The sequence below is a fragment of the Myxococcus sp. XM-1-1-1 genome, from assembly GCF_020037095.1.
Lineage (GTDB): Bacteria > Myxococcota > Myxococcia > Myxococcales > Myxococcaceae > Myxococcus > Myxococcus fulvus.
Genome location: NZ_JAIQDH010000026.1, coordinates 57672 through 113903 on the forward strand (window position 1 = coordinate 57672; position 56232 = coordinate 113903).

At 70.5% G+C, this 56232-nt stretch carries 54 protein-coding genes (2 of these 54 running past the window's edge); 34 read left to right on the plus strand and 20 right to left on the minus strand.

The window, feature by feature from the left end; translation table 11 throughout:
• Positions 1-35 carry the 5' end (the start) of a cyclic nucleotide-binding domain-containing protein gene (locus K8640_RS35685; RefSeq protein WP_370640430.1) on the minus strand. Its footprint begins 1183 nt before the window's first position, so 35 of the gene's 1218 nt are visible here — the first part of the coding sequence; it begins with the start codon at positions 33-35; its stop codon lies beyond the left edge, outside the window.
• Positions 36-275: 240 nt separating this feature from the next.
• Between K8640_RS35685 and K8640_RS35690 the strand changes: the two genes are divergently transcribed.
• The 11 genes from K8640_RS35690 to K8640_RS35740 all read left to right on the plus strand — a co-directional run bounded on the left by K8640_RS35690 (position 276) and on the right by K8640_RS35740 (position 10843).
• Positions 276-1640, plus strand: coding sequence for a hypothetical protein (locus K8640_RS35690; protein ID WP_223751171.1), 1365 nt, complete (start codon positions 276-278; stop codon positions 1638-1640).
• Positions 1637-2263 carry a hypothetical protein gene (locus K8640_RS35695; protein WP_223751172.1) on the plus strand — a complete coding sequence of 209 codons (627 nt, stop codon included), beginning with the start codon at positions 1637-1639 and terminating at the stop codon, positions 2261-2263. The genes K8640_RS35690 and K8640_RS35695 overlap by 4 nt, the downstream gene beginning before the upstream one ends.
• Positions 2260-3513 carry a YncE family protein gene (locus K8640_RS35700; protein WP_223751173.1) on the plus strand — a complete coding sequence of 418 codons (1254 nt, stop codon included), beginning with the start codon at positions 2260-2262 and terminating at the stop codon, positions 3511-3513. Before K8640_RS35695 ends, K8640_RS35700 begins: the two co-directional genes overlap by 4 nt.
• Positions 3510-4235 carry a c-type cytochrome gene (locus K8640_RS35705; protein WP_223751174.1) on the plus strand — a complete coding sequence of 242 codons (726 nt, stop codon included), beginning with the start codon at positions 3510-3512 and terminating at the stop codon, positions 4233-4235. Before K8640_RS35700 ends, K8640_RS35705 begins: the two co-directional genes overlap by 4 nt.
• 12 nt (positions 4236-4247) lie before the next feature.
• Positions 4248-5531: a DUF1444 family protein gene (locus K8640_RS35710; protein ID WP_223751175.1), complete on the plus strand. Its 1284-nt coding sequence runs from the start codon at positions 4248-4250 to the stop codon at positions 5529-5531.
• Positions 5532-5602: 71 nt separating this feature from the next.
• Complete coding sequence (locus tag K8640_RS35715) at positions 5603-6097, plus strand: endonuclease V (protein ID WP_141324268.1); 495 nt, start codon at positions 5603-5605, stop codon at positions 6095-6097.
• A gap of 116 nt (positions 6098-6213) precedes the next feature.
• Positions 6214-7365, plus strand: coding sequence for a beta-propeller domain-containing protein (locus K8640_RS35720; protein ID WP_223751176.1), 1152 nt, complete (start codon positions 6214-6216; stop codon positions 7363-7365).
• Positions 7323-8129: a hypothetical protein gene (locus K8640_RS35725; RefSeq protein WP_223751177.1), complete on the plus strand. Its 807-nt coding sequence runs from the start codon at positions 7323-7325 to the stop codon at positions 8127-8129. Before K8640_RS35720 ends, K8640_RS35725 begins: the two co-directional genes overlap by 43 nt.
• Before the next feature lie 127 nt (positions 8130-8256).
• Positions 8257-9435, plus strand: coding sequence for an alkaline phosphatase PhoX (locus tag K8640_RS35730; protein WP_223751178.1), 1179 nt, complete (start codon positions 8257-8259; stop codon positions 9433-9435).
• A 75-nt stretch (positions 9436-9510) separates the two neighbouring features.
• A complete protein-coding gene (locus K8640_RS35735) occupies positions 9511-10359 on the plus strand; it encodes a hypothetical protein (RefSeq protein WP_223751179.1) in 849 nt (282 codons plus the stop codon).
• Between the two features lie 82 nt (positions 10360-10441).
• Positions 10442-10843, plus strand: coding sequence for a DUF2203 domain-containing protein (locus K8640_RS35740; RefSeq protein WP_046716838.1), 402 nt, complete (start codon positions 10442-10444; stop codon positions 10841-10843).
• Between the two features lie 6 nt (positions 10844-10849).
• Here the strand turns inward: K8640_RS35740 and K8640_RS35745 are convergent, their stop codons facing one another.
• A complete protein-coding gene (locus K8640_RS35745; RefSeq protein WP_223751180.1) occupies positions 10850-11452 on the minus strand; it encodes a hypothetical protein in 603 nt (200 codons plus the stop codon).
• A 195-nt stretch (positions 11453-11647) separates the two neighbouring features.
• Between K8640_RS35745 and K8640_RS35750 the strand changes: the two genes are divergently transcribed.
• Positions 11648-12574 (plus strand): NmrA/HSCARG family protein, encoded by a 927-nt coding sequence (locus K8640_RS35750; protein WP_223751181.1) that lies wholly within the window; start codon positions 11648-11650, stop codon positions 12572-12574.
• 97 nt (positions 12575-12671) lie between these two features.
• The gene (locus K8640_RS35755; protein WP_223751182.1) at positions 12672-13367 is read left to right on the plus strand and encodes a hypothetical protein; all 696 of its coding nucleotides are present in this window, start codon (positions 12672-12674) and stop codon (positions 13365-13367) included.
• Positions 13368-13370: 3 nt separating this feature from the next.
• Here the strand turns inward: K8640_RS35755 and K8640_RS35760 are convergent, their stop codons facing one another.
• A complete protein-coding gene (locus tag K8640_RS35760; protein WP_223751183.1) occupies positions 13371-13616 on the minus strand; it encodes a hypothetical protein in 246 nt (81 codons plus the stop codon).
• 258 nt (positions 13617-13874) lie between these two features.
• Between K8640_RS35760 and K8640_RS35765 the strand changes: the two genes are divergently transcribed.
• On the plus strand, positions 13875-14117 hold the full coding sequence (locus K8640_RS35765; protein ID WP_223751184.1) for a hypothetical protein: 243 nt from the start codon (positions 13875-13877) through the stop codon (positions 14115-14117).
• 3 nt (positions 14118-14120) lie between these two features.
• On the opposite strand, the gene K8640_RS35770 is transcribed toward K8640_RS35765, so the two are convergent.
• Together K8640_RS35770 and K8640_RS35775 are read right to left on the minus strand one after the other, a co-directional pair.
• The gene (locus tag K8640_RS35770) at positions 14121-15488 is read right to left on the minus strand and encodes an MFS transporter (protein WP_223751185.1); all 1368 of its coding nucleotides are present in this window, start codon (positions 15486-15488) and stop codon (positions 14121-14123) included.
• Positions 15485-16447, minus strand: coding sequence for an ornithine cyclodeaminase family protein (locus tag K8640_RS35775; protein ID WP_223751186.1), 963 nt, complete (start codon positions 16445-16447; stop codon positions 15485-15487). Before K8640_RS35775 ends, K8640_RS35770 begins: the two co-directional genes overlap by 4 nt.
• A 266-nt stretch (positions 16448-16713) precedes the next feature.
• On the opposite strand from K8640_RS35775, the gene K8640_RS35780 reads away from it, so the two are divergent.
• Positions 16714-18291 (plus strand): ATP-binding protein, encoded by a 1578-nt coding sequence (locus tag K8640_RS35780; RefSeq protein WP_305070709.1) that lies wholly within the window; start codon positions 16714-16716, stop codon positions 18289-18291.
• A 6-nt stretch (positions 18292-18297) separates the two neighbouring features.
• On the opposite strand, the gene K8640_RS35795 is transcribed toward K8640_RS35780, so the two are convergent.
• A complete protein-coding gene (locus K8640_RS35795; protein WP_223751187.1) occupies positions 18298-19923 on the minus strand; it encodes a Sapep family Mn(2+)-dependent dipeptidase in 1626 nt (541 codons plus the stop codon).
• A 136-nt stretch (positions 19924-20059) separates the two neighbouring features.
• Here K8640_RS35795 and msrA point away from each other — a divergent pair, with 136 nt between their 5' ends.
• On the plus strand, positions 20060-20716 hold the full coding sequence (gene msrA / locus K8640_RS35800) for a peptide-methionine (S)-S-oxide reductase MsrA (RefSeq protein WP_141324280.1): 657 nt from the start codon (positions 20060-20062) through the stop codon (positions 20714-20716).
• An 11-nt stretch (positions 20717-20727) separates the two neighbouring features.
• Here the strand turns inward: msrA and K8640_RS35805 are convergent, their stop codons facing one another.
• From K8640_RS35805 to K8640_RS35815, 3 genes are read right to left on the minus strand one after another with little or no spacing between them, the layout of a single operon-like run.
• Entirely contained in the window at positions 20728-21492 is a 765-nt protein-coding gene (locus tag K8640_RS35805) for a DUF5953 family protein (RefSeq protein WP_370640431.1), read from the minus strand.
• A complete protein-coding gene (locus tag K8640_RS35810) occupies positions 21480-22361 on the minus strand; it encodes a DUF6310 domain-containing protein (protein ID WP_223751235.1) in 882 nt (293 codons plus the stop codon). Before K8640_RS35810 ends, K8640_RS35805 begins: the two co-directional genes overlap by 13 nt.
• 9 nt (positions 22362-22370) lie before the next feature.
• Positions 22371-22853 (minus strand): hypothetical protein, encoded by a 483-nt coding sequence (locus tag K8640_RS35815; RefSeq protein ID WP_223751189.1) that lies wholly within the window; start codon positions 22851-22853, stop codon positions 22371-22373.
• A gap of 297 nt (positions 22854-23150) precedes the next feature.
• Here K8640_RS35815 and K8640_RS35820 point away from each other — a divergent pair, with 297 nt between their 5' ends.
• The 6 genes from K8640_RS35820 to K8640_RS35845 all read left to right on the plus strand — a co-directional run bounded on the left by K8640_RS35820 (position 23151) and on the right by K8640_RS35845 (position 34663).
• Entirely contained in the window at positions 23151-26528 is a 3378-nt protein-coding gene (locus tag K8640_RS35820; protein WP_223751190.1) for a peptidoglycan-binding protein, read from the plus strand.
• 405 nt (positions 26529-26933) lie between these two features.
• Complete coding sequence (locus tag K8640_RS35825) at positions 26934-31400, plus strand: discoidin domain-containing protein (RefSeq protein WP_223751191.1); 4467 nt, start codon at positions 26934-26936, stop codon at positions 31398-31400.
• Positions 31401-31492: 92 nt separating this feature from the next.
• Positions 31493-32668, plus strand: coding sequence for a hypothetical protein (locus K8640_RS35830; protein WP_223751192.1), 1176 nt, complete (start codon positions 31493-31495; stop codon positions 32666-32668).
• A gap of 61 nt (positions 32669-32729) precedes the next feature.
• Entirely contained in the window at positions 32730-33299 is a 570-nt protein-coding gene (locus K8640_RS35835) for a TIGR02996 domain-containing protein (RefSeq protein ID WP_223751193.1), read from the plus strand.
• A 21-nt stretch (positions 33300-33320) separates the two neighbouring features.
• Positions 33321-33977, plus strand: coding sequence for a hypothetical protein (locus K8640_RS35840; RefSeq protein WP_223751194.1), 657 nt, complete (start codon positions 33321-33323; stop codon positions 33975-33977).
• A gap of 194 nt (positions 33978-34171) precedes the next feature.
• Positions 34172-34663 carry a hypothetical protein gene (locus K8640_RS35845; RefSeq protein WP_223751195.1) on the plus strand — a complete coding sequence of 164 codons (492 nt, stop codon included), beginning with the start codon at positions 34172-34174 and terminating at the stop codon, positions 34661-34663.
• A 60-nt stretch (positions 34664-34723) separates the two neighbouring features.
• Here K8640_RS35845 and K8640_RS35850 read toward each other — a convergent pair whose 3' ends face one another.
• The 3 genes from K8640_RS35850 to K8640_RS35860 form a co-directional block, all read right to left on the minus strand.
• Positions 34724-35644 (minus strand): type VI immunity family protein, encoded by a 921-nt coding sequence (locus tag K8640_RS35850; RefSeq protein WP_223751196.1) that lies wholly within the window; start codon positions 35642-35644, stop codon positions 34724-34726.
• A gap of 142 nt (positions 35645-35786) precedes the next feature.
• Positions 35787-36509, minus strand: a complete 723-nt coding sequence (locus tag K8640_RS35855; RefSeq protein ID WP_141324285.1) for a YebC/PmpR family DNA-binding transcriptional regulator — start codon at positions 36507-36509, stop codon at positions 35787-35789.
• Between the two features lie 244 nt (positions 36510-36753).
• On the minus strand, positions 36754-37164 hold the full coding sequence (locus K8640_RS35860) for a DUF962 domain-containing protein (RefSeq protein WP_223751197.1): 411 nt from the start codon (positions 37162-37164) through the stop codon (positions 36754-36756).
• A gap of 245 nt (positions 37165-37409) precedes the next feature.
• Here K8640_RS35860 and K8640_RS35865 point away from each other — a divergent pair, with 245 nt between their 5' ends.
• On the plus strand, positions 37410-38555 hold the full coding sequence (locus K8640_RS35865; RefSeq protein ID WP_223751198.1) for a hypothetical protein: 1146 nt from the start codon (positions 37410-37412) through the stop codon (positions 38553-38555).
• A gap of 4 nt (positions 38556-38559) precedes the next feature.
• On the opposite strand, the gene K8640_RS35870 is transcribed toward K8640_RS35865, so the two are convergent.
• Positions 38560-39330, minus strand: a complete 771-nt coding sequence (locus tag K8640_RS35870) for a bifunctional 2-polyprenyl-6-hydroxyphenol methylase/3-demethylubiquinol 3-O-methyltransferase UbiG (RefSeq protein ID WP_223751199.1) — start codon at positions 39328-39330, stop codon at positions 38560-38562.
• A 45-nt stretch (positions 39331-39375) separates the two neighbouring features.
• Positions 39376-39837: a thioesterase family protein gene (locus tag K8640_RS35875; RefSeq protein ID WP_223751200.1), complete on the minus strand. Its 462-nt coding sequence runs from the start codon at positions 39835-39837 to the stop codon at positions 39376-39378.
• Between the two features lie 98 nt (positions 39838-39935).
• Between K8640_RS35875 and K8640_RS35880 the strand changes: the two genes are divergently transcribed.
• The 4 genes from K8640_RS35880 (at position 39936) to K8640_RS35895 (ending at position 47047) form a co-directional block, all read left to right on the plus strand.
• Positions 39936-40901 carry a cupin domain-containing protein gene (locus K8640_RS35880; RefSeq protein WP_223751201.1) on the plus strand — a complete coding sequence of 322 codons (966 nt, stop codon included), beginning with the start codon at positions 39936-39938 and terminating at the stop codon, positions 40899-40901.
• Positions 40891-42741, plus strand: a complete 1851-nt coding sequence (locus tag K8640_RS35885; protein ID WP_223751202.1) for a metallophosphoesterase — start codon at positions 40891-40893, stop codon at positions 42739-42741. The genes K8640_RS35880 and K8640_RS35885 overlap by 11 nt, the downstream gene beginning before the upstream one ends.
• 65 nt (positions 42742-42806) lie before the next feature.
• The gene (locus K8640_RS35890; protein ID WP_223751203.1) at positions 42807-44420 is read left to right on the plus strand and encodes a glycine--tRNA ligase; all 1614 of its coding nucleotides are present in this window, start codon (positions 42807-42809) and stop codon (positions 44418-44420) included.
• A gap of 194 nt (positions 44421-44614) precedes the next feature.
• On the plus strand, positions 44615-47047 hold the full coding sequence (locus K8640_RS35895) for an ABC transporter permease (RefSeq protein WP_223751204.1): 2433 nt from the start codon (positions 44615-44617) through the stop codon (positions 47045-47047).
• A 4-nt stretch (positions 47048-47051) separates the two neighbouring features.
• On the opposite strand, the gene K8640_RS35900 is transcribed toward K8640_RS35895, so the two are convergent.
• Complete coding sequence (locus K8640_RS35900) at positions 47052-47624, minus strand: YdeI family protein (protein ID WP_223751205.1); 573 nt, start codon at positions 47622-47624, stop codon at positions 47052-47054.
• Positions 47611-48042, minus strand: coding sequence for a VOC family protein (locus tag K8640_RS35905; RefSeq protein WP_223751206.1), 432 nt, complete (start codon positions 48040-48042; stop codon positions 47611-47613). Before K8640_RS35905 ends, K8640_RS35900 begins: the two co-directional genes overlap by 14 nt.
• Before the next feature lie 82 nt (positions 48043-48124).
• On the opposite strand from K8640_RS35905, the gene K8640_RS35910 reads away from it, so the two are divergent.
• Positions 48125-48844 (plus strand): YafY family protein, encoded by a 720-nt coding sequence (locus K8640_RS35910; protein ID WP_223751207.1) that lies wholly within the window; start codon positions 48125-48127, stop codon positions 48842-48844.
• 24 nt (positions 48845-48868) lie between these two features.
• The gene (locus K8640_RS35915) at positions 48869-49540 is read left to right on the plus strand and encodes a hypothetical protein (protein ID WP_223751208.1); all 672 of its coding nucleotides are present in this window, start codon (positions 48869-48871) and stop codon (positions 49538-49540) included.
• Between the two features lie 2 nt (positions 49541-49542).
• On the opposite strand, the gene K8640_RS35920 is transcribed toward K8640_RS35915, so the two are convergent.
• Positions 49543-50979 (minus strand): PLP-dependent aminotransferase family protein, encoded by a 1437-nt coding sequence (locus K8640_RS35920; RefSeq protein WP_223751209.1) that lies wholly within the window; start codon positions 50977-50979, stop codon positions 49543-49545.
• Positions 50980-51179: 200 nt separating this feature from the next.
• On the opposite strand from K8640_RS35920, the gene K8640_RS35925 reads away from it, so the two are divergent.
• Positions 51180-51506 carry a DUF2917 domain-containing protein gene (locus K8640_RS35925; protein ID WP_223751210.1) on the plus strand — a complete coding sequence of 109 codons (327 nt, stop codon included), beginning with the start codon at positions 51180-51182 and terminating at the stop codon, positions 51504-51506.
• A gap of 6 nt (positions 51507-51512) precedes the next feature.
• Here the strand turns inward: K8640_RS35925 and K8640_RS35930 are convergent, their stop codons facing one another.
• From K8640_RS35930 to K8640_RS35940, 3 genes are all read right to left on the minus strand, one after another.
• Entirely contained in the window at positions 51513-51923 is a 411-nt protein-coding gene (locus K8640_RS35930) for a hypothetical protein (RefSeq protein WP_223751211.1), read from the minus strand.
• Positions 51924-52090: 167 nt separating this feature from the next.
• Positions 52091-53086 carry a type I methionyl aminopeptidase gene (map, locus tag K8640_RS35935; RefSeq protein WP_223751212.1) on the minus strand — a complete coding sequence of 332 codons (996 nt, stop codon included), beginning with the start codon at positions 53084-53086 and terminating at the stop codon, positions 52091-52093.
• Positions 53083-53304 (minus strand): hypothetical protein, encoded by a 222-nt coding sequence (locus K8640_RS35940; RefSeq protein WP_223751213.1) that lies wholly within the window; start codon positions 53302-53304, stop codon positions 53083-53085. The genes map and K8640_RS35940 overlap by 4 nt, the downstream gene beginning before the upstream one ends.
• Before the next feature lie 310 nt (positions 53305-53614).
• Here K8640_RS35940 and K8640_RS35945 point away from each other — a divergent pair, with 310 nt between their 5' ends.
• The 4 genes from K8640_RS35945 to K8640_RS35960 all read left to right on the plus strand — a co-directional run.
• On the plus strand, positions 53615-53995 hold the full coding sequence (locus K8640_RS35945; RefSeq protein ID WP_223751214.1) for a hypothetical protein: 381 nt from the start codon (positions 53615-53617) through the stop codon (positions 53993-53995).
• Positions 53996-54009: 14 nt separating this feature from the next.
• The gene (locus tag K8640_RS35950; RefSeq protein ID WP_223751215.1) at positions 54010-54888 is read left to right on the plus strand and encodes an AraC family transcriptional regulator; all 879 of its coding nucleotides are present in this window, start codon (positions 54010-54012) and stop codon (positions 54886-54888) included.
• Between the two features lie 36 nt (positions 54889-54924).
• Positions 54925-55737: a GNAT family N-acetyltransferase gene (locus K8640_RS35955; protein ID WP_223751216.1), complete on the plus strand. Its 813-nt coding sequence runs from the start codon at positions 54925-54927 to the stop codon at positions 55735-55737.
• A gap of 127 nt (positions 55738-55864) precedes the next feature.
• Positions 55865-56232: the 5' end (the start) of a serine/threonine-protein kinase gene (locus K8640_RS35960; RefSeq protein ID WP_223751217.1), read on the plus strand. It continues 1408 nt past the right edge of the window; only the first 368 of its 1776 coding nucleotides appear in the window; its start codon is at positions 55865-55867; the stop codon falls past the right edge of the window.

Here is a 56232-nt window from a genome sequence, read left to right on the forward strand (position 1 = left end):
GGAATGAGGTCGGACCTCTCCGCGGCCCCCGCCATGTCGTGCTCCCCCCTGCCACAAGTCTGCGTCGTGCGTAGCAGACCGGCCGCCACGAGGCGAGTCCCCCACGGGTCACCCGCACCCGTGAAGTGGTGGCTGCAAAACCTTCCGCCCACACCATCGCCACGTGGGGTGGGGTGGCAAAGCGCCGCACCCGTCCGCACGAAACCCTCCGCTATATGTGGGAGGCCCAATCGTTAAGGTCCGGGATGGGCCGTCACCATCCCGGGAGCCCCGTCATGTCGCATCAGCACCCCCACCGTTGGAGCCAGGTCCTCTGCCTGCTGGCCGTGTGCGCCGGGACGACGGCGAGCGCCCACGCGGGCCTGCCCGAGACGTCCAACGTCACCCTCCGCCGAGGCCACCCGGAGGACTTCTTCCTGGGCGCGACGTTCGGCGCGGTGATTTCGCGCGACGCCGGCAAGACCTTCCGGTGGATATGCCCGGACGCGATGGGCTACGGCGGCTGGAACCCCACGGCCTACCTGTGGCGTGAGGCCGGCGACCTCATGGCGGCCACGGGCAGCGCGCTGCTGCGCTCCCCCGACGGCGGCTGCTCGTGGAACACGCACCCCTACTTCAAGGACACCTGGGTCTCCGGCCTCGCGGCGCACCCCACCGATGACCGCGTGCTGTACGTCGTCACCTCGCGGCACGGCAGGCCCAATGGCCTGTACCGCTCCCAGGACGGCGGCGAGACGTGGGCCCCGTCTCCCCTGCTGCGCCAGGGCCTGGTGCTCAACGCGGTGCGCGTGTCCCCGGCGAACCCCCAGCGCCTGTACGCGACGGGCAAGGAGGAGGGCCGGATGCTCCTGCTGCGCAGCGACGACGCGGGCGAGACGTGGCGCGAGGTGGTGCACACGCTGGCGCCGCTCTTGTTGCCTTACGACTTGATGGTGGAGGCGGCGGACCCGGTGTCGGCGGACATCGTGTGGGCGCGCGTGTCGTCGCAGGGCTCCACCTTCATGCTGCGCAGCGACGACGGCGGCGAGACGTTCGTCAACGTCTCCGAAATCCAGGACGTCTTCATCAACATGGAGCTGTCCGCCGACGGCAAGACGACGTGGGTCGGCACGCTCAACCACTTCTTCCGCGGTCCCTCCACGGGCCCGCTGGACATGCTGACGCTGCCCACGGGCAACGCGTGCGTGCTGCGCCAGGGCGACACGCTCTACGGCTGCGGCTCCACGTGGCTGCACGACTGGGCGCTCGCGCGCAGCACGGACCAGGGCAGCACGTGGGAGCACCTGTTCGGCCTCTACGAAATCCAGGGCACGCACCACTGTCCTCGCGGCACGCCGGTGCGGGACCTCTGCCCCAGCCGCTGGCCCCAGCTGGCCGAGCAGCTCGGCGCGCCGCTGTATCCGGATGGCGGCGTCGAGGAGCCGACACCCGAGGACGCGGGCACGCCCGACGCGGGAGCGCCCGACGCGGGAACCCCCGATGCAGGCTCCACTCCTGAACCCCCGCCTGGTCCCAAGGGGTCGGGAGGTTGCGGGGCGATGGGTGGGAACATGGCGCCGCTGCTGATGTTGCTGTCCCTCTTCACCCTGCTGCGCCGTGGTCGGCGGCGTGTGCACTCCACGACAGGTCCCCTCCCATGAAGCCCCTCTCGCGCAGCCTCCTCTGGACCACCTCCGCGGCCGCCCTGCTGGCCCTGACCTCCGCCTGCGGTGACGACGAGCCCACCGGCTCCCAGTGTGGCGAGCCGCTCTACGGAGGAGACGCCACGGACGAGGCCTGGCGAGCGCTCGTGGACGCACGGAACCTGGCGAAGGCGGACGCGGAGGCCACGGCGCTGTCCTCGCCCCAGAGCAACGCGCGCTACGCCTTCGACGCGGCGGCGCCGACGTGGACGTGGGACTCGTCGCTCGCCCAGGCACTGCCCCGCTCCAGGCCCGCGGGCGCCTTCGACACCGCGCGCACGATGCTGGCGACGGCGGGACAGTGGCTGCTGCCCACCGCGCACGCGCACCTGCCGCCCTTCACCGGTGACATCTACTGGGTGCAGGTGACGGTGCCCGGACGCGAGTGCCCGGTGGAGATGCTCACCTCGAACCTGTCCTGGCAGCTCGACGCCGCGACGTGGGACACGCTCAAGGCCAACGCCGGCAAGGACCTGTCCGTGCAGGTGACGAGCGCGTACCTGCTCCAGAACCGCATCCAGGAGGGGCCGTACCTGTTGGCCCAGCCCGTCACCTTCCGCATCGAGCCGGAGGCGCCATGACGCGACGACTCGCGCGCGCGTGGGTTCCCGCGCTGGGACTGCTGCTCGGCGCCTGCTCCGAGGACAAGAGCCCCTTCGATGGCGTGAAGCCGCCGGACGGCCTCCAGTACGAGCACGAGACGCCGTGGACCGAGGGCAGCACCGTGCCCCCTCCCGGTCCGGGCGGACGCGTCCTGGTGACCAACAGCCTGGATGACACCGTGAGTCTGTTGGAACTGGATGGCGCCACCACGCCGGGCTGGCGGGAGCTGGCGCGCGTGCCGGTGGGGCTCAACCCGGTGGAGCTGGAGGGCCCCCACCACACGGCGGTGTCACCGGACGGCGCCTTCTATTACGTGGGCATCTCCAACTACGTGCCGGGCGGCGGCTCGGGTCCCCACGGCGCGCACGGCACGGGCTCGGATGACGGCTACTGCCTGAAGCTGGACGCGCGCGACAACCGGCGGGTCGGCGCGGTGCGCGTGGACCCCAACCCCGGCGACGTCATCGTCAGCAAGGACGGCAAGACGCTGTACCAGTCGCACTTCGACACGCTGAAGATTGTCGAGGTGGCGCGGCGCGGCGGCACCGAGGAGGAGATGCACGCGCGGCTGGCCATCATCGACGCGGAGACGATGACCCGGAAGGGCATGGTCTCCGTGTGTCCGGCGCCGCACGCCATCCGCCTGTCCCCGGACGAGCGCACCGCGTACATCGCCTGCTGGTCCGACGAGGTGGCCATCGTCGACCTCACGGCGCTCACCGAGAAGCCCCGGCGCGTGAAGGTGGCCCCCGGCGCGGGCACCGCCATCGCCCCCCGGCACCAGCCCTACGCGCTGACGATGTCGCCCACCACGGGCGATGTCTGGGTCAGCTCCATGGCGAGCCGCGAGCTGCAGGTGTTGGAGTCCGCGACGAACACGATGAACGCCGCGCGCACGATTCGCCTCGCGGGCGCGCCCATGTTCGGGGACTTCAGCCAGGACGGGAAGACGCTCTACGTGCCGTACCAGGGCGTGGAGGCGCTGCTCGTCATCGACGCGGCCACAGGCAACATCCAACGCGAAATCGACCTGGCGCCCGAGGGCTGTCTCAACGCGCATCAAGCGACGCTGACGCCGGATGGCAGCCACGCGCTCGTCGTCTGCGAGGGCGACCACGTGGGCCCCGGCACGCTGCACGCGGTGAACCTGGACGACGGCGCGGTGGTGAACACCGTGCGCGTGGGCATCTTCCCGGACTCGGTGAGCATCCTCGGAGGTCGTCGATGAGCGGCGCGTCCTGGAAGCTGTGGCCCTGCGTGACGCTCGCGCTGTTCGCCTCCGCGTGTGGTGACGAGGTCGAGCCGCCCACCGCGGCGCAGTACGGCGAGCTCTTGTTCCGCGACGCCCGCCTGTCGGAGAGCCAGTTCAACGCCTTCTCCTGCGCCACGTGTCACGCGACGACGCCCACGCCGCTCGATGGCCGCATGGACTCCGGCTACACGCTGCACAACGTCGTCTCGCGTCCGGACTGGTGGGGCGGCTACGAGACGAACCTGCTGGACGCGGTGAACTTCTGCTACGTCAGCTTCATGCGCGGCGTGCAGCCGCTGCCGGTGGACTCGCCCCAGAGCCGCGCGCTGTACGAGTACCTGGTGAGCATCAGCCCGGATGCCCAGGCACCCGCCCTGCCCTACACCGTGGTGAAGGACATCGTGGAGGTGCCTCGCGGCAGCATGGAGCGCGGACAAACCGTGTATCGCGCGGCCTGCCAGGAATGCCACGGTGAACTCCATACAGGCGCGGGGCGCCTGACGGAGCTGGCCTCCATCCTGCCGGAGGTGACGCGGGATTACGACGAGCTCTTCCCGGGTATCCCCCACTCGCTCGTCGTCATCGAGAAGGTGAGACACGGCCAGTTCTTCCACATCGGCGGCAACATGCCCGCCTACAGCCTGGAGGCCCTCTCCGATGCGGACATGGGAGCGCTGCTGACGTACCTGGGGCTGTAGTAGGAAACCCGCATGGGTTTCTTCAAGAAGCTGTTCGGGTTCGGGAAGAAGGTCGAGGACACGCAGGCGGCGGTGGACCCTCGGGAGTACCTGCTGCGCGAGACGGAGTCGGTGTTGAACGCCGACCCCGCCGTGTCGCAGGTGACGCGCCTGCCGGGCGAGTACGGGTTGAGCTTCCTGTACCACGGCAAGGAGATGCGCACGTACCTGGAGAACCTCTTCGCGGAGACGCGCGAGGTCTCTCCCGAGGAGCGCACGCGCATCATCGAGCGCTTCATCAGCGCCATCTCCAGCCCGAGTGGCAGCTCGCTCACCTGGGAGGAGGCTCGCGAGCGGCTGTTGCCCGTGCCGCGCGCGGCCTCGTTCGGCGGCCAGATGCCGACGGGCGCGCACGCCTCCAGCTTCATGGTGGAGCGGCGCACCATCCCCTTCCTGCGCGAGCTCTTGGTGGTCGACCTGCCGGAGACGAGCATGTACGTGCAGCCCGACCTGCTGGAGCAGTGGGGCGTCAGCGTGGACGAGGCCTTCCAGGCCGCGTACGCCCACCTGGACACCCTGCGCGACGTGGGCGTGGAGCTGCAGGAGGAGCGCCCCAGCCCGCTGTGGTCGGTGGACTCGAACGACACCTACGAGGCGTCGCGGCTGCTGCTGCCGGGCTTCCTCGCGTCCTTCGCGGGCAAGGTGAAGGGGCGCCCCGTGGCCGCCATCCCCACGCGCTCCATGATGCTCATCACCGGGGACCAGGACCCGGTCATGCTGGAGCGCTTGTGCGACGTGGCCGAGCGGGAGCACGAGGCGAGCTCGCGCGGCATCTCCTTCGCGCTCTACACGGTGGATGACGCGGGCCGCGTGGTGCCGTACCGGCGCCCGGGTGACGACGCGCTCGCGCAGCGCATCCGCGGCAACCACGTGCGCTTCGCCATGGGGGAGTACGGCGAGCAGAAGGCGCTGCTCGAGGCCCAGCACCAGTCGAGCGAGCTGGACGTGTTCGTCCCCAGCTTCAGCGTCATCGTGCGCGAGCGGGACAGCCGGCCCATCTCCTGGTGCAGCTGGGCCCGCGAGGTGGACTCGATGCTGCCGGAGACGGACGTGGTCATCGTCGAGGCGGCCCAGGAGGGCTCGGACGAGCTGTGCATGGTGCCCTTCGCCGAGGTGCTCCGGTTGGCGGGCCACTGCCTGACGCCCGTGCCCGGGGCGTGGCCTCCGCGACACCGGACGCTGTCCTGGCCGGACGACGCCGTGCTCGAGAAGCTGCGCGCCGCGAAGGTCGACCCCGGCAGCATCGTCGACCCCTGAGTCGAGCGAGGTCAGCCGGCCTCCGGCCCGTGCGTCCGCGGCGGGCCGTTTCACACCGAGGAGATGACGAGATGCTCGCCTGCGTGGACGTGGACTACCGCGAAGACCTCACCGTGGCCGCGTGCGTCTTGTTTCGCGATTGGGTCGACGGTGTGGAGGCCGGGCACCACGTGGACCGCGGGCCTCGCGCGGCGGAGTACGAGCCCGGCCAGTTCTACCGCCGGGAGCTGCCCCACCTCTTGCGCGTGCTCGCCCTGGTGACCCAGCCGCTGGAGGCCATCGTCGTCGACGGCTACGTCTGGCTCGGCCAGGACAAGCCGGGGCTCGGAGCCCATCTGCATGAGGCGCTGGGGCGCGCCGTCCCCGTCATCGGCGTGGCCAAGACGTCCTTCCACTCCAGCGACGTCGCCCTGCCGGTGCTGCGCGGCCAGAGCCAGCGCCCGCTGTTCGTCAGCGCGGTGGGCCTGAGCACCACCGCCGCCGCCGAGTCCATCCAGCGCATGCACGGCGCCTCGCGCATGCCCACCCTGCTGGGCCGCGTGGACCGGCTGTGCCGCGAGTCGTGAGCGCCCCTGACACGCGCGTCGCGCCCCTGCGCCCGCGCCGTGTCCTCCACGAGTGACTGTCGCTCTGAGGCCGAGTTCCACACCCCTGGTATGGGCCTTGCTGGATGGGCGGACCCATGCGCCCATCGCGTCGTCCTCGGAGTCATCATCTGGTGACGGGGTTGCTGCTCGCCCTCGTCATCTCGGCGTGTCCCCCGGAGCCTCGCGCCCTCACGCGCGCGGAGGTGGAGTCCATCACCTTCACGCGGCTGGAGCGCTTCAGCTCGGAGGCGGAGCTCGACGCGCACCTGGCGCGGGTGGAGGCGATCCGCTCGAGTCTGGCCACGGGGGGCGGCCCCGTCATCGGCTGCGGCGGTGAGCACGCGGACGGAGAGCCGTCCCCGCAGACACCCGACGAGCCGGAGCCCTCCATCACCCACAACCAGGAGGCCGGCGTCGACGAGGGCGACATCGTCAAGGCGGTGGGGGACTGGTTCGTGGTGCTGCGGCGGGGACGGCTCTTCACGGTGCGCCAGGGGGAGGGCGCGCTGGAGCCGGTGACGCAGGTGGACGCGCACGCGCCGGGCTTCACCCGAGGCACCTGGTACGACGAGATGCTGGTGTACGGACGGCGCATCGTCGTCGTGGGCTACAGCGATTCGGTGAACGCGACCGAGCTGGGCCTGTTCCGCCTGGATGACGCGGGTGGGCTGACCCACGAGGCCACGCACTTCCTCAGCTCGAGCGACTACTACTCCACCCGCAACTACACGAGCCGGTTGGTAGGCGGCACGTTGGTGTTCTACCTGCCCTATCATCCCCTGTCGGGCGGCACGGTGTCGCTGCCGTCCACGCGTGCGTGGGTGCGTGGCAACGAGACGACGGCCTGGCGCCCCATCCTCTCGCGACTGGAGGTGTTCAAGCCGGTGCAGACCACGTTGCAGCCGATGCTGCACACGGTGGTGCGTTGTGACCTGGACGCGGCGGAGTTCACGTGCACCGCCAGCGCGTTGATGGCGCCCGTCTCGCGGACCTTCTACGTGTCGCGGGACGCCGTGTACCTGTGGGTGTCTCCGGGGTTCGAGTGGTGGACGGTGGAGGATGGGACGCGGAGCACGCCTTCCGACTCGGTGGTGTATCGGTTGCCATTGGACGGGGGGAGCCCGGGGCGCTTCGCGCGCGAGGGGTACCCATCGACCAGTTCTCGTTCCGGCAGAATGAAGACGGGCACCTGGATGCGTTGCTCGTGGCCACGGGCCAGGGCGATTCGATGTGGGGGCCGGAGCTGACGCGGGGCGATGGACGCTTCGCGCTCCTGCGTGCGCCGGTGGCGGCGTTCGACGCGGAGCTGCGCGGGCTGCGCGCGGAGCACTTCACGGTGCTGCCGGGACCGGTGACGGGCACGCTGCGGAATCGCTTCGTGGGGGACCATGTGCTGTGGGGTTCGGGCGATGCGACGAATCAGGGTTCGAGTCGAGGTGAGCACGCGGTGTGGGTGACGGACGTGCGCGTGCCCTCGGACGTGCATCGGTTGGTGCTGGAGCACTCGGTGACGCGGCTGGAGCCGCTGGGGAGCACGGGCGCGCTCGTGGTGGGGCAGGACTTGTTCGGATTGAGCTTGAGCACGCTGGCGCTCACGGAAGGTGGGCCCGTGAGGAGTGACTCGCTCTCGCGCCCCGGAGCGACCCAGGGCGAGACACGCAGTCACGGGTTCTTCTTCAAGCCGGAGGGGACGGGGGGCGGCGTCATGGGCTTGCCCGTGCGGATGCAGGGGGGCTCGTGGAGTCACTTGAGATACGGCTCCGCGGAGGTGTCCTTCCTGCGGGTGGGCGCGGGATTGCGATTGTCGAGCCTGGGCGCGCTGGAGGCGTCCACGGAGGCTCGTGATGACGGGTGCACCAGGTCGTGCACGGACTGGTACGGCAACGCGCGCCCCATCTTCTACCGGGACCGCGTCTTCGCGTTGATGGGCTATGAGCTCGTCGAGGCCCGCGTCACCGAGAGCGCCGTCGAGGAGTCGTCTCGCGTGAGCTACCTGCAGCCGGGACGCTGAGGCCGCCCGGGAACGTGGGTCCGCACATGAAGGCAGCAGGCCGACGAGGTGCCTGCCTGCATGGCGGGAGCATCACGGTCGCCTCACCGACGTCCGCCACTCCGTGGCGCTTCCCCTCGCGGAGGACATGGGCGACAACAGGGGCATGCACCGTCGTCACTTCCTGCGATTCGGCGCCCTGGGGGGCGGCACATTGGCCCTCGGCAGCCTGGGCTTCTGGCGCAACGTGTACGCCGCGCCGCCCACGCCGGGCATCGGCCCATATGGCGCCCTGGCGGACGTCGCGGACGCGAACGGGCTTCGCCTGCCGCGTGGCTTCACCTCCCGAGTCATCGCGCGCAGCGGCGACATGGTGCCGGGAACGGACTACGTGTGGCACATGGCACCGGACGGCGGGGCCTGCTTCGCCCAGCCGGATGGCGGGTGGATCTACGCGAGCAACAGCGAGGTGTCCCCGGACGGTGGCGTGTCCTCGGTGCGCTTCGACGCGAAGGGGCAAGTCACGGGCGCGTGGCGCATCCTCTCGGGCACCCACCTCAACTGCGCGGGCGGTCCCACGCCCTGGGGGACGTGGCTGTCGTGCGAGGAGCACCGCCAGGGGCTCGTCTGGGAGTGCGACCCGACGAAGCCGGGACAGGGTGTGGCGAGGCCCATGCTGGGCGCCTTCGTGCACGAGGCCGCGGCCGTGGATGAGCTGGGCCGGCGCCTGTACCTCACGGAGGACACGCCCACCGGGCGCTTCTATCGCTTCACGTCGGCGAAGTGGCCATCGCTCGAGGAGGGCACGCTGGAGGCCGCGCAGGTCATCAGCGATGCACGCTCGGGCGCGCGGGTGCGCTGGGTGCCCGTCTCGCCGCTGACGTCCGCCGCGCAGCAGGCCAACGCGAAGGAGACGACGGTGTTCGCCGGCGGCGAGGGCTGCTGGAGTGAAGGCGGCATCGTGTACTTCACGACGAAGCACGACAACCGCGTCTGGGCGTACACGCCGCTGACCCACCGGCTCGAGGTGCTCTACGACGCGGCGACGTACCCGAGCGCGCCGCTGCGAGGCGTGGACAACCTCACCCTGTCCAAGGCCCGCGAGGTGTTCGTCTGCGAGGACGGCGATGACATGCAGCTGTGCCTGCTCACGCCGGACCGGAAGGTGACGCCATTCCTCCAGGTGGTGGGGCACCCCGGTTCGGAGCTGGCGGGCGCGGCCTTCAGCCCCGATGGCAAGCGGCTCTACCTCAGCTCGCAGCGCGGCACGGATGGGCGCGGCGTGACGTACGAGGTGTCGGGTCCGTTCACGACGCGTCCCGCATAGCCTGTCGCATGGCGACCAGCCGGACGAGCATCCCGCTGGAAACCTCCCCCCTCTCGGGCATACCTTTTCGGGGCGATGGGAGCCCCGCCCCCCTCACAGCTCGGACTGTTCGACCCGGCCGGGCCCGCGCGCGAGGAGTCCCTTCCACGCGCCAGCACCCGCCCCGTTCGCGAGCCGGCGTCACCTCCCCGCGCGGAGCCGCACGACGGACGCCGCCTCCCGGAGCGCGAGGATGCGCTCCTCCAGGCCGCGAGCCTCGCGCGACGTCTCTCACAGCTCCTCGGCGCGCCCGTGCACCTGCGCCTCACCGACAACCGCGCCACGCTGGTGAGCTTCCGCCGCGTCCCCCAGGGCCTGCGGCTGCGCGTGCACCACCTCTTCCTCGAAGCCCCTGACGACGTCGTGCGCGCCATCGCGCTCTACGCCGCGCGCTCCGACGCCAGCGCGGGCGCGCTCCTCGAATCCTACGCACGCGAGCACCAGGACCTCGTGCGCCGCGAGCGCCGCCCCGGCAAGGCGCTGCGCTCACGCGGCCGCTGCTTCGACCTGCGCGCCGTCCAGTCGCGCCTCAACGCGGACTGGTTCGACGACAGGGTCCAGGTGGACATCGGCTGGGCGCGTCGCCCGTCGAAGGGCCGCAGGCGCTCCATCCACCTGGGCGGCTACGACGCGCGCCTGAGGGAAATCCGCATCCACCCCGCGCTGGACCGGCCCCACGTCCCCGCCTTCGTCGTGGACTACCTCGTCTTCCACTCCATGCTCCACGCCGACCTCCACGAGGAGGACGGCGACGGCCTGGACGCCCAGGGCCGCTGCGCGCCGGGACACTCGCCCGCGTTCCTTCAACGGGAGGACACCTTCCCCCTGAAGGACGCCGCGCAACGCTGGCTTCAGGACAACCACACCTCCCTCTTGCGCGGCTGAGCGTCAGGCCGTGCGCAAACGCGCGCGCTCCGGCCACACCACGGATGGTCATGCGCCCGAGCGCCCTGCATGCTCCCCGGCCATGCGCTACTTCAGCGTCGACGAGGCCAATCGACTGGTGCCGCTCCTGAGCCGCACCTTCGAGCACATCCGCCCCTGGGTGGAGCGGGTGCAACAGCTCGTGGAGACGCTCGGCACGCCCGAGGGCAAGGCCCTGGCCAACCACGAGGCCCTGCGCGAGGAGCGCGACGCGCTGCTCGAGAAGGTCCGCGTCGAGCTGCGCCAGTTCCACGAGATGGGCCTGGAAATCAAAGGCGCGCAGGGGCTCGTCGACTTCCGGGCCCACCGCGGTGAAGAGCCCGTCTACCTGTGCTGGCGCATCGGCGAGCCCGCCGTCTCGCACTGGCACGGCATGTATGACGGCTTCTCGGGACGACGCCCCATCAACAGCCCGGACGAGTTCGCCCCCACCTACCTGAGCTGAGCGCCCTCACCCGCCGAAGCTCTTCTGCAAGAGCGACAGCTTGTTGCGCGCGGACATCAGCTGCTGACGCAGCGACTCCGCCTGCCGCGAGATGTCGTTGAAGTCCTTCTCCTCCGCGGCCTGGCTCAGCGACTGGGCCTCGTCGGCCACCTCGCCCATGCGGTCCTGGAGCGACTGGAACGACGTGGCCAGCGCCGCGTTCTCCTCGGGCGTCTTCGCCTGCTGGCGCTGCGCGGCGAACTCCTGCATCCGCACGTTGAGCTCACCGGCGCTCTGCCCCAGCGAGCCGTAGCGCACGAGCAGGTCCTTGAAGATTTCGGTGCGCTGCTGCAGCTCCATCGCGCGCGCCTGCACCGCCTCCGCCTGGGTCTGCTGCCGGTCACGCACCTGGGAGATGGCGCCCACCAGTCCGGCGACGCGGGCGCGCAGCTCCTCGTCCATGTCCGCCAGCGCCTTGAGGGTGGCGGAGGCCTTCTCCAGGTGCTTCTCCGCCTGGAGGGGCGCGTCCTGGAGCTGCTGGGCCAGGGCCTCGAACCGCTCCAGCCCCTCGTCGAGGGAGCGGGCGGCCGTGACCAGCGTGGATTCCTGCGGTTTGTCTCGCTTGCTCATGAGCGGCGGCACCATCGCACGCACGCGGCCCGGCCGGGGGAGGACTTGGGAGGGAAAACGAGAGGGGCCTGCACGCCTTGCTGCCCGGCGGGCTCGGGCGAGGGCACAAGCGCCGCCTCCTCCACGCTCGCCAGAGGGCCTCATCGTCCCCACCTTCCCGACATCCCGTAGTGCTGTCTGTCGCGAGGTTCACACATGACCAGGGCCCACTCCTTCTCCGTGCTCGTCACCGGCGCCACCGGCCGGCAGGGCGGTGCCGTGGCGCGCCACCTGCTCCACCGCGGACACCGCGTCGTCGCCTATGTCCGCAACCCCGACGCTCCCGGCGCGCGCGCGCTGGAGACGCTGGGCGCCGAGCTGGCCGTGGGCACCTTCGACGACGTGGACACGCTCGCCCGCGTCGCCGAGGGCGTGGACGCCTTCTACGCCATGGCCACGCCGTTCGAGTCCGGCGTGGCGATGGAGATACGCCATGGCATGAACCAGGTGAACGCCGCGCGGCTCGCCGAGGTGAAGCACTTCGTCTACACCTCCGTCGCCGGGGCCGACCGGCTCACGGGCATCCCCCACTTCGACAGCAAGCACCGCGTGGAGCTGCACCTGCGCCAGAGCGGCCTGCCCTTCACCATCCTGGGGCCCACGTTCTTCATGGAGAACCTCACCAGCCCCATGTTCGAGGAGGGCCTGCGCGCCGGCGTGTTCGCCATCGGCCTGCCGCCCACGCGCGGGCTGCAGATGGTGACCGTCGAGGACCTGGCCGCCTTCGCCGTGAAGGTGCTGGAGAACGGCGAGCGACACCTGGAGCAGCGCATCGACGTGGCCTCGGACGAGGTGACCGGACAGCAGGCGGCCGGGCTGCTCTCCATGGTGAGCGGGCACCGCATCCACTTCGAGCAACTGCCGCTGGAGTACATCCGCGAGCGCAGCGAGGACCTGGCGGCGATGTACGAGTGGCTGGACCGGGTGGGCTACCACGCGGACATCCTCACGCTGCGGCACGACTATCCGGACGTGCGCTGGCACACGTTCGAGGACTGGGCGCGGCAGCAGGATTGGAGCAGCCTGACGTCCCCCGCGTGGCCGCACGCGGCCGCGGAGCCCACGCCGCCCGCCAGTCAGTGAGGCCCCTCTGCGCTCGGCGGCGTTCCGGGGTGGCGCCGCTCCCTCGGGCGGCGTGAGGCACGCGAGGGTTACCTTTCCAGCAAAGGAGAGACATCCCATGCGCGCGCTCGTGCCGCTCGTCGCCCTGTTGGTGGCGGCGGGCTGTGCCTCGAATACCAACACGTTGAAGCCCACCACGCAGGCCCAGGTGCTGCCCGCGGACCAGGACTCGGCCGTCGCGGAGGGCGCGGGGGTGAGGTTGGTGGCGGACGCCTCCGCGTGGAAGGGCTCGCCGGCGAACCTGGAGCGCACCCTCACGCCCGTCTACATCCGGCTGGAGAACCAGAGCGGCAGGACGCTGCGCATCCGCTACGAGGACTTCTCGCTCGTGGGCACCGAGTCGCGCTTCCGCTACTCCGCGCTGGCGCCCTTCTCGCTCAGGCAGTCGGCCCTCTCGTCGATGGACGAGGGCACGGGGGGCTCGGGGCGCTCATGGGTGTACATGGGCGGAGGGCTCCGGTGGGGCTCGCGCTTCGGTCCACGCTGGGGCAGCCCGTTCTATCCGTTCTATGGGCCGTACGGCCCGGGCCCCTACGCGTACCAGTGCGAGGAGCCGCTGCCGACGCAGGACATGCTCCGTCAGGCGCTGCCCGAGGGAACGCTGGGCGACGGCGGCACGGTGCAGGGCTTCATCTATTTCCAGGTGGTCACGGGCCGCGAGAGCGGCGTCGTGCTGGAGGCGCGGCCCGTCGACGCGAACAGCGGTGAGTCGCTGGGCACGCTCGACATCCCGTTCCAGGTGGGCAAGCGCTGAGGCTCAGTGCAGCAGCATCGCCGCGCGTGACGAGGCCGCGCGGCGGTGGCCGTTGAGCAGCGAGGCCTCCTCGTTCACGCCCAGCTCGCGGCGGATGTCCTCGCCGCGCAGGGGCAGGCCGAACAGGGGCCCCATCAGCACCAGGTCCAGCGAGGCGGCGACCAGGGGGCCGAGCCCCAGCAGGGCCAGCCCCGCGCCCTTCGCCGACCCCGCGCGCAGTCCCCCCAGCACCAGACAGGACCCGGTCACGATTCGAAGCCAACGTCCCGTCCGCGATGCCATGAAGCCGACGACCATGCGCACACCTCCCCGGGCCAAGATGGGCACGCTCCGGCGAGCGACCACGGGGTGATGCTGCGTATCCAGCCGGGAAGCAGGCCGCCGGGCGGGCGCACGGCGCGGCACCAGGAGACCGGGAGGTCTGTCACGACGTCCGGTGGTGCACGGTGCGGGGTGGCGCCCCAGCTTCACGTCGAGGGGTACTTCCCACGCCCCCAGGGAGCTCCCATGTTCACCCGCGCAGAGATTCACAAGGGCATGAAGGTCCGAGGCAATGACGGCCACGTCATCGGCCACATCGTCGACATCACGGAGAAGGAGCTCATCGTCGAGAAGGGCCTGCTGCATCGTCACGACTTCGCGGTGTCGTTCGACGACGTGAGCGAGGTGCTCCACGGCGAGGTGGTCCTCCACCACGGCCGCGACAGCCTCTTCTCCGCGCCCCGCGAAGTGGCCCACGTGCAGCACTGAGCGCTACTCCGCGCGCACCGCCTCGGCCGCCTCCGCCGTCAGCGGGGCCTGACTCCAGCCCGCGCGAGCCTCGGACTCGCGCGCCGCGCGCTTGCCCTCCGCGACATCCACGCGCCACAGCACCAGCGCGCCCGAGCCGAAGAAGACCAGCAGCGACAGCACCGCCTGCCGGCTGGAGCCCGTCAGCTCCACCGTCGCCGCGAACACCAGCGGCCCCGCCACCGCCGTCACCTTCTCGAACACGCTGAAGAGCCCGAACATCTCCGCCGCGCGGTGACGCGGAATCATCTGCGCGAACATCGAACGGCTCAGCGCCTGGCTGCCGCCCTGCACCATGCCCACCAGCAGCGCCAGCGCGAAGAAGTGCACCGGCGAGCGCATGAAGTAACCCAGGAACGTCACCACCACGTACACCGCCAGCGAGAACATCAGCGCCGGCTTCGGCCCCACCCGCGACGCCGCGCGGCCGAAGAGCACCGCGCACGGCACCCCCACCGCCTGCGTCATCAGGAGCGCTCCCATCAGCGCCCCCTGGCCGATGCCCAGCTCCGTCCCATACAGCGTCGACAACCGGATGATGGTGCCGATGCCGTCGCTGTAGAGCAGGTACGCCACGAGCAACAGCAACGCCTCGCGGTACTGGCGCAGCGCGCGGAAGGTCTCCACCAGCTGAGCGAACACCCCACCCAATGACAACCGCGGCACCTGCGCGTCCCCCGTGGGCCGGGGCTCGGGGATGCGCAGGAACAGCGGCACCGAGAACGCCGCCCACCACACCGCGACGGTGAGGAACGCCACGCGCGAGGCCGAGGCCGCGTCCGCGAGCCCGAACCACGCGGGCTTCACCAGCATCACCAGCTGCACCGCCAGCAACACACCCCCGCCCAGATAGCCGAGCGCGTAGCCCGCGGTGGACACCCGGTCCAGCTCCTCGTCCCGGGCCACGTGGCGCAGCAGCGCATCGGAGAAGACGATGGACCCCGTCAGCCCCACGTTGCCGATGCCGAAGCACCCCAGCGCCCACTTCCAATCGCCGGGCCCCACCAGGGCCAGCCCCACCGTGGACACCACGCCCAGCGTCAGGAACACCCCCAGGAGCGTCTTGAGCCGCCCCGCCCTGTCACTCAGCGCGCCCAGCACGGGCGACAGCACCGCCACCGTGCCCAGCGCCAGCGCGGTGACGAGCGCGAAGCGACTGGAGGCCACGTCGCTCGGCAGGCCCTTGGCCGCCACGGACTTGTAATAGATGGGGAACACGACGGCGACGACCGTGGTGACGTAGGCGGAGTTGGCCCAGTCGTACCAGGCCCACGCGCGCAGCTCCGGCCGCGTGAGCCCCATCCGCGACATCAGCGCGCCCCAGGCACTCATGCGCTGAAGTCCACCCCGCCGATGGCGTCATCCCCCGTCGCCGCCTGGTACACGTGCCACGCGGCGGCCAGGTCCTGGAACGGCAGCCCCACCGCGCCGAACACCGTCACGTCCTCCGCCGACACACGCCCGGGTTTCAAGCCCGCGAGCACCTCGCCCAGCTCCGCGCGGATGACCTCCTCGCCCAGCCCCACGTTGCCCACCGCGCCCTGCGAGACGGCCAGGCCCCGGTGGTCACAGAAGAAGCGCGCCTCGCGCAGGAGCTCCGCGGAGACCTCCGCCTTGCCCGGCTCGTCCGCGCCCAGCGTGGTGATGTGCGTGCCCGGCCGCACCATCCCGGAGCGCAAGAGGGGCTCGCGGCTCCACGTCGCGGCGACCACGATGTCCGCGTCCTCCACCGCCTCCGCCACCGACTCCGCCGGCCGCACCGGCAGGCTCAAGTCCTTGTACATCCGGGTGGCGAACGCGTTGGCCCGGCCAGCGTCCACGTCGAACACGCGCACGTGTGACAGCGAGCGCACCAGCCGCAGGGACTTGAGCTGAATCCCGCCCTGCACCCCCGCGCCGATGATGGCCACCCGGCTCGCGTCCGGCCGCGCCAGCACGTCCGCGGCGAGCGCGCCCACCACGCCCGTGCGCACCGCCGTCAGGTGCCCGGAGTCCATCACCGCCAGCAGCTCGCCCGTCACCAGGTCGTGCAGGTGCAGCACGCCCTGGATGGCCGGCGTCCTCGCCGGGAACTTCGAGTGCACCTTCACCGTGTACGCGGGCACGCCGGGCAGGCTGCCGGGCAACAGCGCCATCACCGTGCCCTCGGCGTGCAGGGGCGCGCGGATGCGCTGGGGGGCCACCGTGCGAGCCAGGGCATCGGTGCGGAAGGCCTCTCGCAGGTCCTCCAACAGGGAGAGCGCCTGGAGGTTTCGGGACACATCGGAGCGGGTGAGCAGGAGGGTGCGCATCTGTCATCCACCCTAACCGAGCCCGCGCGGCGCCACAGCCCCGGACCTCATCCTCCGGGGCGAAGCGATGAGCGGACGACGGACGAAGCCCTGGCCCCACGGGGCGCGTCGGCCGCGAGCGCAGCGCGGCCCGGTGCGTCCCCGGGAGTCCAACACGGCGCTCGGGAAGCCGACGCCCGCCAGCCCCCCAGGGCGGACATACCCATGAAGACCCTCGTGCCCAGATTCGTGGCGGGATGACCGGATGGGGACTCGGGAGGTCGGTGATGCTGGGGCCGGACACAGGCGCCGCGGAGCACGGTGGAGCCGAGCGCGAGTCGCCGCGCCGGGCCTCGGAGTTCCTGCGCGCGCACCACCACGGGGTGCTCTCGGACTGGCTGGAGGCCATGAGCGCGCTCCACGCCGAGAACCCCCAGCGCCCCTCGTGGCTCCTGGACCACATGCCCCTGCTGCTCGCCTCGCTCGCGGACGCGCTGGAGCACGGGGAGCACGAGCGCGCCGACCCGCTGTCGGACGAGCACGCCACGGTGCGACTGGAGCAGGGCTTCGACGTGGGCGAGGTGGCGGCCGAGTACGCGCTGTTGCGCAAGTGCATCCTGCGGCGCCTGGAAGGACAGCCCCGGCCGCTCGACGTGGGTGAGCTGGAGCGGATGGAAGAAGCCCTGGACCACGCCGTGGTGCGCACGGTGCGGCGCTTCGCGGTGGAGCGCCAGCGCGACATCCAGGACCTGGAGCGCGAGGCGAGGGTGGAGGCCCAGCGCTCGCTGGCGCTGCTGGACGCGCTCCTCGCGGCCGCGCCCCTGGGCATGGCGTTCCTGGACCTGGACCTGCGCTACCTGCGCATCAACCAGACGCTCGCGGACATCAACGGCGCGCCGCCCGAGGCGCACCTGGGGAGGACCTTCCGGCAGATGCAGCCCCCGGAGCTGGCGGACCTGCTGGAGCCGCTGCTCCTGCGCGTGCTGCGCACGGGTGAGCCGCTGAACGGGTTCGAGTTCGCCACGCCCCCGTCCCTGATTCCCCAGCGCGGCAAGCGCGTGTGGCAGGCGACGTTCTACCCGGTGCTCGCGCCCCTGGGCTCGCGGCTGTTGGGCCTGGGCTGCGCCGTGGTGGACATCACCCAGCACAAGCAGACGGAGGCCGCGCTCCAGCGGGCGGTGGACTTCCGCGAGCAGCTGCTCGCCATCCTGGGCCATGACCTGCGCAACCCGCTCAACGCCATCAGCGCGTCCGCGTTCCAGCTCGCGCGCGCCGAGGAGCTGGAGGCGCCCGAGCGTCGGGCCGTGGAGCGCATCCGCAAGTCCGCCGGGCGCATGGGGCGGATGATTACAGACATCCTCGACTTCGCGCGCAGCAAGCTGGGCTCGGGCATCCCCGTCTCGCGTCAGTCGATGAACCTGGCGGACATCTGCCAGGCGACACTGGACGAGCTCCAGGTGAGCCACCCCGAGCGCAGGCTCCTGTTCGAGTCGTCCGGCGACACCTCGGGCCAGTGGGACCCGGACCGCGTGGCGCAGGTGCTGGGCAACCTGGTGGCCAACGCGCTCCAGCACGGCGGGCTCGACTCACCGGTGGCCACGTCGGTGCGAGGCGGCGCGGACGTCGTGCTGATGGAGGTCCACAACCAGGGCGAGCCGATTCCGGCGGAGCTGCAGCCGCGCCTCTTCGACCCGTTCAAGCCGTCGGTGGGCGCCTCATCGTCGTACCAGAAGCAGCGCAGCCTGGGCCTGGGGCTCTACATCGTCCATCAGATCGCGCGCGCGCACGGAGGCCGCGTGGAGGTGCGCTCCTCTCGGGAGGAGGGCACCACGTTCCGGGTGTACTGGCCGCGTCGCACCGCCTGACGGGCGTCACTTCCCCGGCGCGGAGACGGGCTCGGGGGCCACGGCCAACAGGTACACGGCCTCGGCGAGCATGCGCGTGGTCAGGTCCAGGTTCTCCAGCGAGATGGACTCATCGGGCGCGTGGCCGGTGTACTCGTCGCCGGGGAAGCCGGGGCCGAAGTCCACGGCCTTGGGGAACAGGCGCGCGTAGGTGCCGCCGCGCACGGACGTGGGGACGGCGTCCGGGTCGTCGCGGTGACGCTTGTAGATGGCCATCAGCGTGGTGACGAGCGGCCCGGTGGTGTCGGCCACGTGCGGGTCACCCACGTAGCGCTCGCCGGCCTCCGTCACGCGGCCGTCCGAGTCCTGCCCCACGAGCAGGGCGGCCTGGTCCAGCGCGGCGTTGAACCGGGCGGCGTCCTGGCCGCGGGGGCGGCGCATGTTGACGCCCAGGCTCACCTTGCCGTCGGCCACGCGGAGCATCGTGGGCGCGACGAGCAGCGGCCCCATCAGCGCGGCGTCGGAGTACTCGACGGCCAGCTTCTGGCCGTGGTGGTCGCCCTCGAAGCGCAGGAACAGCACGCGCAGCATGGCGGCGATGCCGTTGTCCTCCAGGATGAGGCGCGAGGAGACGGCGGACAGGCCCCACAGCGCGTTGACGCCCTCGTTGGCGACGGAGGAGTGCACCGCCTTGCCGTGCACGGTGAGCAGCACCGCGCCGCCCTCCTCCTTCACGTCGGCCTTGAGCCAGGAGCGCGTGCGCTGCTCGTCGGCGACGGCGGCGCGCACGGTCTCCAGCGCGACGGGCAGCGAGCTGCCCTCGCCCGGGAGCAGCTTGAGCGTGGCGGTGCCGGGGACCTGCGTGAGGAACTCGCCGCCCTTGGCGTCCACGGGGCGCAGCGCGAACCTGGAGGACTTGCGCGCGGGGCCCACGGGCGCCGACAGGTTCCACGCGACGAAGCCGGACTGCGCGGCGACGACGGGGAAGCTCGAGTCGACGGAGATGACGTGCGGGGCCTTGGGCTCCATGGCCGCGTACTTCAGCATGCCCGTCCAGTCGCTCTCCTCGCCGTTGCCGATGATGACGAGCACCTTGCCCCGGGGCTCGATGCCGAGCTGCCGCGCGTAGTCGAGCGCCACCAGCGCGGAGGCCAGCGGCCCCTTGTCGTCCTCGACGCCTCGGCCGTACAGGCGGCCGTCCTGGACGTAGGGCTCGAAGGGCGGGCGCTTCCACTCGTGCGCGGGCGCGGGCACCACGTCGCCGTGGAAGACCAGGCCCAGGGCGGGTGCGCCCTTGCCCCAGGCAATCTCGAACACCTCGTTGGCGCCCACGGCGCGCCAGGCCATGTCGTGGGCCTTGGCCCACTTCTGGAGGAAGCGGCCCATGGCGGCGATGCCGGGGTTCTTCGGCGCGGGGGCCTCGCTGCTGACGGTCTTGAAGCGCACCAGCGCCTGGGTGAGCGCGACGACGTCGTCCAGCGCGCACGCCTGCACGTAGGCGGCGTGGCGGGCCTGGGGGCTTGAGCCCTTCATGGCGTCCTCGGAGAAGCGGGCGGCGCGGGCCTTGGGGGTGCCCTGGCAGCGGGGGTCCGGAGCCGCGAGCGCGGCGGAGGGGACCAGACAGCAGAGGGCGGCGGCGATGGGGAGGCGCATGGCGGTGGGAGACCCTATTTCAAGAGGGCAGGTCGTCCTACCTCGGCGGAAGGGTTGCTTCCCCAAGTGACGCCCGTCAGGCCGCCCGCTCCCCATGGGGGTGAAACCGGAGGGCGGGAGCGCTATTCCTCCAGGCATGTTCTTCGACACGACCAAGAAGCTGAGGATGCCGTCCCCGGCGGAGGCGCTGCCGGGCCGGACGGACGAGATGCCTGTTCCGCCCAAGCACGAGGTGCTGGGCACGCCGCTGAAGGGGCCGGTGCCGGAGGGGTATGAAGTCGCCATCCTCGGGCTCGGGTGCTTCTGGGGCGCGGAGCGGAAGTTCTGGCAGACGCCGGGCGTGTACAGCACGTCCGTGGGGTATGCGGGCGGGCTGACGCCCAACCCCACCTATCGCGAGGTGTGCAGCGGGCTCACCGGCCACAACGAGGTGGTCCGCGTGGTGTTCGACCCGAAGAAGCTCTCGTACGAGCAGCTGCTGCGGGTGTTCTGGGAGAACCACAATCCCACGCAGGGCATGCGTCAGGGCAACGACGAGGGGACGCAGTACCGCTCGGGCATCTACTACACCAGCGAATCGCAGAAGCGCATCGCGGAGGCCAGCCGGGACGCGTACCAGAAGGCGCTCGCGGCGAAGGGCGTGGGGACCATCACCACGGAGATCCTCCCCGCGCCCGCGTACTACTACGCCGAGGACTACCACCAGCAGTACCTGGAGAAGAACCCCGGCGGGTACTGCGGCCTGGGCGGCACGGGCGTGAGCTGCCCCATCGGCGTGGGCGTCAGCGCGTGAGCCGAGGCGACTCAGGGCGATGAGCGTCCGCCAATCGCGGGGAATCGCTCATAGGTGCGCAGCAGCGCATCCAGATGAACAGGGTCGTCGTAGTCGAGCGGAGTCTCCGTGAGCTGCACGACCCACCCTCCCGACGCCGTGCGCCGCGCTCGCGAGAGCAACTTGGCGTCGCGGCTCGGGTCTGGGAACCCCAAAGCCCGCGCGGCGGCGGCGGACCAGTAGTTCAGCCACCCGAGGTATTGCGGAATCTCGGGCGACGGCAGATGCCGTGACAGCGAGAGCATCGGGAGCCCACGGGGTGAGCGCTCCGGCCCTCGAGCCGAGTGGCGCATCTGCTCCGAGACCTCCGAGCCGTAGCCTTCGGGGGATGCATGTCCCCAGTACGCGCATGCCCCCTCCGCCACGGCCTCCAACAGCGCCGCCACCGCCGCGAGCCCCACCGCGTCCAGCGGGAGCTTCGCGCTCATTTCAAACGAAGGGTGTCCGCCCGGGCTGAGGCTTGCCGGCTTCTGCGCACCCGAAACCATCACCGGCCAACGCTCGTCCCCGTTGCACAGGAAAGGGAACTCACCAGCGTGGGTCGCCTGGGCGAGCCACGCATCGCGCTGTGGCAACTCGACCATCTTTCGCGACTCAGCCACGGTCCAGTCCAGGCGCAAGCCAGGAACGGCTCGTTCCATGCCCTGAACAACGGCGTGCGCGCGCTGCTCGTGGCCCGCCAACACGGGCCCCTGGGTGATGAGGATGAGTCGCTTTCGCGCGGTCATCGTGGGCATCCCGTGACGACCACCTTGAGCTCGGGGTCTCTATCGAGCAGCGCCCATTTGTGCTCGGAGGTGCTCACCCCCACGACGAAGTCATAGCCACAAGCATCCGCCGCGTCTTTCTCTCTGCGGAGTTGCTCCATCTCCCGCTCTATCTCCTGCCCCTGGACGAACTCATTGTACGTATCGAATCGGTGGGTCTTGATCTCCCAGAGGACTCTCACACCGACCTGCAACGCATCGAAGCGTACCCCGCGCACGAACACGTCCATGCCAGGGTAGCGGTTCGGTGGAAAAACGTCGGCGCACTTGTCGTGCGGAACATCTTCGCCCGCATGCGGCACGGGAGTGGGCTCGCACTCAGGACGGCGCTCCCGTTCCGCGGGCTCGGTCGGCCCTGGAGGGAACCCGTCCTGCCCTGCTGGCTCGGGCTTCCGATTCGCCGAGGGCTTCCGCAAGACGGGTTTCGTCTGGGGAGTGGGCTCCAGCTCATACGCATCCAGCGCCTCCTTGATGACGACGCCCACCACCACCACGCCGACAACAATCACCGTGCCGACGATGATCTCCGGCGCCGCCAGGAGGCACAGGCCGACTCCCAGGACTGCGGTGCCCGCGGAGGCAACGGCACACCGTCCCGTCCGGTCGTTGAACCGGACCCGGTCTTGGTCGAGGGCATGGAAGCACCGCTCCGCCAGCACGGGCCAGGGCTGAGACGCCTCACGGACGACGCACCGTCCCTCGTCCTTCCACGGCAGCCCTGCCGCGCGTTCGAGGTTCACGACTCTTGGACTGCCGGGAGCACCCACTCCCGCGTGCGGCGCCGACGTAGCGCACGCACAGAGAACGAGTAGAAATGCGGCGCAGGCCTGGAGTCGCAGGGGCACGCGCTACTCCACCACTTCCAGCCCACCGTTGTCGGCGGCGATGGCGGTGAACGCGCCCCAGTGCAGCAAGGCGTTGCGCAGCGACTTGCCATCGTGCGGGAACGACTCGAACCCGGAGACCACGAGCTCGCCGCGAGCCTCGACCGCCTGACGCAGCTCCGCTTGCGTGTCGTTCCAGCGCTCCTGGAGCGTGGCGAAGAACTCCGAGGGCACCTCCTCCTGCATGAAGCGGCGCATGCTCCGGGAGATGCGCACGCACTCATCGGGGTCGAACTGGTTGCCCGCCTCACCGAACCGGTCCATCGCCAGGAGCTCCGACCCGTCCGCAGGCTCCTCGGCCACGACCCCGAGCAAAATCATCGCCTCGATGAGCATGTCCAGCTCGACGTACCGCAGGCGGTAGTCGACCGGATGCTCCGGGTCGAGCGGCGGGTACCAATCCGGCAGCGTGTCGGGTGGCTCGACGATTCTCAGGGTGATGGACATGGGACGCCTCCACGGGTGTCGTCCCTCTGGACTCTGGAACCCGCGGCAGAACCCGTCAACGAGCGTGGGACCGGTGGGTCCCGTCGACCCACCGTGACGAATACACACGCTCTCATGAACCGAGATTCATTGGAGCCACACACGTGTCCGCAATGGCTTCGTGATTCATCCGTATCGGCTTCGCATCCGGTATGTTCCGCCGGGACGGCGTGACGAGACGCAACACCGCGTCACGCCAGCGGATAATCCAGCCAGGGACACCACGTCCCGGTGATGTATCAGAGGGGGAGTCACAACATGCGTGTCGACGGCTCATCACGCCCGACGCAATCCGTCTCATCCGAAGGCGCGACTGAAACAGCCCGGATCGAGACCCGCACCGAGAACAACGCCGTCAAGGAGGAGTCCTCTCGCCCGGAGGGCTTCGATTCGACCTCCAGCTTCGAGGAGGACAACGGCGGCGCGGTCCACCGCGAGCGGCTCCAACCGCCGCCTCCACCGCCACCTCCCGAAGAGAAGGAAGAGGAGCCCGCCCCCCTCCCGCTCCGGGACCTGAAGCGCGGCGACACCGGCCCCGACGTGAAGGCGGTGCAGGACGCGCTGGTGAAGCTGGGCTACCTCACCGAGGAGCAGGTGGCCACGGGCCCCGGACAGTTCGGCCCGAAGACCGAGGCCGCGCTGGAGCGCTTCCAGGCCGAGCACGGCCTCACGGCCTCCGGTGACTATGCGGGCAGGACGCGCGAGGCGCTCGGCAAGGCCCTCACGGAAGCGAAGTCCTCCGGCGGCGCGCGTCGCCCCGCCATGTCCGCCGAGGACGCGTTCATCACCCAGTTCACCTCCGAGTACAACCCGACCGGCCCTCGCGGCAGCACCAACTGCGGCCCCGCGAGCCTCGCCATGTCGCTGGCATACACGGGCCACATGCCCGCAGGACTCACCAAGGAGCAACAGGTCGACTACGCGCGCGCGTTGATGAGCCCGCGCCGCGAGAGCGAGTTCACCTACGTGAAGGCCTCCGACGGCACCCGCGTGCCGCAGCTCGACCGTGACCGCGAGCTCACCGGCGGCACCATGGTGAGCGACGGCGTCAAGGGCGCGGGGCTCGACGCGCGCTACGGCCAGGGCTGGGAGGAGCTGGACCGCCAGCTCGCCGCGGGCAACCCCGTGGTCGCCAACGGCCGGACGAACGCGGCCTGGCGCGAGCAGTTCCCCGAGCGCATGGGCTCCGGCGACATCGGCCACCTCAACGCGATTCTCGGCAAGACCTCGGATGGGAAGTACCTGGTCGCGGACCCGCTCCACACCGGCGGCCCGGTGGCCATGACGCGCGAGCAACTGGGCGTCTTCTTCTCGCCCACGCGAGGACAGCCGTCCTTCACCGCGCTCCAGGGTGCCTCCACGAACCCGGCCGCGGACGCGGGTGCACGCGCGGGAGGCAGCGTGGGCGCGGCGGTGGCGAAGCGCCTGGAGGACGCCGCCCGCGACGTCCCCGCGCCGAAGCCCGAGCCCTTCCTCCCGAACCCCGGCGTGAGCACCGTCGGCGGCTCCGGCACGGACGTGAAGACCCGCGCGGCCCAGGACGCGAAGGCGCTGGAGGCCACCCTCCAGACGAGCCTGGAGCAGGGCGCGCGTCAGTTCGAGCGGCTCATCGCCAGCAACCCGGACCCCGTCTACCAGGAGGCCTTCGTCCGCGCGGCGGAGCCGTCCCTCGCGAAGATGGGCCAGCTCTTCGCCGGCGTGTCCCCGGAGACGAACCGCAAGCTCCATCCGCCCGGCGCGCAGAAGCCGCCGGACCTCAATGACCGCAAGGTGCTCGAGAAGCTCGCGAACGAGGAGACGCGCATCGAGCACGAGACGTACTACGCCCTCGCGCGCGCCACCGAGCACCTCAAGGACCCGACGGCCGGACGCGTGGGCAAGGCCTTCACGCGCGACGCGCCGCCCACGCTCGTCAACATGTCGCTGACGAGCGCGGTGCGCACGTCCATCAACTTCGGCCTCGGCTCACGGCTCGCGTTCGACATCGAGCGCTCCTTCAGTCGCGGCGAGGTCATCCCTCCGGGCAGCACCGCGCCCTCCTACGGCACGGCCCAGGCGGCGCTGCACCAGACGCTGTGGAGCACCCTCGACGGCATCCGCGGCCAGTTCACCGCCGCGGCGGACAAGGCGCAACTGCACCAGCAGCGGCTCACCGAGCTGCTCAGCGGCCCCGCCGCCGTCCTCACGCCCGAGCAGCAGAAGGCCTTCATCGACACGTACCTGCGCCAGGGCAGCGTCCAGCAGGACCTCGCGGAGCACGAGCGCCTGGGCAAGCTGCTCTCCACCGCCGCGCCGGATGGCGTGCCCGTGGGCTCCGACGATGCGCGCGTCAAGGCGCTCGCGCGCGAGCTCCCCCGACTGGCCGAGACGAAGGGCGGCGCCGAGTACCTCGCCGCGCAGCTCACCGCGAAGGCGGAGGACAAGCCGCTCTTCCTCGACGTGGTGGGCGCGCTGAAGGACGGCAAGGACTTCGACGAGAAGCTCGCGCTCGCGCTGGTGAAGAGCGCGGGCACGGTGGCCCTCATCTCCGCCGGCGACAAGTCGCCCGCTGAGGCGCGGAAGGTCTTCGACGGGCTCGCGCGCTACGCCGACGTGTTCGGGATGAAGTCGAGCGACATGAAGTCGTACTTCCGGCTGCTGCGCGACATCAAGCCCGGCTCCACCGACGCGCAGGTGCTCGAGACGACGAAGTCGCTCAAGGCGCTGCTCACGGACCAGGAGACGGGCCTGCCGTTCGCGCCAGACTCCCCTCGCGGGCAGGCGCTGCGGACCCTGGGCATGCTCGTCACCACCACCGCGTTCGTCGGAGACGCGACGGGCTGGAGCCAGGCGGACCTCGCGTCGAGGCTCAAGGTCGTCGGCGACGGCCTGAGCGTCACGGGCGACGGGGCCACGGTCATCACCAGCGTGCTCGGCAACACGGCGCGCTGGTCCTCGGCCGTCTCGACCTTCGGCAAGGTGTCCGCCCTGGGCGCGGTGCTGGGTGCGGCCGGCGACGCGATGCAGAGCCTCCAGTTCCTGCGGAAGGGCGACGGCTGGAAGTTCGCGTCCTCGGGAGCGCAGGCGCTCGGCGGCGCGCTGATGGCGGGCGCCTCGCTGTTCGGCATGGCGCCGGGCTTCCAGATCCTGGGGGCGGCGCTGTTCCTCGGCGGGCTCGGGCTGAAGTACCTGGACCCCGCGGACGCGCGCCTGCGCGAAGAGCAGGTGAAGCTGCTCACCGCCAGCGGCATGGCCCCGGGACTCGCGAAGGGCCTCATCCACCTGGGCCCCGACCTCCTCGACAGCCGCCTGGTCCAGGGCGCGGGCATGTCACCCGAGCAGGTGCAGACCTTCCTCACCGCGCACCCGGACGTGGCCCAGGACGCCCTCCACCTGGACAGCCTCGCCCAGGCCGCCAGCGCGATGAAGATGAAGGGAGCGCACTTCCAGGAGTTCCTCGAGCGGCTCGCCAAGGCCCACGGCGTCGACATGGCGACGCTTGGCCGCGAGGTGCACACGCTGTTCTTCGGACACCCGCCCTCGGGCGGCGCGGGCGGTGGTGAGCAGTACCGCTCCCAGGGCGACGAGTTCCGCGCCTGGGTGCAGCAGCGCACGCCCGACGTCGCCGCGTGGGCGAAGCAGCACGAGTCGCCCTGAGCAGCGCCCTCCGGTCCGGGAGCGCGGCCCGCCTCGCCGCGCTCCCGCCCCGGGGCGAGCCCTCCACTCCACGTCTCGGGACAGCGATGAGCGCGGGGCGCCGAGGAGCTCCCTCGCGCCGCGACGCCGTCGGTACCCGACAGCCGCACGCGCCACGTCCGCGCACCCTCGGGCTCACTGTCCGCGACGCGACGCGGCGGCCACACACCCTGATGGAAATCCTGCATGCGCGCGCCGCGGGCATTTCTCGACTTAACGCGTTATCCGGTCCCGGTTTGACTTTCTTTTTCGTCCGAAGAAATAGAATCAGCCGCGAAAGGAAAGGACCGCTCGGACGCAGCCCCATCCCGGTATGCGTTTGTTCATCCCCTCCCCCACTTTCTCCAGCGGCCCGCTTTTCATTCCATGCGATTACCAACTCCTCTCTTGCAGGCACTGCACCGTGTCAGGAATGCGCTGACGCGAGCATGCGCCGTGGCGGTGGTGGTGGGTGTGGCGGGGTTCGCCTCGGACGCGAGCGCCCAGGCGGGCAACCTCGCCCTCAACCGGCCCACGGTGACGTCGTCCTCCGAGCCCGGGCTCGGGGGCACCTACGCCGTGGACGGAGACGGCGGCACGCGCTGGGGCAGCGCGTTCACCAACAACGAGTGGCTCTACGTCGACCTCGGCGCGAGCACCTCCATCAACCGCGTCGTGCTCACGTGGGAGACCGCGTACGCGCGTGCCTACACGGTGCAGACGTCCACGGACGCGACGAACTGGACGGACGTCCGCGCGGTGACGGACGGCGACGGCGGCACGGATGACCTGACGGTGACGGGCACGGGCCGCTACGTGCGCATCCTCTGCACGCAGCGCGGCGCCATCGACTACGGCTACTCGCTGTGGGAGCTGGCCATCTACGGCGGCGGCACGTCCACCACCGGAGACCTGGCGAAGAACCGCCCCGCGACGGCGTCCAGCGTGGAGGCCAACGCGGCGCACCTGGCGCCCGGCTACGCGGTGGACGGCAACACGACAACGCGCTGGTCCTCGTCGGAGGTGGAGGCCCAGCCGTGGATTCGCGTGGACCTGGGCAGCGCGCAGACCCTGGGCAAGGTGGTGCTCAACTGGGAGGGCGCCTACGCGGCGACGTACGTCGTCGAGGGCTCGACGAACGACTCCACCTGGGCGCCCCTCGCGTCCAACATCACCGACGGCGCGCCGGGGCGGCGGGAGGTCACGGTGTCGGGCTCGGCCCGCTACGTGCGCGTGCGCGCGCTCACCAAGGGCACCGGCTACGGCATCTCCCTCTGGGACTTCGAAATCTACGCGCCCGGCCAGGGCCCGCAGGAGCCGCAGCCGCAGACGACGAACCAGACCATCAAGTTGATGTTCCCGGAGCTGGCGTACGCGAAGATCAACGTCTCGCCCGCGCCGGTGAGCGTCACGCCGACGCCCGAGGAGGGCAACACCACGCCGTCGGTGCGCAACCCGCCCGGGCCCTTCACGTATGAAATCACCTTCGCGCCCAACACCACGGTGACGCTGTCGAAGAACCAGTTCTCCCCCACCGCGCCCAACACGGACATCCGGCTGGTCGTCACCGCGGCCAACGGCACGGTGCTGCGCGGACAGAGCGTCACCGCGCTCGCGGTGCAGGGCGCCGAGTGGAAGGTGGAAATCTATTCGACGGGCACCGGCCCCGACCGCGACCGCACCATCATCCCGGACCCGTATGTCGCGCCCGCGCCGCCGCCCGTGTCGGGAGCATTCGCGCTCGTCGCGCCGGCCAACGCCGCCATGGTGACGAGCACGCGCCGTCCCACGCTCCAGTGGGCCGCCGTCTCCGGCGCGGCGAACTACAAGGTCTACCTGAACATCAGCCGTGACGACTACGACTGGATGGCGGCGGGCAGCCTGCTGGACCGCTACACGCTGATGACCACCACCACGGCGACGTCGTGGACGCTGGACCGCGACTTGCCCGACCGCTGGACGTACAAGTGGTACGTGGTGGCCACGCAAGCCAGCGGCGCCACCAGCCGCTCGGACCTGCGCACCTTCAGCCTGTACCTGCCCGTCGTGGAGACGGCGGACGACGGCGTCGCGCTCATCAACGGCATGCGCGACTTGAACAAGAACGGCGTCATCGACCCGTACGAGGACTGGCGCAACCCCATCGCCACGCGCGTCAATGACCTGATGGCGCGGATGACCCCGCGCGAGAAGGCGCTGCAGATGTTCTACGAGGCGAAGACCTTCCCCGAGGCGGGCTTCACCATGGGGCCGCTGAGCCCCACGGACATCGTCGCCTTCCAACGGGCCTCCGCGGCGACGCGGCTGGGAATCCCGAACATCGACGCGGGCGACTCCATCCACGGCTTCAAGACGAGCTGGCCCACACAGCCGGCGCTCGCGGCCTCGCGGGACCTGGACACCATCTACGAGCTGGGTGACATGCAGCGCCGCGAGCAGCTCGCGGTGGGCAGCCGGGGCACGCTGTCGCCGCTGGCGGAGGTGGGCACCAAGGTGCTCTATCCGCGCATCCAGGAGGGCAACGGCGAGGACGCGGACCTGGCGGCGGGCATCACCCGCGCGCTCATCGCGGGCCTGCAGGGCGGCCCCGAGGTGAACCCGCACTCCATCTGGGTCACCACCAAGCACTGGCCCGGCCAGGGCGCGGGCGGTGAGGCCGGCATCACCTACGACGGCACCACCATCCACTACCACATGCGTCCGTGGCACGCGGCGCTGGAGGCCGGCACCAGCGGCATCATGCCCGGCTACGCGGGCAGCTGGCTGCTCGGCCCGGAGGGCTACGGCGCGGGCGACAGCGTGGGCATCCTCAACTACCTGCGCGTGAAGCTCGGCTACCAGGGCGTCATCTGCTCGGACTGGCTGCCGTCGGGGGCGTGGGTGCGCTCGGCGACGGCGGGCTCGGACGTCATGGGCGGCGCGAACCCCGCGCAGATGGGCGACTTCGAGACGGCGGTGCCGATTTCCCGCATCAACGAGTCGGTGCGCAGGATCCTGGACCTGAAGTTCCGCCTGGGCATCTTCGAGGACCCGTACCGCCGGGGGCCCGCGGGCACGTCCGAGTGGCACACGGCGGACCACAAGGCGCTGGTGCGCCGCGCGGCGCAGAACGCGATGACGCTGCTGAAGAACGATGGTGCCTTGCCGATCCGGCTCGGCGCGGGCTCGAGCATCGTCATCGCGGGGCCGTGCGCGGATGCGGGGCCATGCATGGTGACGTGGCGCTCGGACTTCCACGGCACGGAGTTCGGGGACCTGACCATCTACCAGGCCATCAAGCAGCGCGCCGAGGCGGCCGGAATCACGGTGTACAAGGACAACGCGCCCGCGGGCGTGACGCCCAGCGCCGCCATCGTCGTGGTGGGCGAGAGCTACTTCACCCACGGCACCGAGTGGGACAAGGAGAAGCCCTACCTGCCCGGCGACCCCATCGGCCCCGCGCACGACGCCAAGTGGGGCAACCAGTACGGCCTCATCACGGGCTTCCGCGCGCGCAACATCCCCACGACGACGGTGCTCATCCTGCCGCGTCCGTACATCCTCACCAACGTGGTGCCGCAGACCAACGCGTTGCTCGTGGCGTATCGGCCCGGAGACTCGGGCGGCCCGGCGGTGGCGGACGTGCTCTTCGGTGACGTGTTCCCGCGAGGCAAGCTGCCCTGGCAGCTGCCGCGCTCGCTGGACCAGATTGGCACCGACGTGGAGAACAACCAACTGGAGCAGTGGGACCTCCCGTTCGACCTGGGGGCCACGGCGGCGCAGCGCGCGGAGATTCGCTCGCGCATCGCGCAGGGTCTGCCGGTGCTGCCCATCTACGGCAACCCGCTGTTCCAGTACGGCGCGGGCATCGAGGGCTTCGGGCTGTCGGACTCGACGCCGCCCACGGCCTTCACGCTGCTGACGCCGGCGCCGGGCTCCACCCTCACCACGCGGCCGAACTTCACGTGGACGGCGAGCAGCGACCCGCAGACGGGCATCCACCGCTACGAGGTGTTCCTCGACGGCAGCCCGTTCCCCGTGGCCACGACGCGCACGAACTCCGCGCCGGTCATCAACGCGGCGCTGGGCAACGGCCAGCACACCTGGTTCGTGCGCGCGTACAACTGGGCGGGCGGCGTCACGCAGTCGGCGACGGCGACCTTCACGCTCAACGACACGGCGCCCCCGGCGGCCTTCGCGGCGCTGGTGCCCTCGGCGGGAGCGTCGGTGCCAGGAGCCTCCACCACGTTCATCTGGGAGCAGACGACGGACGTGGGCGCGGGCGTGTCGAAGTACGTGCTGGTGGTGGACGGCGTGGACAGGACGCCGGACGTGACGCCCAAGGCGTACGTGGGCACGACGACGAACCTGGCGCTCGGCAAGAACGTGTCCGCGACGTCGTCGGAGTTCGGCAGCCCCAACGACGCGGTGGACGGCAACGCCACGACGACACGCTGGGCCAGCCGCACGGACGTGCCCGCTCCCAACACCGAGTCCATCACCGTGGACCTGGGCGCGGTGTACTCGCTCAAGCGGGTGAACCTGCTCTGGGAGGCGGCGTACGGGAAGCAGTACGCCATCGACGCGTCGGTGGACGGGGCCACGTGGCGCACGGTGTACACGGAGACCAACGGCAACGGCGGGCAGGATGACCTGACGGGGCTGAGCGGCGTGGGGAGATACGTCCGCATGCGCGGCATCGAGCGCGGCACGGGCTACGGGTACTCGCTGTGGGAGTTCGAGGTGTACGGCGTGGGCACGGAGCAGGCGACGCTCACGGGCCTGTCCACGGGCAGCCACACCTGGCGGGTGCGCGCGGTGGACGGGGCGAACAACGCCACGCTCTCCAGCGGCCCCATCTCCTTCACCAAATAGTCCGCTCCTGGAAATCACGGAGCGTGTGGCGCGTACCCCAAGAAGAGGTCCCTCCGCATCCGTGGAGGGACCTCTCCAGAGGGGGAACCACCATGCAGCTCCAGCGAATCCTTCCCGCCACGCTCGTCTTGCTGACCACCGGCAGCGCGAGCGCGGCGGACTTCCATCCCATGACGCCGACGGTGTGCCACACGCAGGTGGCGCCGCTGTTCACCACGGGAGGCCAGTACCTGGACCCGAACAACGGCGTGCGGCAGGACGCGTGGTCCATGCTGATGCGCTGGCAGGGCAACATCGCCTCGACGCCGGTGTCCTACAACGTGGGGACCTTCACGGGCCTGAGCGTCCCCGCGCCCTTCTCCGCGTGGCAGCGGGGACAGCAGCCCGAGTCCGCGTCGGGGACTCCCGCGGCCCAGGTGTACTGCCACGACGCGGGCATGTTGCTCAACACGTGGACGTCGCCCAGGACGCACGTGGAGGGCGGCGGCTACAACGACATGTTCGGCTACGCCTGGAGCCCGGCGAACCGGCCGCGTCCCTTCAAGCTCTTCACGGCGCGCAACGGCGTGCTCGGGATGTGGCCCACGGAGCTGGTGCTCCAGGGGAACATGGCGGTGCCCCTGGTCACGGGCTGGAACTCGCCCGACGGGGGCACGACGTGGAACGGCATCAGCAACCCAGGCCCCGGGGACGTCTACAACTCGGGTGCCGCGCAGCTGAGCATGTTCGCGTACCTGCGCGACACCTCGCATCCGAACCTGCGTCCCATCGGCGTGCTCGCGGGGGCCTACGCGAACAACATCCCCGCGTCGCCCTGTCCCGCCCATGGCCGGGCCACCATCCTCTACGACTATCCAAACGGGGCCTGGTTCACCGGCAACGCCCTGTGCAACACGGACCTGTCCACCGTGCGCTACACGGGCGCGACGAGCACCAACTCCCAGTTCTCGGACCTGCGCTTCTTCCGCGTCCACTACACCCGGCAGAACCTCATCAATCTCGTGCAGCGCATCAACAACCAGCTGTGCACCGTTGACGCCGCGGGGAACCTGGAGACGGGCAAGTGCAAGTGCTCGAACCCCGGGGTGACCTGCCCGCCCATCGGCTACTCCATCAATCCGGATGACTACGTCATCGAGTACACCGGCGTGCTCGCGGAGATCACCAAGTGCAAGCCGGGCGAGGAATGCAGCACCACCAAGGCCGACCGCCAGATTTCGATGACTTCGCGGGTGAACGGCTACGGCGCGTTCTGGTACGTCCCGTAACGCGACTCCCGGGGCTCGCGTCCGTTCTCCTCGGGGAGCGGACGCACAGGTGTGGGGAGTCATGTCGAAACCCAGTTACGGGAAGGTGCTGGAACGGGTCATCCAGGTGCTGGATGACTTCTTCTCGGGATTCGACCCGGTCACGCCGGCTCCTGCTCCGGTGCACGATGTGCCCCCGGAGCTTCGTGAGCCGGAGCTGGAGGCCGCCATCCTCCGTGAGCCGGAGGACGACGACGGCTATCTCGTCTATGGGGATTGGCTGCAGGCGCACGGAGCCCCGCGCGGCGAGCTGGTGGCGCTCCAGCATGCGGCGTTGCTCGCCACGGGGCCCGAGAAGAAGGAACTGGAGAAGCAGGTCGGCGACTTCCTGGAGCGCCATGCGCAGAGGTTGCTCGGGGAGCTGTACTTCCGGGACAGCCTCCATCCCTCACGCTACTCGGGACTGTCGAGCGGCCGCGTGTACTGGCACTGGCACCTGGGCTTCATCCAGCGGGCGTGGCTCGGGAGCAACCACGCCTACTCGCTGGACGTGCCTCGGGTGCTGACGGAGCTGCTCACGCATCCCTCCGCTCGCTTCTTGCGTGCGTTGACGGTGGGGCTGCTCGACAACGACGCGGATTCGAATCACTAAGAGGGCATCCTCCAGCACATCGTGCGACACGCGCCCGCGACGCTGCGGGAGCTGAAGGTCGCGGACGTGCTGGAGAACGAGTTCGGCCTCTCGCGCGTGCAGCTTGGAGACGTGTCGCCCCTGTACGCGGCGCTGCCGAGGCTGCACACGCTGACGCTGCGGGGGGAGATGGTGCTCGGGGCCATGCACCTGCCGGAGCTGCGGGAGCTGACCCTCGAGACCTCGGGGCTGTCGCGCGAATCCCTGCGGTCCATCCTCTCGGCGAGCTGGCCGAAGCTGGAGAAGCTGGTGCTCTGGTTCGGGTCGCCGGAGCACGGGGGCGACGTCACGTTCGAGGACGTGCGGCCGCTGCTCGACGGTGCCGGGATGCCCAGGCTCGTGCACCTGGGGCTGTGCAACGCGGGGTTCACGGATGCGGTGTGCCAGGCACTGCCTTCGGCGCCAGTGCTGCGGCGGCTCACGCGGCTGGACCTGTCGTTGGGCACGATGACGCGCGTGGGTGCGACGGCGCTCTTGGGGAACGCGGGCGCGTTCACGCATCTGGAGATGCTGGTCCTCACGGAGAACCTGTTGGACGAATCGAGCGTGGAGGCACTGGAGACGCTCGGCCCCGAGGTCTGGCTGCAGGACCAGCGTGACGCGGGTGGGTCCGCAGGCACCGTGGCCTATCGGGACTGAGGGCCTATGCGGCGCGAGTGACAAGCTGTCACGACAGGCTGTCATCGTGCGGGCGTGGAGGGCTGACAGGACAGGCCGGCGTGGAGGTGCGTCGTCACCTCTGCCGACGCGGCCCTCAGAGTGAAGACGAGCCCTGGCATCGTGATTGCTCTTGTCCTGCTCACTCCCCGCGATGGGGAAGGAGGCAGGACACGATGAGTTGCTCATTCCGGAAGCAGATGTGTCAGTGGGGCAGTGCCATCATCCTGGCGAGCGCGCCGTTCGTCTCGTTGGCGAGTCCGCCGGTGGATGTTCCCCAGGCGGCGCCGAACTTCGTCCAGGCGCTCTCTCACGGGCCCGAGGACCTCGAGGTGAAGGCGACGGGGGAGAACACGTACTCGGTGCGGCGCAACCCGAAGGCGGAGCACGAGAAGACGTGCACGCAGAGCGGGGACGCGCGGTTCGTGCCTTCGTTCAAGGACGGCAAGGCGGTGGGGTTCAAGCTCTTCGCCGTGCGGCCCGGTTCCATCTACGCGAAGCTCGGGTTCCAGGAGCGGGACGTGGTGCAGAGCATCAACGGCATCACCCTGGAGACGCCGGAGAAGGCGCTGGAGGCCTACGCCCAGCTCGACACGGCGAAGCGCGTGGTGGTGTCCATCGACCGCGGAGGCACGGTCATCCGCAAGACCTACGACGTGGCGCGGTGAAGTCGTCAGGAGGCAGGCGGCTCACCTTCTGACATCCAAGGAGTCGCCTGCCCGCTGTCCTCAAGCGCCGTGTCGACGCAGCCAGCGCCGTACAACACCTGCATCCCAGGGTGGCCACGAGCCACCTTCCTCGAGCAGGAAGGGTTCCAACAGTCGCGACAGCTCTCGGTACGAAGCAGGTACGGGCTGGGTCGCCGAGTCCATGGAGTCGGGACACTCGCCGAGCGAAAGCATCCATCGCTCCTCATCGAGTGGAGCGAGCGAGACGCCTGGAAGGTCAAGGCGCCGGGCCAGTTCGGGAGCGCCCCCGAGCTGGTCGAGCAACGTCGGCCCCAGGAAGGTGAGCCAATAGGCGCCTCGGGCTCGGACGCCGATGCGTCGGCTGGTGTCGGTGAGGTTCAGGAGGTCCAACCCAGGGTGGCGCTGAAGCAGCTCGAGGAGCTGCCGACGCACGGAGAACCACGCACCGGGACGAGCCACCAGCGCGGGGCTGGCATAGCCGAAGCTGAAAGGCAGCTCCCGGGCGATGTCGCGCGCGAGGTCACGCACGGCAGCCACGCCCCGAGACGTCAGATACTCGGAGGGGAGGCAGAAGCGGAGGCCGGTCGTGGCGTCGGCATCTCCCAAGAAGAGCGGGTCCTCGAGCCTCCGACCGTCGTACTCGAACTGGTAGCCACCGGGCCCGCTGGAGAACTCCGTCAGCTCCACCAGCCACTCGACACCCCAGGCCCGCTCCACCATCTGATGGTGGATGTGGCGCCAGCCATCCACATCCAACGGCAGTGTGTCGCCGTCGTCCGAGCCATACCACCCCAGTGCATCACTCGGGATGGAGCGGCGATACAGCTCCAGGGCGCGCCACACCTTGTCGGCCACGACGGGATGGGAGTGGCGCATGAAGAAGCAAAGAGACAGCCCCTCCCGGACCACCGGCTCGCCGTTCTCGTCCGCCACACGGATGCTGGGAAGCACGGCTGTCATTGTGTCATCCCTCGTCGAGGGGAGCTGATGACAGCGCTCTCGCGTCGAGTCGTACGAACACACTCGAGGCAAGTGGAACAAGGCCCGGAGACGGGGGCGCTCATCACGAGCGCCCGCTCGCGTCCCGGGCCGCGACGACGGCTCAGCCCAGGTTGTGGAACACGCGCTGGACGTCGTCGTCCTGCTCCAGGGCGTCGACGAGCTCCAGCACCTCGGTGGCCTTGTCCTCGGGCAGCTCGATGAGGTTCTCCGCGATGTACTCGGAGTCGGCGGAGATGGGCGCCAGCCCCTTCGCCTCGATGGCCGCCTGGAGCTTGCCGAAGTCCGCGAAGTCACACCGGATGATGAGCTGCTTCTCCCCCTTCTCGCCCGTGCCCTCGCCCATCTCCTGCAACCCGTGGTCGATGAGCTCCAGCTCCAGCTCCTCCTGGTTGAGGCCCTCCGGGTTCAACCGGAACACGCCCATGCGCTTGAACATGAACCCCACGCTGCCCGTGGTGCCCATGTTCCCGCCGTTCTGGTTGAAGTGCATCCGCACGTTCGCCACGGTGCGCACCACGTTGTCCGTGGCCGTCTCCACCAGCAGCGCGATGCCGTGCGGCCCGTAGCCCTCGTAGAGGACGATTTCGTACTGCGTCGCCGTCTGGCCGCTGGCGCGCTTGATGGCCGCCTCGACCTTGTCCTTCGGCATGTTCGCCGCGCGCGCGTTCTGCAACACCCGCCGCAGCGTGGAGTTCGAGTCCGGGTTGGGCCCGCCGGCCTTCACCGCGATCGCAATGTCCTTGCTGATGCGCGTGAAGACCTTCGCCATCTTGTTCCAGCGGGCCATCATCGTGGCCTTGCGTGTCTCGAAAATGCGTCCCATGGGTCGAGCGACTCGCGAAGAGAGGGGGCGCCAGGCGCGCCCCAGGTGAAGAAGAGTGGTTGCTGTAAAGGGCCCGGCCAATCTAGCGCAACTCGGCTGGAGCGCCCGCGCTTCGTGTGCGGGGCGGCGTCCTCCCGACGTTCGACCCGGGGACGACACGCACGGGCGCAGGCCCCCGAGGGCCCACGCACCCGCCGTCATCCACCCGGAAGACAGGGCCCGTCGACGACGGGCCCCAAGGACTTCAGCGGACCTGCTGCGCCGCCGCCTGGGGCGCCGGCCGGGACGCGGGGGCCATGCTGTTGGCGCCCGTGCCCTGCGCACCGTTGGCGAAGGCGCGCTCCATGTGCGCGTCGAGCTGCCCCACGGCCATCAGCCCCGCCATCCGGAAGTCCGAGATGAACGACCACAGCGGGTACTTGAAGCTCGCCGGCTTGTTCTTCTCGATGAAGAAGTGGCTGAACCACGCGAAGCCGTATGCCGAGACCAGCGCCGCCGGAATCAGCGCCGCGCGCCCCATGGCGATGGCCGCGATGCCCGTGGCCACGCCCAGGCTGGTGCCCACGAAGTGGAACCGGCGCGTCACCGGCAGCGAGTGCTCGCGCAGGTAGAACGGCCAGAACTCGGCATAGGTCTGGAGGGTGGGCTTGGACATGAAGTGAAGTTGTGTCCAGGCAGGGGCCCGGCGTCAACCCGCCGCGCGTCAGGAAGTGCCCTCCCGCGCCCGCTCCGGCCCCCGAGGGCAGGGCCGCCAGGCAGCCAGGCGGGCTCGGGGAGGCTGAACGGAATCGGACGTCTCGCGGCCGTCGACCCCGCAGTTTTCCGCCCGTCGCGCACCGAAACATGTCGAGGACAGCGGCCCCTCCACCTCATCCACGGGTCGTGGGAGACTCGGGAGCAATGACGGATTGGATTCCCAAGCCGAACCCGACGGTGGACCTGCGCACGCTGGTGCTCAGCCCGGAGGAGGGCTTCGTGCTCTCGCGGCTCGACGGCGCCACGGCGGCCAGGAACCTCCCCGCGCTCACCGGGCTGGCTCCCGAGCGACTCCAGGGCATCCTCACCCGGCTCGTCTCCCAGGGCGCCCTGCTGCCCCTCGCCACGGCCCCTGGGATCAACCCTCCCGGCATGCCACGGGCACAGGCCCCCTCCGTGAGCCCCGGCTACGAGCCACTCGCGCCCACCGCGCCCCACACGCCGCAGGACGAGGAGCTCCCCACGCTGGACCTGCTCCCCCAGGAGGCGGACGCGGGTGACTCCGACGTCCTGGAGACCTCCGAGTCCGACGTCGTCCCCGCGGAGCCCCCAGACTCCGAGGCCGACGCCGAGGACGTGCCCGAGGTCGCGCTGGGCAACTTCCGCCAGCTCTTCGAGACGCGGTTGCATCCGCAACCCGAAGACCAGCGCGTCGCGCTGGCGCACACCGCGCAGGACCCGGAGCTGTCCGCGCTGTGCTTCGACCCGCTGCCTTCCGTCATCAAGGCGGTGATGGAGAATCCCCGCGTCGGGCTCGCGCACGCGCGCCTCATCGCGCGCAACCACAGGAACCCCGTGGGCCTGGAGTCGCTCTGTGCCCGCGCGGCCTTCGCGGCGGACGTGGGCGTGCGGCGCTGGCTCGTGCGCAACCCGCAGCTGCCCGCCAGCCTGTTCCGCAGGCTCTGGAGCGCGCGCCGGTTGATGGAGCTGTACAAGGTGACGGTGGACCGCGACGTGCCCGAGTCCACGCGGCGCTCGTCGCGCGAGGTGCTCCGTCAGCGCTTCACCACCGGCCCCTCGGAGGAGAAGGTGGAGCTCATCCTCAACACCGAGGGTCGCGCGCTCGCGTCGCTCATCGGCATGTCCGTGGACGGCAAGACGGCGTCGATGTTGTGCGGACGCACCTACCGCTCGCCCATGCTCATCCAGAACATCGCGCGCTGGAGCGCCGCGCCGCCGGCCCTCATCGCCCACCTGCTCAAGCAGGAAGCCGTGCGAAGGCAGCCGCAGCTGCGCATGCTGCTCACCCGCCACCCCAACGCCCCCGCCGAGGCTCGCCGCAGCGGCTGAAGCCTCACGGTCTGCGCGCGGTGAGGATGGGCTGATAGAAGCCCGTCTCCTCCGGCGAATACCACCGTGTGTCGACGAGCCCCGCCCGTGTCAGCGCGCGCTCCACCTCCACCCGCTGGAGCGCGCGATACACGCCGGTGTGCTCCGTGGCCTGCCAGCCCTTGCCCTCGGGGCGCAGGATGAACTGGTGGACCGTGTACGTCCTGCCATCGGCGGCCCAATCCCAGACCTGGAAGAGGATGCGCCGGCCCTCGGGCGCGTCGAGCACCCGCTCCGAGGTGAAGCGCGGCTGGTCGGCCATCAGCGCGTCGTAGTCGCGCACGCTCAGCGCCAGCAGGCCCCCGGGCGCGAGCTTGGAGGCCATCGCATGCGCGGCGGCGTCCAGGTCCTCATCCGTGAGCAGGTGCGGCACCGCGTTGTCGAACGCGAGCACCACCTGGAACATCCCCGACACCTGCGTGTCCAACGTCCGCATGTCCGCGACGCCGGTGGTGAGGGTGACGCCCAGGGTGCGCGCCTCGCGCTCGGCGCGGGCCACGGCGGCGGGGCTCAGGTCCGTCGCGTGCACCGCGTAGCCGCGTCCCGCGAGCCCCAGCGCCTGCGTGCCGATGCCACACGCGCAATCCAACACCCGACGCGGCGGCGGCGCGCCACACCGACGCAGCAGCGCGTCCAGCGCGGCGCCCTGGCGCTCCACCGTCTGGGCCCAGTTGGCGAAGAGCAGGTGATACTCCTCGGCGAGCCCCTGGTAGAACTCGAGCACGGACTCAGCCATGCGCGCGCTCCTCGACGACGTGCGTCCTGGTGACGGCCGGAGCGCTCATGGGCCGAACGTCCGCCCCTCCAGCGCCTCGATGGCGGCGCGCACGGGGGCGGGCAGCGGCACCGGCTCGTTCTTGACGTAGTCGAGGGTGACGATGACGGCGGTGCCCTTCGTGTAGAGGGTGCCGTCCTCCTCGCCGAACACCGCGTGCTCCAGCGTGACGGACGTGTTGCCGATGCGCGAGACGCGGGCGCTGGCGACCAGGCGCACGGGGAAGACGACGGGGCGCACGTACTCGGCCTGGGTGGCCTTGAGGATGGGGCCGACGCCGCCCTGGATGCGCGTCTCGCCGGCGCCCGAGGGGCCCGTCATGCCGATGCGGGCGAGGTAGGCGATGCGCGCGGTCTCGAACCACGTGAAGGTGCGAGCGTTGTTCGCGTGGCCGAACGCGTCCATTTCACTCCAGTGCAGGGTGAAGGGGACGACGACGGGGAAGTCCTTGGGGCTGAGGTCCGGCATGGAGGGGAGGGTGCCCCACTCGCGGCCATGAGGGAACGAAGAACACCGCCTGCCTGCCCTCCAGCCAGGGGCCGGTGTCGTGATAATCCAGCAACACGATGAGTCCACGACTCCTGATGTCCGCGCTGGCCCTCACGGGCCTCGGTATCAACCCGCCTGCCTGGGCGAGTGAGGCCGCCTCGGAGACCTCGGCCATGACGGGGGCTCGCATCAGCTCCGTGCCCGAGTGGACCGTCTCACCGAACATCACCGCGCGACGCTGGGTCGCGAGCCCGGAGTCCGTCGAGTCCGTCGCGGCCACCACGACGAGCGCCGTCGGCCGGGCCGCGTCCACACCGGGTGTCACCGCGCCCGCCTGGGCCGCCACGCCGAGCACCGCCGCGCCGAGCATCACCGCGCAGCGGTGGGCTGTCGGGGCTGCCACGCCGGACCTCGCCGCGCCCGACACCTCTGTCCCGACCTCGTCCACGCAGAACGTCACTCCGCCGCACTGGACCGCGGCGCCGAGGACCGCCGCACCGAGCATCAACGCGCAACGCTGGTCCGCCGCGCAAGGCTCCACGCCGAGCACCACCGCTCCCGGCTCCGCTGCGCCGAACACCACCGCTCCCGGCTCCGCCGCACCGAGCACCACCGCGCCGGGCCCGCGCCCCGCGGACGCGAAGCCCACGGTGCGCCACCGCGTCACCGCCGCCGAGGCTCCGCGCCACCTCATCGCGAACGGAAAGGGCCGCGCGACGCTGTTCCTCAACGAGTCCACGGGCGCCACCGCCGCGTCACTGACGCTGCTGGAGCTCCAGCCCGGCGGCGAGGTCCCCGAGCACACGCACGAGTCGAGCGCCGAGATTCTCTACATCGAGGACGGCGCCGCCGACATGACGGTGTCCGGACAGACGTTGCGCGTGAGCAAGGGTGACGCCGTCTACATCCCCGCGGGCGCGAAGCACTCCGCGCGTGTGGTGTCGCCCGGTGTGCCGTTCAAGGCCGTGCAGGTCTACGCGGGCCCGGGCCCCGAGCAGCGCTTCATGCAGGGCCCCCGGGAGAGCGCCCCTCATGGCCGCTGACCGCGAATCCTCGGCGGCGCGCCAGCGGAACGAGCCCTCCCAGCCGCTCACCGACTCGACACCGGTCGAGCGCCCCCACCTCGTCCCCTCCCGCAACGAGACGGCGCTCATCTCCGACAGCGGCACGGCCACCCATCCCCAGCGCCACGCCCCCATGGTGCGCTGGCTGCACCCGTCGCAGCTGATTCGCACGGGCCTGGACGCCGTCGTCGCCGCCGTCTTCGGCGCCCGCGCGGACCATCGCCTCATCGAAGCCGTGGTGCGCCCACAGGTCCCCTACTTCGACTACTCCGAGGAGACGCGCCCCCAGGGAGACTTCTGGCTCGACTACGTCTCCGACACCGGCGACGGCTGGGACCCCACGTACACGGTGGCGCGGCTGCTCGCGCTGCCCGAGCTGAAGCTCCCCGTGCGAGGCCAGCCCCGCGTCGGCGAGTTCGAGACCGAGCGCGGCCGCGTCCTCATCTTCGGCGGCGACGGCGTGTACCCCGGCGCCAGCCGCGAGGCCTACGAGGAGCGCCTCATCCAGCCGTACGAGGCCGCCATGCGGCGCTCCGTCGCGCCCAACCCGGACCTGTTCGTCATCCCGGGCAACCACGACTGGTACGACGGCCTGTCCGCCTTCATGCGCCTGTTCTGCGCCAACCGCTGGATTGCGGGCCGACGCACGCGGCAGAGCCGCAGCTACTTCGCGCTCAAGCTGCCGCATCGCTGGTGGCTCATCGGCACGGACGTGCAGCTCAACAGCGACATCGACGTGCCCCAGGTGGAGTACTTCCGCCAGGTGGCCGACAGCATGGGCCCCGACGACCGCGTCATCCTGTGCAACGCGGAGCCCGCGTGGATTCTCGCCGCCACGCAGCGGCGCAAGGGCAGCTACCTGGAGAACAACCTGGAGTACCTCCAGGAGAAGGTGCTCGGCCGGCGCATCAGCATCTTCCTCGCGGGTGACCTGCACCACTACCGCCGCCACGAGGACCCCGCGGGCCGGCAGAAGATCACGGCCGGCGGCGGCGGCGCCTTCATGCACCCCACGCACGCGCCCAAGGCGCACGTGCTGCGCGACGGCTACCGGCTGGAGAAGAGCTTCCCCGACGAGCGCACCTCGCGCGCGCTCGCGCGAAAGAACCTGTTCCTCATCCGCTACAGCCCGCTGTTCGGCCTGATGACGGGCGCGCTGTACCTGCTGCTCGCGCTGGCCGCGTACGCGGAGGTGGGCTCGCTGGGCTTCTCCCAGTTGGGCGACGTCATCATGGCCGTGGCCAACAGCATGGTGAGCCGCCCGTGGACCATGGTGCTGGGCCTGGGCACCATCGGCGGGCTCATCGGCCTGGCGGACTCCGCGTTCGGGAAGTTCCGGTGGCTCGCGGGCACGCTGCACGGCGTGGCCCACATCCTCGCGGCGTTCTTCGTCGCGTGGGGAGGCACGTACCTGGCGGTGAGCGGGATGGGCATCTGCCCAGACCTGACGCCGGACGGCCTCAACTGCACGGCGGGCTGGGCGCACCTGGCGGGCAAGTTCCTGGTGTCCTCGGCGCTCACCTTCCTGGGTGGCTTCCTGGTCGGCCCCTTCGTCATGGGGTTGTACCTGTGGTTGAGTGTCAACCTGTTCGGGGCCCACTCGAACGAGGCGTTCATCTCGTTGGCCCTGCCGGACTGGAAGAACTTCCTGCGCCTGCACATCGACGAGAAGGGACAGCTCACCGTCTACCCGGTGGGTATCGAGCGGGTGCCGCGCCGGTGGAAGCGCACGCATGCGGGGCCGCATGCACCGGCGTACGAGCCGGATGACGCCAAGGCCACGCCTCCCGCGCTCATCGAGCCGCCCATCCGCGTCTAGGGTTCGTCGGTGTCGGGAACGGTGTAGCCTCCGGGGCTCACCGCTCACGAAGGAGCCGTACGCCGATGGCCGCACAGACGATGGAGCAGCTGGTTTCCCTGTCCAAGCGCCGGGGCTTCATCTTCCCGGGCTCCGCCATCTACGGGGGCCTGCAGGGCACGTACGACTACGGTCCGCTCGGCGTCGAGCTGAAGAACAACCTGAAGCTGGCCTGGTGGCGCGCCAACGTCTGGGAGCGCGAGGACATGGAGGGCATCGACGCCTCCATCCTCATGAACAAGCTCACGTGGCGCTATTCGGGGCACGAAGAGACCTTCGTGGACCCGATGGTGGACTGCAAGGGCTGCAAGATGCGCTGGCGCGCGGACCAGATTGCCGGCAAGTGTCCCAGCTGCGGCAGTGCGGAGCTGACCGAGCCGCGCCCCTTCAACCTGATGTTCAAGACGCAGGTGGGGCCGGTGCCGGACCCGGAGTCCTTCTCCTATCTGCGCCCCGAGACGGCGCAGGGCATCTTCCTCAACTTCAAGCACGTGCTCGACTCGACGTCGCGCAAGCTGCCCTTCGGCATCGCGCAGATGGGCAAGTCCTTCCGCAACGAAATCACGCCGCGCAACTTCATCTTCCGCGTGCGTGAGTTCGAGCAGATGGAGATCGAGTTCTTCGTGAAGCCCGGCGAGGACGAGGCATGGCACCAGAAGTGGGTGGAGGACCGCATCAACTGGTGGCTGTCGGTGGGGTTGTCCAAGGACAACCTGGTGCCGTACCACCAGAAGGCGAACGAGCTGGCGCACTACGCGAAGGCGACGGTGGACCTGCTCTACCGCTTCCCGCACGGGCTGGAGGAGCTGGAGGGCATCGCGAACCGGACGGACTACGACCTGGGTTCGCACAGCAAGGACCAGGGCTCGCTCGGGCTGAAGGCACGTGTGGCGCCCAACAGTCACAGCACGGAGAAGCTCACGTACTTCGACGCGGAGACGAAGCAGCACGTGGTGCCGTTCGTCATCGAGCCGTCGGCGGGCGTGGACCGCGGGGTGCTCGCGGTGCTGAGCGAGGCGTACGCGGAGGAGCAGGTGAAGCCCGCGCCGGCGGACCGGCTCAAGCCGGTGGAGGAGGCGCTGGGCACGTTCCTCAAGTCCGTGAGCCGCAACGAGAAGCTCACCGCGGACGCGAAGAACGCGCTGCTGGCGGAGGGGGAGCGAATCGCGGGCGCGCTGGGCGAGCGGCTCGCGTCGATCACGGGGCTGTTGTCGATGCCGGGGGCGGAGGGCATCGAGGTGGCGAAGAAGCTGCGCGGCCAGGTGGACCCGGTGGTCGACGAGTTCTACCGGACGGTGCTGCACTTCAAGCCGCGCCTGGCGCCCATCAAGGTGGCGGTGTTGCCGCTGAAGAAGAACCACGCGGGCATCGTGGACGTGGCGAAGGGCATCCGCCGCCGGCTCCAGTCCTCGGGCTCGATGCGCGTCGTGTACGACGACACGGGCGCCATCGGAAAGCTGTACCGGCGGCAGGATGAAATCGGGACGCCCTTCTGCGTCACGGTGGACTTCGACACGCTGGGGGACGGGAAGGACGCGTCCACCAAGGACACCGTCACCGTGCGCCACCGCGACTCCATGGCCCAGGAGCGCATCGCCATCTCCGAGCTGGAGGGCTACCTGCGCGAGAAGATGGGGTAGTCCCGCCATCCAGGACCCTGGGCTGCCCTCCAGCAAGGAGCCGAGGGAGCCCAGGTCCCCAGGACGTGTCACCTCCGAACAGGGCTCGTCCCACAAGCGCACAACGGGTACACCCTGGGCACGGCGGGCCCGTCGTCACATCGCGCCCTTGAGGCGGATGGGGCGTTGGCACGCGATTGGCTCTGAGGTCGCCCATGCCTTCTTTCTTCCAGGACCTGCGCCACGGCTTCCGCTCCCTGCGCCGCAGCCCGGGCTTCACCCTGGCCACGGTGCTCGCGCTGGCCTTCGGCATCGGCGCGAACACGCTGCTCTTCAGCGTGGTGAGCGCGCTGCTCTTGCGCCCGCTCCCCCTCCCCCAGTCCGAGCAGCTCGTCTCCGTGTGGGGCTTCGACCCACGCGAGCCCGACGGCAACAACGCCCTGTCCCGCCTGGACTCCGAGGACCTCCGGCAGAAGGTGAAGGCCTTCGCCGCGTTCGCCGTCTACGACACCGGCGGCTTCACCCTCACCGGCCCCCACCAGGAACCCGAGCGGGTGGAGGGCGCGGCGGTGTCGGAGGACTTCTTCCGCGTCGCCGGCGTGCGCCCCCTGCTCGGCCGGGCGCTCGAGGACCCCGAGTTCCAGCTCAACGGCCCGCGCGCCGTGGTGCTCTCGCACGGCCTCTGGACCCGACGCTTCGGCGCGGACCCGAGCGTGCTCGGCCGCACGATGGAGCTGGACGGCAATCCCTACGAGGTCGTCGGCGTGATGCCCGAGGGCTTCGACTTCCCTCGCGAGGACTCGCAGGAGCCCGTCGGCCTGTGGGCCCCGCTGTCCGCGCGCGACTTCGTCCGCTCCAACTGGGAGAGCCGCGGCACCCACCTGCTCTCCGGCGTGGCCCGGCTGGCCCCGGGATTCAACGCCGAGCAGGCCCACCAGGAGGCCCAGGGCGTGATGCGGGCCCTGTCGCAGACGTACCCGGACACCAACACCCAGGCGAGCGTGAGCGTGCGCGGCCTCCAGGAGCGCCTGTCCCAGAAGACACGCCGCCCCGCGCTCCTGCTGCTCGGCGCCGTGGCGCTGCTGCTGCTCATCGCCTGCGTCAACGTGGCGCAGCTGCTCCTCGCCCGCGCGATGACCCGGCAGCAGGAGTTCGCCGTGCGCACCGCGCTGGGCGCGGGCAAGGGCGCGCTCGCCCGACAGTTGCTGGCGGAGGGCTCGCTGCTGGCCCTGGCCGGAGGCGCGCTGGGGTTGCTCCTGGGCCTGTGGGGCACGGACATGCTGAGCGCGATGCTGCCGGAGTCCGTGCGTCAGGTGCAGGCGGTGCGCGTGGATGGACGCGCGCTGGTGTACACGGCGGCGCTGGTGCTCGCGGTGTCGCTGATGTGCGGCCTCGCGCCGCTGGGCACCGCGCTCAAGGCCAACCTCGGCGGCCTGCTCCAGAGCACGCGCGGCACGAGCGCGAACAAGGCGGCGCTGCGCTGGCGCGCGATTCTCGTGTCCACGCAGGTGGCGCTCGCGCTGGTGCTGCTTGCGGGCGCGGGGCTGCTGGTGCGCAGCGCGCAGCGGCTGGCCGACGTGGACCCGGGCTACCGGCCCGACGGCGTGTCGCTGATGGGCGTCAACCTCCCGGCCGCGCGCTACCCGCGGGACACGATTGCGACCTTCTACGAGCGACTGCTGGAGCAGGTTCGCGCGCAGCCGGGCGTGGAGGCCGCGTCGCTGGTGACGCCGGGCATCGTGACGGGCGGCGCCATCGGCCTGTCGATGGAGCTGCCGGGCAAGCCCTCGCCCTCGGGGGAGAAGCTCGTCACCGGCTACCGGGCGATGAGCGATGGCGTCTTCGCCACGCTGGGGATTCCGCTCAAGCAGGGGCGGGACTTCACGCGGCAGGACACCGCGGACGCGCCGCCGGTGGTCGTGGTGAACGAGTCCTTCGCGCGGCGCCACTTCCCCAACGAGGACGCCATCGGCAAGCGGGTCGTCATCGCCTTCGGCCGCCCGCTCAAGGAGCGTGAAATCGTGGGCGTGGTGGGGGATGTCCGCGCGCGCGCGCTGGACGAGCCCGCGGAGCCGGAGCTGTACGCACCGCTCGCCCAGACGCCCTGGGCCATGACGTCCGTGGTGGTGCGCAGCAAGCTCCCGCTGGAGCGCGTGACGGCGCTGGTGAAGGGCGAGATGCGCCAGCTCGACTCGCAGTTGACGCTGCCGAAGACGACGACGCTGGCGCAGGGCCTGGAGCGCTCGGTGGCGGACCGGAGCTTCCAGCGGGTGCTCCTGCTCGCCTTCGCGGTGTCGGCGGTGGCGCTGGCCTCGCTCGGCATCTACGGGTTGATGGCGTACAGCGTGGCGCAGCGTCGACGGGAGCTGGGCATCCGCCTGGCGCTGGGGGCGCTGCCCTCGGACGTGGTGCGGCTGGTGATGAAGCAGGCCCTGCGGATGTGCGCGCTGGGCCTGGGCGTCGGGCTCGCGCTGGCGCTCGGGCTGTCGCGGCTGCTGGAGGGCCTGCTGTACGACGTGAGCGCCACGGACCCGCTGACCTTCCTCGCCGTGCCGCTGCTGCTGCTCACCGTCGTCTCGCTGGCGAGCTGGCTGCCCGCCCGCCGCGCGTCGAAGGTGTCGCCCGGCGTGGCCATGTCCGCGGACTGAAGTCTCACTCCGCCGCGTCGAGCTCCGCGACGACGCGGCGGACCTGGCCTTCGCGCCCCTTCTGGGTCCTCGCCGTCAGCACCTTGAGGACCAGCCCGTACCGCCGCGTCCTGCCGAGCGCCTCGAACGCCCGCGCCGCCCGAGGGCTCGCCGCCAGCGCCGCCGTGAGCACCTCCGGCACCGTGGCGTTCTTCTGCGACTCGTAGGCCGCGTCCCAGCGCCCATCCGCCTTCGCGGCCTCGACCTCCGCGAGCCCCGAGGGCCGCATCCGACCCGCGCGCGTGAGTGCCTCCACCTTGCGCACGTTCACACAGGACCAGCGGCTGCGCGGCCGGCGCGGGACGTACTTCTGCAGGTAGAAGCGCGCGTCGAGCGACTTGCGCTGCCCCGAAATCCATCCGAAGCACAGCCCCACGTCGACCGCCTCGTCATCGGTGAGCGAGGCAATCTGCGTCCCCTTCTTCGCGAGCTTCAACCAGACCCCCGCGGACGCATCGACGTGCGTCTGGAGCCAGGCCTCGAACTCCGCCGCGCCCCGGAACGCAATCACCGGCGCCCCTCCTTCAGCGCTGGCCATGGGCGCCTCCCAGCACGTCCAGGTAGTGGCGGTTGAACATCAGGCCCAGCACGTTCCCGAACGGGTCGGTGACCGACGCCGTGACGAAGCCCGGCCCGCGCTCGGTGACGCCATCCAGGAGCTGCGCCCCCATCGCGAGCACCCGCGCGAGCGTCCCCGCGATGTCGTCGACGTGCCAGTAGACCACCGTCCCGCCCTGAGCCGTGGCGAGCCCCGGCGGCGCGAACCTCCGGTCGATGATGCCCAGCTCGTGCTGGTAGTCGCCGATGCGGAACTCCACATACCCGGGCCCGCGCCCCACGTCCTCGCTGCGGAAGTAGGGCTGCATGCCGAGCAGCTCCGCGTACCAGCGCGTCGCCGCCTGGAGGTCGTCCGCCCAGAGGTTGAAGGTGCACATTCCGCGCAAGGTGTGGGTCATGGCGTTTGTCTCCGTGGGTCCTGGCCGCGCTCGTTCGCGACCCCATGAACATGGCCCCAGAACGTGACAGAATGAGTCACCTTTGAAGCGCGAGCCCGTCACCGACCGTCTGGACCGGGTCCTGGGCCTCCTCGCCTCCCGCCCGTCCTGGACGGCCCCGGAGCTGGCGGAGGAGCTGGGCGTCTGCGTGCGCACCATCCGGCGGGACTTGTCCCGGCTCTCCGCGCGCGGCGTCCCCATCGAGTCGGACGCGGGCCGGGGCGGCGGCATCCGGGTTCCGCCGAGGACAGGGCTCGGGCGCGTGCAGCTCAACGCCCAGGAGCTGCTCGACCTGCTGCTCGCCCTGGCGCTCGCCGAGCGGCTCGAGTCCCCGCTCCTGCTCTCGACGCTCAAGAGCCTGCGCCAGAAGCTCGCCGCGTCGTTCCCACCCGAGGAGCGCGCCCGCGTCGGCAAGCTGCGCCAGCGCATCCTCGTGGGCCCCACCGCGCGCAGCATCAGCGCGACGTGGAAGCCCCCCCGGGCCGCGGTGCTGCGCCCCCTCCAGGAGGCCTTCTTCGAGCAGCGCGCGCTGGAGCTGACCTACCGCGCGAGCGACACGAGCACGGTGCGCGTCGTGGAGCCCCACTACCTCCTGCTCAGCTGGCCCGCGTGGTACCTGCTCGTCTGGGACCACCTGCGCGGAGCGGTGCGCATGCTCCGCGTCGACCGCATCGAAGCCGCGAGCGTCCAGGCCGCGACGTTCCAGGTGCGCGACTCGGAGTCGATGATCGCCACCCTCGGCGACATCTTCTCGTCGCTCTGAGCGCGGGCGGTATAGACAAGGGCCATGAGCACCCCTGTCACCTTCTTCCTGATTCCCGCCGAGGGCCTCGCCGGTGTGTTGACGCCGTCCCGGCTCGCGTCCCTGCGCGCCGCGGTGGTGCGCGAGGACCCCGAGGCGATGGAGGACGAGGAGGTGCTGCTCGCGCTCATGGACCACCTCTCCCAGCACGGCGGCGCCGCGCTGACGCGGCTGCCCGAGCCGCTCGGTGACGAGGTGCTGGAGCTGCTCGACGTGCTCGCCGAGGACCTGGTCCACACCGACAAGGAGCCCCGGAGCGAGCGCCTGGAGCAGGCCACCTCGCAGCGCCCCGACGCCGACGACCTCCAGGCCGCCGAGGCCGTCGTCCGCGCGGCCTGCCCGGACACGCTCCACCACCTCTGGCGCCACACCGTCTGGGGCCGGGTCCCCCAGCAGGAGGGCGCCACCGACGACCTGCGGCGCATCAACCCGAACCTCGGCTACTGGACGAACGCCGAGGTGCGCCAACTGCGCGACGGCCTGCGCGAGCACCTCCACGGCGCCCCCACCTACCAGCCCGTCAGCGGCTGGGCCCGCTTCACCTCCCGCCTGCGCCGCATCACCCGGCGCGGAGACCCCGCGCGAGCGCTCGACGCCGTGACGCAGGCGCTGGACAAGGCCTCACGCCAGGGCGCGGGCCTGCTCTTCGCACGCTGACCTCACATCAGGGTACGCACCAGCCGGCCCACCGTGGCCATCGCGCCCTCGATGCGCGGCGTCCACGGCTGTCCACACGACATGCGGATGAAGTTCCGGTACGAGTCTGGCCGGGGCGAGAAGATGGGCCCCGGCGCGATGCTCACGCCCGCATCCAGCGCGCGTCCGTGCAGCACCAGCGAGTCCACCGTGGACGGCAGCTCCACCCACAACAGCGAGCCCCCCGCTGGCCGCGCCACGCGCGTGCCCTCCGGGAAGTGCTCAGCCACGCCCTCCGCCATGCGCGCCACCTGCTCCGACAGCCGGCGCCGCAGCGCGCGCAGGTGCCGGTCATACCCGCCTTCCTCCAGGAAGCGCGCAATCGCCAGCGGCAGCAGCGTGGGCGAGGCCACCGTGTGCGAGAACTTCAGGAGCTCCACCCGCTCCCGGAGCCGACCCGGCGCCACGTACCCCACGCGGAAGCCCGGCGCGAGCGTCTTCGAGAACGAGCCACACAGCATCACGTTGCCCGTCGTGTCGAACGACTTGCACGTGCGCGGCCTGCGCTCGTCGAAGTGCAGGTCACCGTACAGGTCATCCTCGATGAGCGGCACCCCGCGCTCCTCGAGCATGGCCACCAGTCGCTGGCGGTTCGCCGTCGGCATGCAGCTGCCCACCGGGTTGCTGTAGCTGGGCACCACCAGCACCGCCGCCACGCGCCGCCGCTCCAGCGCCGCCTGGAGCGCATCCAGCTCCATGCCGTGGCGCGGTGAGCACGGAATCTCCAGCGCGCGCAGCCCCAGTGACTCGATGGCCTGGAGCGTGCCGTAGTACGCCGGTGATTCAATCGCGATGGTGTCCCCCTGCCGGGCCACGGCGAGCAGGCACAGGTGGATGGCCTCCGCGGCGCCGACGGTGATGATGAAGTCCTCGGGCGACAGCGCCGCGCCCCAGTCCAGCGAGCGCCGCGCCAGCTGCCGCCGCAGCTCCGGACACCCCGGAGGCACGTCGTACAGCATCCCCGCGTCACCCCTCTCGCGGGTGAGCGCGTTGAGCTCCCGGTACAGCCGGCGCGTGGGGAGCAGCTCCGTGGACGGCCACGCGCCGCCCATCTGCACCAGGTTCGGGTCGCGCATCGACTGGTACACGCGCGACACCAGCGCGCTCACCGTGACGGGCGTGGCGCTCGTCGCGGGACGGGACACCTGCGGCTCCGCGAGGCGGGGACGCTCGCGCCGGCGCACGTAGTGGCCCGACTGCGGCCGCGTCTCGATGAGCCCCACCGACTCCAGGTGCAGATACGCCTGGAGCACCGTGGAGATGCTCACCTGCTCACGCAGGCTGAGCTGACGCACGGAGGGCAGCCTGTCTCCCGCGCGCAGCGTGCCCGCGTTGATGGCGTCCTCCAGCCGCTCCGCCACCTGCTCGTACAACTTCGGTTTGTGTGCCAGCGCGCCCATGCCGTCCCCGATGCGAAATCCGTCTCCCGCCAATCCGTATCGGTAACGGGCCCGGCCTCCGCTGCCCAGACACACCTGCCCACCGGACGGACCAGTACAGTTCCTTGGACTTCAACTGTACTGGTCACAATGGTGGATTGCTGCCTCTGTTCTGTTTCGTCGGCGGGGCGCATGGTGGGCGATGAGGAGGTCGTGGTGCCATGGAGTCCAAGCTCATGTCGGCGCGGCGAGGCTTCTGGAGCTCGCTGTGGAATCACCTGAAGCCCCAGGCTCGCCCCGGAGTGGAGACGGGCGGACAGGGGCTGCACGAGGGGTCGCTCTGGAGTCGGCGCATCCAGGGGGACGAGGGCCTGCTGCTCACGTGTACCGAGGGCCGGCTCTGGCTCACCTTCGAGTCGGACCCTCGGGACTACGTGCTGGAGCACGGGAGCAGCGTGCCCCTGAACCACGAAGGCCAGGTGGTGGTGCAAGCGCTGAGGTCGGCGCGCTTCTGCTTGGGGACGTCACTCTCGCCCTGCGGCGGGTGAGTGCGCTCACTCCGAGGGAGGCGTCGTGAGCGAGCCCCGGGCGGCGCGGCGCAGGTAGAGCGCGAACGGCACGTGGGTGATGGCGTCTTCGGTGAGGGGGACCTCCAGCGTGCCGTCGTAGCGGGCCGGGCGGCGGCCGCGCACAGCGACCTCGGACTGGATGGTGATGCACATGCCCACCTTGAGGAACGGTGAGCGGGCGCTCGCCTCGGGGCCCTTCAGCCCGAAGTAGACGTCCAGCTCGTAGCGCTGAGCGACTGTGTTCGTCCGGAACGCGGCGCGCTCCACGAGGAGCTTCTCGTCCAGCTTCTTGAAGATGCCTGGGATGAAGTCGACCTGGAAGGAGTCCTCCAACACCTGGAGGACGTCCTGGACGCTCTTGAGACGGTCGGCGTCGACGGCGATATCGAGGGACATGGTGTACCTCTCGGGACCTCGGGCCTGGAGCGCGTGGATAGCGCCGGGCGCGCGCGAAGCGCCGAGAGGTTTCGAGGGGACGTCCGGCCGGTGACGGCCACCGTGGAGGACTGTCGCCCGTCACACGGTGGCTTCGCCCCACGGTCTACCGTGGGGCGCTCGGGACTTCAGGCCACGGTGAGGATGTCGGGGCCCTGCTCGGTGACGAGCAGCGTGTGCTCGAACTGGGCGCTGCGGCTGCCGTCGGCGGTGACGGCGGTCCACCCGTCGTCCCAGGTGCGGTGGCCCCAGCCGCCGAGGTTGATCATCGGCTCGACGGTGAAGATCATCCCCGGCTGCATGATGGTGTCGGCCTCGGGCTCGTAGTAGTGCGGAATCTGGAGGGACGTGTGGAACGTCTCGCCGATGCCGTGGCCGCAGTAGGCGCGCACCACGCTCATGCCGTTCTTGGTGGCGTGGTCTTCAATCGCGCGGCCGATGTCGCTGATGGGCCGGCCAGGCTTCACCGCGGCGATGCCCAGCTCCATGCACTCGCGGGTGACGCGCACCAGCCGCTCGCTCTCCGGGTCCACCTTGCCCACGAAGTGGGTGGCCGAGCAGTCGCCGTGGACGCCATCCAGGTAGATGGTGATGTCCAGGTTGACGATGTCGCCGTCCTCGAGCGCGCGGTTGTCGGGGATGCCGTGGCAGATGACCTCGTTGACCGAGGTGCACAGGGACTTGGGGAAGCCGTGGTAGTTGAGCGTGCTCGGGTAGCCGCCCCGGCGGATGTAGGCCTCGTGGGTGATGGCGTCCAGCTCGTCGGTGGTGATGCCGGGGCGCACGTGGGAGGCGACTTCCTGGAGCACCTCGGCGGCGGCCTTGCAGGCCCTGCGCATGCGCGCGATGACGTCCGGCGAGCGGATTTCAGAGTCGCTCGGGCGGCGCTGGGGGCGGCCGGACACGGCGTAGTCGGGGCGGGGGATGTGCAGGGGCACGTCGCGGCGGGGGCTGATGAGGCCCGGGCGGATGCCCTTGCGCGCGACGTCGGGGCCCTTCTTGCGCGCCTCGACGGCGTCGGCGCCACGATGGCACTTCTTGTACTTGGTGCCGCTGCCGCACCAGCAGGTGTCATTGGGGCCGGGCAGGACGGCGGGAGGGGTACGGGGAATGGCGGTGGTCATCTCTCAACTCCGATGGAAGCCATGTCGGACCTGCGGGCGCGGAGCCAGCGCAGCACCTGGGGACGCAGCCACAGGCGTGGGCGTCCGGTGCCCAGGTCCAGGATGGGGCGGGGCATGTCCGGGTAGCGGCGCAGATAGGTGCTGACGCTGTTGGTGTGGCGCAGCTGCAGCAGGCCGGCCACGCCCTGGGCGTCGATGAGGTCTTCCGTCTTCACCATGGGACACATGAGGGGGTTGTCTATACCCGTAGACACGCCCGGGCGCACGGGTTCTTTCCGCCCTCCTGGCGGGTGGGCGGCCGGGCGACCTGTGGATGACAGGGTGCGGGGTGCCACCAGGGGGGCCGTCGCTCGCCTGGGACACGGCCGCGTCAGCGGATGAGGACTCCGTGCGCGACGGGGTCGAAGCGCGAGCCCTCCTGCACTTCAGCGGAGGTCTGGTGAGACGCCCCCACCGAAACCAGGGCAGACTTGAGGGCGCTTCTCATCCGCTGACCAGTCTCCCCGAGCAGCTGACAATGGTGGCCCCATGGAGGGCGCCACCCTGCATGGACTTCCCGCAGTGAGGTGCATGATGGAACCGAAACAGGTCACGGTGCGGCGCTGGTCCGAAATCACCAGCAAACCCCTCACGGAAGAGAGTGTGCGTGCGCTGCACTTGCCCGCGAAGAAGTATCGGGTGAGCGTCAGTCGGTATTCGCCGGTGGAGGATTTCGGTGGATCGATGCGGGCCGGTACGGTCTATGTGCTGGCTGGGCGCTGCCAGATTGAATTCGGCACGCAGGCTGTCCAGTTCGCCGCAGGAGATGTCGCGGAGTTTCCTGCCGGTGATTATCGCGTGGTGGTGAATCACGAAGCTGGGTGTGTGGTTGTTTTTGCCTGGGAGCTTCCAGCGGAGCTTGCTCGATAGGAGTCGACCGACGCATGGAGCACAGAGCTGACAAGCCTCTCACCGTGACGTGGCAGGGAATAGGTGTGGCCCTCTATCGCCACCAGCAGATGGACACGGGCGAGCATCAGCACCGGTCGCTGCAACTGCTCATGCCCCTCGGCCGCCCTGCTGTCCGCGGGCGCTGGCGCTCCGTCGACCGCGCGGTGGACGTGCGGCTCGTCCGAGAGGAAGTGGGCGTCGTCGGCTCCGACCTGCCGCATGCCTTCGCCTGGGACGCGGGCGCGCAGGTGGTGTCCTTCTTCCTTCCTCCCGAGCGGATGTCTTCGCTCGCCGGAGAGCACGATCTGGAGCACGCCCTGTGCTCGGTGGGCCCATCACGACTGACGGACCCGGTGCTCCGTGAGTTGCTGCGCGCCAGCGGCGAGGCGCTGTGCGAGGGACGTCCACCCTCGCGACTCGAAGTGGATGCGCTCGCCACCGTGCTGGGCCTGCGCCTGCTGCGTCTCGACGGCCAGCGCCCGAGGTCCGGAGTGAAGCCCGTGGGGCTCGCGCCCTGGCAGCTCCGGCGCGTGACGGACTTCGTCGAGGCGAACCTGGACACGGCCCTCGGCCTGGAGTCCCTCGCCGCCGTGGTCGACCTGAGCCCGTCCCACTTCTCGCGAGGCTTCAAACGAACCACCGGCAACACGCCACACCAGTTCGTCCTGACCCGGCGCCTGGAACGCGCACGCGAGCTGCTCGAAACCACCGCGCTCCCGTTGAGCGACATCGCGCAAGCCACGGGCTTCTCCAGCCAGAGCCACTTCACCGCCCTGTTCCGCGCGCGCCACGCGCTCACGCCCGCCCGCTTCCGCCGCGAAGTGACGGACTCAGCGAATGGCGCGAACCCGATAGACGAAGCAGGAACCTGATAGACGCCCCGACGCGACGTGGACGAGGGTGGCCCCATGTCACTCCCCTCCTCTCGCCCCACCGTGGACGCCGCGCTGGTCCGCCGCGTGGAGCTGGCCCAGGCCGCGCAGAACCGCGCCGCCACACCGACACACGGCATCCTCGAGCTCGCAGGCGGCCTCGCCCTCTTCAATGGCGCCAACTCGCCCCTCACCCAGGCGCTCGCGCTCGGACTCGAAGGTCCCGTCAGCGCCGAGTCCCTCGACCGTGTGGAGGCCCACCTGGGACAACAGGGCGGTCTCCTCCAACTCGACCTGCTCCCCTTCGCCGACCCGTCGCTCGCGCAGGAGCTGGCCCGTCGTGGCTACCGCGTCGGTGAGTTCCAGCAGGTGTTCGTGCGCGCCCTGCCCGCGAGTCCGCCTCCTCCCACCGCACCCGGCATCGAGCTTCGTCCGCTCCGCCCCGGTGAGGCCCAGGTCTTCTCGCGCACCGTGGCCCAGGGCTTCATGGGACGTGACGAGGTCTCCGACGAGGAGGCCTCGCTCATGCTGGGCACCGCGACCATGCCCGGCACCACGTGCTTCCTCGCGCTCGTGGACGGAGAGCCCGCGGGAGGCGGCACCGTGGCCATACACGACGGCGTGGCCACCCTGTCCGGCACCGGCGTGCGCGAGCGCTTCCGCGGCCGAGGACTCCAGCAGGCCCTCATCTCCACCCGCCTCGACTGGGCCACCCGTCAGGGCTGCACCCTGGCGTCGAGCAGCACGCTGCCCGCCAGTCCCTCACAGCGGAACATGGAGCGCCTGGGGTTCTTCGTCGCCTACCCCAAGGTCGTGATGATGCGCGACCTCACCTCGAGCCCCCGCTGACACACGTCTCCCAGGAGCGCCCCGCGCCCTGACGTCAGGGTAACTCGTGGGATGGCCATGGCAGCGGGCCACCCCAGAGGTATTCAACCTGCTAGATTCGTCAGAGTCCAGGAGACCTCTGACGTCCATGAGTCCGCATCCATCGTCGATGCCCCCGGAAGCCCTGCCCCCGGGATTCGTCCTGACGGGAGGCTGGCGCATCCTCGAGAGACTGGGCGTGGGCGGCTACGGCGTCGTCTATCGCGTGGAGCCGGTGGACTCGCCGGGGCGCTACTTCGCGCTCAAGCTCACTCGCCACACCGCCGAGGGCCGCGCCCTGCGCGAGCTCACGCTCCTGTTGGACCGGGCCGTCCATCCCAACGTGGTCGCGGTCCACGCCTGCGGCCGCTGGCCGGACATCGTCACGGGCCATTTCTACTTCGTCATGGACTGGGTGCCCGGACCGCCGCTCCACGTCTGGGCGGAGCGACACAACCCCTCCTTCCGACAGCTGGC

Coding starts and splice junctions, on each gene's coding strand:
- K8640_RS35825 (WP_223751191.1), top strand. CDS start 26,934: ATGCGATTACCAACTCCTCTCTTGCAGGCACTGCACCGTGTCAGGAAT.
- K8640_RS35795 (WP_223751187.1), bottom strand. CDS start 19,923: ATGCGCCTCCCCATCGCCGCCGCCCTCTGCTGTCTGGTCCCCTCCGCC.
- K8640_RS35715 (WP_141324268.1), top strand. CDS start 5,603: ATGCTCGCCTGCGTGGACGTGGACTACCGCGAAGACCTCACCGTGGCC.
- K8640_RS35815 (WP_223751189.1), bottom strand. CDS start 22,853: ATGTCCATCACCCTGAGAATCGTCGAGCCACCCGACACGCTGCCGGAT.
- K8640_RS35775 (WP_223751186.1), bottom strand. CDS start 16,447: ATGCGCACCCTCCTGCTCACCCGCTCCGATGTGTCCCGAAACCTCCAG.
- K8640_RS35955 (WP_223751216.1), top strand. CDS start 54,925: ATGTCACTCCCCTCCTCTCGCCCCACCGTGGACGCCGCGCTGGTCCGC.
- K8640_RS35870 (WP_223751199.1), bottom strand. CDS start 39,330: ATGGCTGAGTCCGTGCTCGAGTTCTACCAGGGGCTCGCCGAGGAGTAT.
- K8640_RS35780 (WP_305070709.1), top strand. CDS start 16,714: ATGCTGGGGCCGGACACAGGCGCCGCGGAGCACGGTGGAGCCGAGCGC.
- K8640_RS35765 (WP_223751184.1), top strand. CDS start 13,875: ATGTTCACCCGCGCAGAGATTCACAAGGGCATGAAGGTCCGAGGCAAT.
- K8640_RS35865 (WP_223751198.1), top strand. CDS start 37,410: ATGACGGATTGGATTCCCAAGCCGAACCCGACGGTGGACCTGCGCACG.
- map (WP_223751212.1), bottom strand. CDS start 53,086: ATGACCACCGCCATTCCCCGTACCCCTCCCGCCGTCCTGCCCGGCCCC.
- K8640_RS35890 (WP_223751203.1), top strand. CDS start 42,807: ATGGCCGCACAGACGATGGAGCAGCTGGTTTCCCTGTCCAAGCGCCGG.
- K8640_RS35855 (WP_141324285.1), bottom strand. CDS start 36,509: ATGGGACGCATTTTCGAGACACGCAAGGCCACGATGATGGCCCGCTGG.
- K8640_RS35895 (WP_223751204.1), top strand. CDS start 44,615: ATGCCTTCTTTCTTCCAGGACCTGCGCCACGGCTTCCGCTCCCTGCGC.
- K8640_RS35915 (WP_223751208.1), top strand. CDS start 48,869: ATGAGCACCCCTGTCACCTTCTTCCTGATTCCCGCCGAGGGCCTCGCC.
- K8640_RS35695 (WP_223751172.1), top strand. CDS start 1,637: ATGAAGCCCCTCTCGCGCAGCCTCCTCTGGACCACCTCCGCGGCCGCC.
- K8640_RS35930 (WP_223751211.1), bottom strand. CDS start 51,923: ATGTCCCTCGATATCGCCGTCGACGCCGACCGTCTCAAGAGCGTCCAG.
- K8640_RS35830 (WP_223751192.1), top strand. CDS start 31,493: ATGCAGCTCCAGCGAATCCTTCCCGCCACGCTCGTCTTGCTGACCACC.
- K8640_RS35905 (WP_223751206.1), bottom strand. CDS start 48,042: ATGACCCACACCTTGCGCGGAATGTGCACCTTCAACCTCTGGGCGGAC.
- K8640_RS35940 (WP_223751213.1), bottom strand. CDS start 53,304: ATGGTGAAGACGGAAGACCTCATCGACGCCCAGGGCGTGGCCGGCCTG.
- K8640_RS35950 (WP_223751215.1), top strand. CDS start 54,010: ATGGAGCACAGAGCTGACAAGCCTCTCACCGTGACGTGGCAGGGAATA.
- K8640_RS35945 (WP_223751214.1), top strand. CDS start 53,615: ATGGAGGGCGCCACCCTGCATGGACTTCCCGCAGTGAGGTGCATGATG.
- K8640_RS35700 (WP_223751173.1), top strand. CDS start 2,260: ATGACGCGACGACTCGCGCGCGCGTGGGTTCCCGCGCTGGGACTGCTG.
- K8640_RS35925 (WP_223751210.1), top strand. CDS start 51,180: ATGGAGTCCAAGCTCATGTCGGCGCGGCGAGGCTTCTGGAGCTCGCTG.
- K8640_RS35845 (WP_223751195.1), top strand. CDS start 34,172: ATGAGTTGCTCATTCCGGAAGCAGATGTGTCAGTGGGGCAGTGCCATC.
- K8640_RS35770 (WP_223751185.1), bottom strand. CDS start 15,488: ATGAGTGCCTGGGGCGCGCTGATGTCGCGGATGGGGCTCACGCGGCCG.
- K8640_RS35745 (WP_223751180.1), bottom strand. CDS start 11,452: ATGAGCAAGCGAGACAAACCGCAGGAATCCACGCTGGTCACGGCCGCC.
- K8640_RS35710 (WP_223751175.1), top strand. CDS start 4,248: ATGGGTTTCTTCAAGAAGCTGTTCGGGTTCGGGAAGAAGGTCGAGGAC.
- K8640_RS35820 (WP_223751190.1), top strand. CDS start 23,151: ATGCGTGTCGACGGCTCATCACGCCCGACGCAATCCGTCTCATCCGAA.
- K8640_RS35805 (WP_370640431.1), bottom strand. CDS start 21,492: ATGCCCACGATGACCGCGCGAAAGCGACTCATCCTCATCACCCAGGGG.
- K8640_RS35920 (WP_223751209.1), bottom strand. CDS start 50,979: ATGGGCGCGCTGGCACACAAACCGAAGTTGTACGAGCAGGTGGCGGAG.
- K8640_RS35750 (WP_223751181.1), top strand. CDS start 11,648: ATGACCAGGGCCCACTCCTTCTCCGTGCTCGTCACCGGCGCCACCGGC.
- K8640_RS35880 (WP_223751201.1), top strand. CDS start 39,936: ATGAGTCCACGACTCCTGATGTCCGCGCTGGCCCTCACGGGCCTCGGT.
- K8640_RS35860 (WP_223751197.1), bottom strand. CDS start 37,164: ATGTCCAAGCCCACCCTCCAGACCTATGCCGAGTTCTGGCCGTTCTAC.
- msrA (WP_141324280.1), top strand. CDS start 20,060: ATGTTCTTCGACACGACCAAGAAGCTGAGGATGCCGTCCCCGGCGGAG.
- K8640_RS35690 (WP_223751171.1), top strand. CDS start 276: ATGTCGCATCAGCACCCCCACCGTTGGAGCCAGGTCCTCTGCCTGCTG.
- K8640_RS35740 (WP_046716838.1), top strand. CDS start 10,442: ATGCGCTACTTCAGCGTCGACGAGGCCAATCGACTGGTGCCGCTCCTG.
- K8640_RS35835 (WP_223751193.1), top strand. CDS start 32,730: ATGTCGAAACCCAGTTACGGGAAGGTGCTGGAACGGGTCATCCAGGTG.
- K8640_RS35735 (WP_223751179.1), top strand. CDS start 9,511: ATGGGAGCCCCGCCCCCCTCACAGCTCGGACTGTTCGACCCGGCCGGG.
- K8640_RS35875 (WP_223751200.1), bottom strand. CDS start 39,837: ATGCCGGACCTCAGCCCCAAGGACTTCCCCGTCGTCGTCCCCTTCACC.
- K8640_RS35885 (WP_223751202.1), top strand. CDS start 40,891: ATGGCCGCTGACCGCGAATCCTCGGCGGCGCGCCAGCGGAACGAGCCC.
- K8640_RS35720 (WP_223751176.1), top strand. CDS start 6,214: ATGCGCCCATCGCGTCGTCCTCGGAGTCATCATCTGGTGACGGGGTTG.
- K8640_RS35705 (WP_223751174.1), top strand. CDS start 3,510: ATGAGCGGCGCGTCCTGGAAGCTGTGGCCCTGCGTGACGCTCGCGCTG.
- K8640_RS35755 (WP_223751182.1), top strand. CDS start 12,672: ATGCGCGCGCTCGTGCCGCTCGTCGCCCTGTTGGTGGCGGCGGGCTGT.
- K8640_RS35900 (WP_223751205.1), bottom strand. CDS start 47,624: ATGGCCAGCGCTGAAGGAGGGGCGCCGGTGATTGCGTTCCGGGGCGCG.
- K8640_RS35730 (WP_223751178.1), top strand. CDS start 8,257: ATGGGCGACAACAGGGGCATGCACCGTCGTCACTTCCTGCGATTCGGC.
- K8640_RS35850 (WP_223751196.1), bottom strand. CDS start 35,644: ATGACAGCCGTGCTTCCCAGCATCCGTGTGGCGGACGAGAACGGCGAG.